Annotated in this window: 47 protein-coding genes (1 of these 47 running past the window's edge); 28 read left to right on the forward strand and 19 right to left on the reverse strand. The window is 63.4% G+C overall.

From position 1 onward, the window contains the following. Positions 1-452 (reverse strand): POTRA domain-containing protein (locus tag BLP99_RS20645; RefSeq protein ID WP_143007965.1); only part of this gene is annotated, 452 nt, incomplete at its 3' end. Between the two features lie 256 nt (positions 453-708). Here BLP99_RS20645 and BLP99_RS20650 point away from each other — a divergent pair. Genes BLP99_RS20650 through selO form a run of 3 tightly spaced genes read left to right on the forward strand, consistent with a single transcriptional unit; the run spans position 709 to position 7,347 of the window. Continuing rightward, positions 709-2,451 (forward strand): potassium/proton antiporter, encoded by a 1,743-nt coding sequence (locus BLP99_RS20650; protein ID WP_072398015.1) that lies wholly within the window; start codon positions 709-711, stop codon positions 2,449-2,451. Positions 2,452-2,485: 34 nt separating this feature from the next. Further along, positions 2,486-5,848: a mechanosensitive channel MscK gene (gene mscK, locus BLP99_RS20655; RefSeq protein WP_092181596.1), complete on the forward strand. Its 3,363-nt coding sequence runs from the start codon at positions 2,486-2,488 to the stop codon at positions 5,846-5,848. Positions 5,849-5,883: 35 nt separating this feature from the next. Continuing rightward, a complete protein-coding gene (gene selO / locus BLP99_RS20660) occupies positions 5,884-7,347 on the forward strand; it encodes a protein adenylyltransferase SelO (protein ID WP_092181673.1) in 1,464 nt (487 codons plus the stop codon). Positions 7,348-7,428: 81 nt separating this feature from the next. On the opposite strand, the gene BLP99_RS20665 is transcribed toward selO, so the two are convergent. Further along, on the reverse strand, positions 7,429-7,707 hold the full coding sequence (locus BLP99_RS20665; protein WP_092181599.1) for a hypothetical protein: 279 nt from the start codon (positions 7,705-7,707) through the stop codon (positions 7,429-7,431). 147 nt (positions 7,708-7,854) lie between these two features. Here BLP99_RS20665 and trxC point away from each other — a divergent pair, with 147 nt between their 5' ends. Then, on the forward strand, positions 7,855-8,289 hold the full coding sequence (trxC, locus tag BLP99_RS20670) for a thioredoxin TrxC (RefSeq protein WP_072398012.1): 435 nt from the start codon (positions 7,855-7,857) through the stop codon (positions 8,287-8,289). An 87-nt stretch (positions 8,290-8,376) separates the two neighbouring features. On the opposite strand, the gene BLP99_RS20675 is transcribed toward trxC, so the two are convergent. Continuing rightward, positions 8,377-9,147: a ParA family protein gene (locus BLP99_RS20675; protein WP_072398011.1), complete on the reverse strand. Its 771-nt coding sequence runs from the start codon at positions 9,145-9,147 to the stop codon at positions 8,377-8,379. 347 nt (positions 9,148-9,494) lie between these two features. Between BLP99_RS20675 and BLP99_RS20680 the strand changes: the two genes are divergently transcribed. The 20 genes from BLP99_RS20680 to BLP99_RS20775 all read left to right on the forward strand — a co-directional run bounded on the left by BLP99_RS20680 (position 9,495) and on the right by BLP99_RS20775 (position 30,837). Beyond that, positions 9,495-10,223 carry a beta-ketoacyl synthase chain length factor gene (locus BLP99_RS20680; RefSeq protein WP_072398010.1) on the forward strand — a complete coding sequence of 243 codons (729 nt, stop codon included), beginning with the start codon at positions 9,495-9,497 and terminating at the stop codon, positions 10,221-10,223. Next, positions 10,199-11,008, forward strand: coding sequence for a lysophospholipid acyltransferase family protein (locus tag BLP99_RS20685; RefSeq protein WP_072398009.1), 810 nt, complete (start codon positions 10,199-10,201; stop codon positions 11,006-11,008). The genes BLP99_RS20680 and BLP99_RS20685 overlap by 25 nt, the downstream gene beginning before the upstream one ends. Next, complete coding sequence (locus tag BLP99_RS20690) at positions 10,989-11,246, forward strand: phosphopantetheine-binding protein (protein WP_072398008.1); 258 nt, start codon at positions 10,989-10,991, stop codon at positions 11,244-11,246. Before BLP99_RS20685 ends, BLP99_RS20690 begins: the two co-directional genes overlap by 20 nt. A gap of 9 nt (positions 11,247-11,255) precedes the next feature. After that, positions 11,256-11,510, forward strand: coding sequence for an acyl carrier protein (locus BLP99_RS20695; protein WP_030140951.1), 255 nt, complete (start codon positions 11,256-11,258; stop codon positions 11,508-11,510). Beyond that, a complete protein-coding gene (locus BLP99_RS20700) occupies positions 11,507-12,052 on the forward strand; it encodes a COG4648 family protein (RefSeq protein WP_092181602.1) in 546 nt (181 codons plus the stop codon). The genes BLP99_RS20695 and BLP99_RS20700 overlap by 4 nt, the downstream gene beginning before the upstream one ends. Next, complete coding sequence (locus BLP99_RS20705; protein ID WP_072431653.1) at positions 12,049-13,728, forward strand: acyl-CoA synthetase family protein; 1,680 nt, start codon at positions 12,049-12,051, stop codon at positions 13,726-13,728. The genes BLP99_RS20700 and BLP99_RS20705 overlap by 4 nt, the downstream gene beginning before the upstream one ends. A gap of 170 nt (positions 13,729-13,898) precedes the next feature. Further along, positions 13,899-14,633 carry a glycosyltransferase family 2 protein gene (locus BLP99_RS20710; RefSeq protein ID WP_072398005.1) on the forward strand — a complete coding sequence of 245 codons (735 nt, stop codon included), beginning with the start codon at positions 13,899-13,901 and terminating at the stop codon, positions 14,631-14,633. Beyond that, positions 14,630-15,568, forward strand: a complete 939-nt coding sequence (locus BLP99_RS20715) for an LpxL/LpxP family acyltransferase (protein ID WP_072398004.1) — start codon at positions 14,630-14,632, stop codon at positions 15,566-15,568. The genes BLP99_RS20710 and BLP99_RS20715 overlap by 4 nt, the downstream gene beginning before the upstream one ends. Next, entirely contained in the window at positions 15,549-17,093 is a 1,545-nt protein-coding gene (locus BLP99_RS20720) for an HAL/PAL/TAL family ammonia-lyase (RefSeq protein WP_092181605.1), read from the forward strand. The genes BLP99_RS20715 and BLP99_RS20720 overlap by 20 nt, the downstream gene beginning before the upstream one ends. Further along, complete coding sequence (locus BLP99_RS20725) at positions 17,086-17,511, forward strand: acyl-CoA thioesterase (protein WP_072431655.1); 426 nt, start codon at positions 17,086-17,088, stop codon at positions 17,509-17,511. The genes BLP99_RS20720 and BLP99_RS20725 overlap by 8 nt, the downstream gene beginning before the upstream one ends. Then, entirely contained in the window at positions 17,508-18,101 is a 594-nt protein-coding gene (locus BLP99_RS20730) for an outer membrane lipoprotein carrier protein LolA (RefSeq protein WP_072398001.1), read from the forward strand. Before BLP99_RS20725 ends, BLP99_RS20730 begins: the two co-directional genes overlap by 4 nt. Next, complete coding sequence (locus BLP99_RS20735; protein ID WP_072398000.1) at positions 18,085-20,418, forward strand: MMPL family transporter; 2,334 nt, start codon at positions 18,085-18,087, stop codon at positions 20,416-20,418. The genes BLP99_RS20730 and BLP99_RS20735 overlap by 17 nt, the downstream gene beginning before the upstream one ends. A gap of 39 nt (positions 20,419-20,457) precedes the next feature. Beyond that, positions 20,458-21,705, forward strand: a complete 1,248-nt coding sequence (locus tag BLP99_RS20740; protein WP_092181608.1) for an NAD(P)/FAD-dependent oxidoreductase — start codon at positions 20,458-20,460, stop codon at positions 21,703-21,705. A gap of 10 nt (positions 21,706-21,715) precedes the next feature. Then, complete coding sequence (locus BLP99_RS20745; RefSeq protein ID WP_072397998.1) at positions 21,716-22,444, forward strand: class I SAM-dependent methyltransferase; 729 nt, start codon at positions 21,716-21,718, stop codon at positions 22,442-22,444. Then, positions 22,444-22,947: a DUF3261 domain-containing protein gene (locus BLP99_RS20750; RefSeq protein ID WP_371128616.1), complete on the forward strand. Its 504-nt coding sequence runs from the start codon at positions 22,444-22,446 to the stop codon at positions 22,945-22,947. The genes BLP99_RS20745 and BLP99_RS20750 overlap by 1 nt, the downstream gene beginning before the upstream one ends. Further along, positions 22,944-24,140 (forward strand): beta-ketoacyl-[acyl-carrier-protein] synthase family protein, encoded by a 1,197-nt coding sequence (locus tag BLP99_RS20755; protein WP_072397997.1) that lies wholly within the window; start codon positions 22,944-22,946, stop codon positions 24,138-24,140. Before BLP99_RS20750 ends, BLP99_RS20755 begins: the two co-directional genes overlap by 4 nt. Continuing rightward, positions 24,137-24,604, forward strand: a complete 468-nt coding sequence (locus tag BLP99_RS20760; protein WP_072397996.1) for a hotdog family protein — start codon at positions 24,137-24,139, stop codon at positions 24,602-24,604. The genes BLP99_RS20755 and BLP99_RS20760 overlap by 4 nt, the downstream gene beginning before the upstream one ends. Then, positions 24,601-25,329 (forward strand): 3-oxoacyl-ACP reductase FabG, encoded by a 729-nt coding sequence (gene fabG / locus BLP99_RS20765; protein ID WP_072397995.1) that lies wholly within the window; start codon positions 24,601-24,603, stop codon positions 25,327-25,329. Before BLP99_RS20760 ends, fabG begins: the two co-directional genes overlap by 4 nt. After that, a complete protein-coding gene (locus BLP99_RS20770) occupies positions 25,329-26,555 on the forward strand; it encodes a beta-ketoacyl-ACP synthase (protein ID WP_072397994.1) in 1,227 nt (408 codons plus the stop codon). The genes fabG and BLP99_RS20770 overlap by 1 nt, the downstream gene beginning before the upstream one ends. A 196-nt stretch (positions 26,556-26,751) precedes the next feature. Further along, the gene (locus BLP99_RS20775; protein ID WP_092181611.1) at positions 26,752-30,837 is read left to right on the forward strand and encodes a dermonecrotic toxin domain-containing protein; all 4,086 of its coding nucleotides are present in this window, start codon (positions 26,752-26,754) and stop codon (positions 30,835-30,837) included. A gap of 102 nt (positions 30,838-30,939) precedes the next feature. Here the strand turns inward: BLP99_RS20775 and BLP99_RS20780 are convergent, their stop codons facing one another. Beyond that, positions 30,940-31,842, reverse strand: coding sequence for a LysR family transcriptional regulator (locus BLP99_RS20780; protein WP_072397992.1), 903 nt, complete (start codon positions 31,840-31,842; stop codon positions 30,940-30,942). Positions 31,843-31,983: 141 nt separating this feature from the next. Here BLP99_RS20780 and BLP99_RS20785 point away from each other — a divergent pair, with 141 nt between their 5' ends. Beyond that, a complete protein-coding gene (locus tag BLP99_RS20785) occupies positions 31,984-33,237 on the forward strand; it encodes an MFS transporter (protein WP_432214369.1) in 1,254 nt (417 codons plus the stop codon). A gap of 36 nt (positions 33,238-33,273) precedes the next feature. Here BLP99_RS20785 and BLP99_RS26650 read toward each other — a convergent pair whose 3' ends face one another. The 12 genes from BLP99_RS26650 to BLP99_RS20845 form a co-directional block, all read right to left on the reverse strand. Next, on the reverse strand, positions 33,274-33,405 hold the full coding sequence (locus tag BLP99_RS26650; RefSeq protein WP_256327883.1) for a hypothetical protein: 132 nt from the start codon (positions 33,403-33,405) through the stop codon (positions 33,274-33,276). Positions 33,406-33,518: 113 nt separating this feature from the next. Beyond that, a complete protein-coding gene (hemE, locus tag BLP99_RS20790) occupies positions 33,519-34,586 on the reverse strand; it encodes a uroporphyrinogen decarboxylase (protein ID WP_072397990.1) in 1,068 nt (355 codons plus the stop codon). A gap of 252 nt (positions 34,587-34,838) precedes the next feature. After that, entirely contained in the window at positions 34,839-36,257 is a 1,419-nt protein-coding gene (locus tag BLP99_RS20795; protein ID WP_047225960.1) for an FAD-dependent oxidoreductase, read from the reverse strand. Between the two features lie 33 nt (positions 36,258-36,290). Continuing rightward, complete coding sequence (gene gltB, locus BLP99_RS20800; RefSeq protein WP_072397989.1) at positions 36,291-40,739, reverse strand: glutamate synthase large subunit; 4,449 nt, start codon at positions 40,737-40,739, stop codon at positions 36,291-36,293. A gap of 350 nt (positions 40,740-41,089) precedes the next feature. Continuing rightward, positions 41,090-42,679 (reverse strand): AAA family ATPase, encoded by a 1,590-nt coding sequence (locus tag BLP99_RS20810; RefSeq protein WP_072431660.1) that lies wholly within the window; start codon positions 42,677-42,679, stop codon positions 41,090-41,092. A gap of 10 nt (positions 42,680-42,689) precedes the next feature. Then, positions 42,690-43,790 (reverse strand): 3-dehydroquinate synthase, encoded by a 1,101-nt coding sequence (gene aroB, locus BLP99_RS20815; protein ID WP_072459090.1) that lies wholly within the window; start codon positions 43,788-43,790, stop codon positions 42,690-42,692. 179 nt (positions 43,791-43,969) lie between these two features. Continuing rightward, a complete protein-coding gene (aroK, locus tag BLP99_RS20820; RefSeq protein ID WP_072397986.1) occupies positions 43,970-44,488 on the reverse strand; it encodes a shikimate kinase AroK in 519 nt (172 codons plus the stop codon). 4 nt (positions 44,489-44,492) lie between these two features. Next, positions 44,493-46,565, reverse strand: coding sequence for a type IV pilus secretin PilQ (gene pilQ, locus BLP99_RS20825; RefSeq protein ID WP_092181614.1), 2,073 nt, complete (start codon positions 46,563-46,565; stop codon positions 44,493-44,495). Beyond that, positions 46,562-47,107: a pilus assembly protein PilP gene (locus BLP99_RS20830; RefSeq protein WP_072397984.1), complete on the reverse strand. Its 546-nt coding sequence runs from the start codon at positions 47,105-47,107 to the stop codon at positions 46,562-46,564. Before BLP99_RS20830 ends, pilQ begins: the two co-directional genes overlap by 4 nt. After that, a complete protein-coding gene (gene pilO / locus BLP99_RS20835) occupies positions 47,104-47,727 on the reverse strand; it encodes a type 4a pilus biogenesis protein PilO (RefSeq protein ID WP_072397983.1) in 624 nt (207 codons plus the stop codon). Before pilO ends, BLP99_RS20830 begins: the two co-directional genes overlap by 4 nt. Next, the gene (locus tag BLP99_RS20840) at positions 47,724-48,290 is read right to left on the reverse strand and encodes a PilN domain-containing protein (protein WP_072397982.1); all 567 of its coding nucleotides are present in this window, start codon (positions 48,288-48,290) and stop codon (positions 47,724-47,726) included. The genes pilO and BLP99_RS20840 overlap by 4 nt, the downstream gene beginning before the upstream one ends. Next, positions 48,290-49,354 carry a pilus assembly protein PilM gene (locus BLP99_RS20845; protein ID WP_092181617.1) on the reverse strand — a complete coding sequence of 355 codons (1,065 nt, stop codon included), beginning with the start codon at positions 49,352-49,354 and terminating at the stop codon, positions 48,290-48,292. The genes BLP99_RS20840 and BLP99_RS20845 overlap by 1 nt, the downstream gene beginning before the upstream one ends. Positions 49,355-49,560: 206 nt before the next feature. Between BLP99_RS20845 and BLP99_RS20850 the strand changes: the two genes are divergently transcribed. After that, positions 49,561-52,005 (forward strand): penicillin-binding protein 1A, encoded by a 2,445-nt coding sequence (locus tag BLP99_RS20850; RefSeq protein WP_168199086.1) that lies wholly within the window; start codon positions 49,561-49,563, stop codon positions 52,003-52,005. 260 nt (positions 52,006-52,265) lie between these two features. After that, positions 52,266-52,571: a hypothetical protein gene (locus BLP99_RS26290; RefSeq protein WP_143007967.1), complete on the forward strand. Its 306-nt coding sequence runs from the start codon at positions 52,266-52,268 to the stop codon at positions 52,569-52,571. Between the two features lie 214 nt (positions 52,572-52,785). Here BLP99_RS26290 and BLP99_RS20855 read toward each other — a convergent pair whose 3' ends face one another. From BLP99_RS20855 to rpmE, 3 genes are all read right to left on the reverse strand, one after another. Beyond that, positions 52,786-54,054 (reverse strand): malic enzyme-like NAD(P)-binding protein, encoded by a 1,269-nt coding sequence (locus tag BLP99_RS20855; RefSeq protein WP_072397979.1) that lies wholly within the window; start codon positions 54,052-54,054, stop codon positions 52,786-52,788. Between the two features lie 181 nt (positions 54,055-54,235). Next, positions 54,236-55,021: a thermonuclease family protein gene (locus BLP99_RS20860; protein WP_072459091.1), complete on the reverse strand. Its 786-nt coding sequence runs from the start codon at positions 55,019-55,021 to the stop codon at positions 54,236-54,238. Between the two features lie 41 nt (positions 55,022-55,062). After that, complete coding sequence (gene rpmE / locus BLP99_RS20865) at positions 55,063-55,284, reverse strand: 50S ribosomal protein L31 (RefSeq protein WP_072397977.1); 222 nt, start codon at positions 55,282-55,284, stop codon at positions 55,063-55,065. A gap of 207 nt (positions 55,285-55,491) precedes the next feature. Between rpmE and BLP99_RS20870 the strand changes: the two genes are divergently transcribed. Beyond that, on the forward strand, positions 55,492-57,671 hold the 5' portion of the coding sequence (locus BLP99_RS20870) for a primosomal protein N' (RefSeq protein ID WP_076405712.1). 40 nt of this gene lie beyond the right edge of the window; 2,180 of the gene's 2,220 nt are visible here — the first part of the coding sequence; its start codon is at positions 55,492-55,494; its stop codon lies beyond the right edge, outside the window.

Raw genomic sequence — 57,671 nt, forward strand, 5'->3', positions numbered from 1 at the left:
CGCCCCTCCACCACCAGCACCTGCAAGTGACCGTCGGACAGATCCTGCTGCGGCAGGTAGGCACGACTGGTGACCAGGCCTTTCTCGATGTAGCGGTCGGTGATGACCTTGAGCAGTTCGTTGAGTTGCGGCACGCCCAGGCATTGGCCGATGTAGGGCGCCAACAGGCGCTCGCGCTCAGCGGAGGAAAGGCTGTCGGCGCCCTTGAGCTCGATGGTGCGGATGGGGAAGCAGCGGGTATCGACCGGCGCCGTCGGCTGGGCCGGCTTCGCCTCCTGGCCGGGCAGGTTCTTCAGATCCTCCAGGCGCCGGCGCTGTTCTTCGAGCAAACGGTTCTGGCGTTCGCGGATCAGGTCGGTGTCACCGGGGGTGGGGGCAGCGTGAGCGGGGGGCAGCGGAGAAAGGCACAGCAAAGCCAAGCACAACCTCGCCCAACGGGCGGGTGAGAACATGTTCGATCCCTCGAATAAAACGGCGTCCAAAAATAGCGGCGCGATGCTAGGGAGCGTCATTTGCGCCGTCAATTAAATATTTGTCTCCAGAGTTATTCCGAGAACCCGTTATCCAGAATCAGACGCATCGGTCCGTGCCCTCGGCCCGGCCCGCAAAACCTTTTTGACAGCATCGTATTTCAACAGGTTAGAATCGCTGGCACGCAGGCTGCATGGTCAGCCTGTGCCCGTCTTTCAGTTTTCCGGAGTACTGCCTTTGACTGCGACGACCATCAACAGCCTGTTCTTGATCGGCGCGTTGCTGGTAGGTGCAAGCATTCTGGTCAGCTCCCTTTCGTCCCGCCTGGGTATCCCCATCCTGGTGATCATCCTGGCCGTGGGCATGGTTGCCGGGGTCGACGGCGCCGGAATTCTCTTCGATAACTACGCCACGGCCTATCTGGTGGGCAACCTTGCGCTGGCGGTGATCCTGCTGGACGGTGGCTTGCGTACCCGGGTCTCCAGTTTCCGGGTGGCCTTGTGGCCGGCGCTGTCGCTGGCGACGGTCGGCGTGCTGATCACCACGGGCCTGACCGGCCTGGCGGCGGCGTGGCTGTTTGACCTTAACCTGATCCAGGGCCTGCTGATCGGCGCCATCGTCGGCTCCACCGACGCCGCGGCGGTGTTCTCGTTGCTGGGGGGCAAGGGCCTGAACGAACGGGTCAGCGCCACCCTGGAGATCGAATCCGGCAGCAACGACCCCATGGCCGTGTTCCTGACCGTCACCCTGATCGGCATGCTCGCCAGTGGTGAAACCGGCCTGCACTGGAGCCTGCTCGGGCATCTGGTGCGCGAGTTCGGCATCGGCGCGGTGATCGGCCTGGGCGGTGGCTGGCTGATGTTGCAGCTGGTGAACCGCATCAACCTGGCCAACGGCCTCTACCCGATCCTGGTGATCAGCGGTGGCCTGGCCATCTTCGCCCTGACCAACACCCTGCACGGCAGTGGTTTCCTGGCGGTGTACCTATGCGGCCTGGTGCTGGGCAACCGCCCGGTGCGCAGCCGCCACGGCATCCTGCATATGCTCGACGGCATGGCCTGGCTGGCGCAGATCGGCATGTTCCTGGTACTGGGATTGCTGGTCACACCCCACGACCTGCTGCCGATCGCCTTGCCGGCCCTGGGCCTGGCACTGTGGATGATCCTGTTGGCACGGCCGCTGTCGGTCATGGTGGGCCTGATGCCGTTCCGGGCCTTCCATGGCCGCGAAAAAGCCTTCATTTCCTGGGTCGGCCTGCGCGGCGCGGTCCCGATCATCCTGGCGGTCTTCCCGTTGATGGCCGGCCTGCCTCACGCCCAGCTCTATTTCAACCTGGCGTTCTTTATCGTGCTGGTGTCCTTGCTGGTGCAGGGCACCAGCCTGCCCTGGGTCGCCAAACTGCTGCATGTCACCGTCCCGCCGGAGCCGCTGCCGATCTCCCGGGCCGCGCTGGAAGTGCACGTCACCAGCGAATGGGAGCTGTTCATCTATCGCCTGGGCGCGGAGAAATGGTGCATCGGTTCCCCCCTCCGGGACCTGAAAATGCCCGATGGAACACGTATCGCGGCCTTGTTTCGCGGCCAGCAACTGCTCCATCCGTCGGGTAGTACGGTGCTTGAAACCGACGACCTGCTCTGCGTCATCGGCCATGAACATGACCTGCCGGCCCTCGGAAAACTGTTCAGCCAGGCGCCACAACGGGGCCTGGATCTGCGCTTCTTCGGCGACTTCGTTCTGGAGGGAGACGCCCAGCTGGCTGCGGTTGCGGCGCTGTACGGATTGAAGCTCGACGGTATCGATCCGGACATGTCCCTGGGCCGCTTCATTGCCCAGAAGGTCGGTGGTGCTCCAGTGGTCGGCGACCAGGTGGAGTGGAACAACACCTTGTGGACTGTCGCGGCCATGGACGGGAACAAGATCGGCAAAGTGGGCGTCAGATTCCCCGAAGGAAGTCGCCCGGGTCCCGGCTTGTTCCTCTAAACTGCTCCCTTTCTTATTTGCTTGACCGGTCTCTATGCCTACCCTGCGCTCTTTTTTCGCCATTGCCCTGCTGGGCCTGAGTCTTTCCATCTGCACGCTGCAAGCCGCCGAGCTGCCCACCAGCGAATCGGTTCAGGCCAGCCTGGACAAGATCGCCGACCGCAAACTGCCGGAAGCCGACCAGAAGGCTTTGCAAGCGGTGCTGCAAGGCACCCTGGCCCAACTCGCCAGCAAGGCCGAGTACGAGCAGAAACTGCAGGCGCTAAAGCAGCAGTTGGCCAACGCCCCCAAGCAGAACATTGAAAACCAGCGTGAACTGACGCGACTCAAGAGCACACCTGTGGTGCCCGTGGCGCAGCGTTACGCGAACCTGCCGATTCCCCAGCTCGAACAAATGCTGACGGATCGCTCCACCCAGCAGAGCGACTTGCAAAAGGCCCTCGCCGATGCCAACAGTCTGATCATCACCGCACAGACCCGACCCGAACGGGCCCAGGCCGAAATTGCCAACAGCCAGACTCGCATCCAACAGATCAACGCCATTCTCAAGGCGGGAAGAGACGCTGGAAAAACCCTCAGCAGTGAACAGCGCGACCAGCTCAACGCCGAACTGGCGGCCCTCAACGCGCTGATCCCGCTACGGCGCCAGGAACTGGCCGGCAACAGCCAGTTGCAGGACCTGGGCAACGGCCAGCACGACTTGCTGATGGAAAAGATCGCCCGCATGGAGCAGGAGATCCAGGACCTGCAGAACCTGATCAGCCAGAAGCGCCTGGCCCAGTCCCAGGAAACGGTGACCCAGCAATCCATCGAAGCGCAGAAAGCCGGCGGCAGCAGCCTGCTGGCCACCGAAAGCGCGGCCAACCTCAAGCTTTCGGACTATCTGCTCAAAAGCACCGACCGCCTCAACGAAGTGACCCAGCAGAACCTGCAGACCAAGCAACTGCTGGACAGCGTCACCCAGACCGACGCGGCCCTGGACGAACAGATCAGCGTACTCAAGGGCAGCCTCCTGCTTTCCAAGATCCTCTATAAACAACGCCAGACCCTGCCGCGCCTGCAACTGGACCAGAACCTGGCCGACCAGATCGCCGACATCCGCCTGTATCAGTTCGAAGTCAGCCAGCAACGCGAGCTACTGAACAATCCGAGCGCCTACGTCGACAGCCTGCTGGCATCGCAACCGGCGGAACAGGTTACGCCGCAGTTGCGCAAGACCCTGCTGGACCTGGCACTGACCCGGATCGACCTGCTGGAACGCTTGAGCCGCGAACTGAGCGCCGTGCTCAACGAATCCATTACGTTGCAGCTCAACCAGAAGCAACTGCTCAGCACCGCGCAAAACCTGCGGGCGACCCTCGAAGAACAGATGTTCTGGATCCCCAGCAACAAGCCACTGGATCTTGAATGGTTGCGTGGCGTGCCAAGCCGCCTGGAAAAACAGGTGGACTCGCTGCCCTGGGCCTCGAGTCTCAGTGAGCTGGCCGATGGCCTGACCCAGCGCCCACTGCTGTTCCTGCCCCTGGCGCTGCTGATCGGTGCGCTGCTGTGGCGACGCAAGAATCTTTATGCCCGGCTGAACAAGGTTCACCAGGACGTTGGCCACTTCAAGCGCGACAGCCAGTGGCATACGCCCCAGGCGATCCTGATCAACATCCTGCTGGCGATGCCGGTGGCCCTGGCGCTGGCGCTCTGTGGCTATGCCTTGCAGATCGACGCCCGCGGCCAGAACGCCAACCTCGGTGCCGCGCTGTTGCAGATCGGCCAGGCCTGGCTGGTGTTCTACACCGCCTATCGCATACTGGCCCCCGGTGGCGTGGCCGAGCTGCATTTCCGCTGGGAGAAACCCCAGGTCGAATTTCTCCAGGGCTGGATCCGTCGCCTCGGGCTGGTGGTGCTGGCGCTGGTGGCCGTGGTGGCCGTGGCCGAGCTGCAACCTTCGACCCTGGCCGACGACGTACTGGGCATGCCGGTGGTGCTCACCTGCTACGCCCTGATGGCCTGGTTGCTCAGCCGCCTGCTGCTGAGCAGCCCGACCCATCGCAACACCTCTCTGTTCCGCAAGGCGGTCGGGGTGGTGTTCACCGCTTTGCCCATCGCCCTGTTCGTGGCCGTGTGCTTTGGCTACTACTACACCGCGCTGAAACTCAGCGACCGGCTGATCAACACCCTTTACCTGCTGATGTTCTGGCTGGTGATCGAGGCGACCTTCGTGCGGGGCCTGTCCGTCGCGGCCCGGCGCCTGGCCTACCAGCGAGCCCTGGCCAAGCGTCAGGCAGCCAAGGAAGCCGGCGATGGCGAGGCGGTGGTCGAAGAGCCGACCCTGGACATCGAGAAAGTCAACGAACAGTCCCTGCGCCTGATCCGACTGGCCCTGCTGGGTGGCTTCATCGCCGCACTGTACTGGGTCTGGTCGGACCTGATCAGCGTGTTCTCGTACCTGGACAACATCACCCTCTACGAATACACCAGCGGCACGGGCGTCAACATGAGCATGGTGCCCATCAGCATCGGCGACATGCTCGGCGCGCTGATCATCATCGGCATCACTTTCGCCCTGGCGCGCAACCTGCCGGGCCTGCTGGAAGTGTTCGTGCTGTCGAAGCTGAACCTGGCCCAGGGCAGCGCCTATGCCACCACCACGCTGCTGTCCTATGTGATCGCCGGCGTCGGCTTCGTCACCACCCTGTCCACCCTGGGCGTGAGCTGGGACAAATTGCAATGGCTGGTGGCGGCGCTGTCGGTAGGCCTGGGCTTCGGCATGCAGGAAATCTTCGCCAACTTCATATCCGGGATCATGATCCTGTTCGAGCGCCCGGTGCGAATCGGCGACACCATCACCATCGGCAACCTGTCGGGCACGGTGAGCAAGATCCGCATCCGCGCGACCACCATCACCGACTTCGACCGCAAGGACATCATCGTACCGAACAAGACCTTCATCACCGGGCAACTGATCAACTGGTCGCTGACCGACACCGTTACCCGGGTGACCCTGAAACTGGGCGTGGACTACGGCTCCGACCTGGACCGGGTGCGCGAACTGCTGCTCAAGGCTGCCCGGGAGAACCCGCGGGTGCTGAAGGAGCCGGAACCGATCGTGTACTTCCTGAACTTCGGCGAGAGCACCCTCGATCATGAACTGCGCATGCATGTGCGCGACCTCGGTGACCGCAACCCGGTACTGGACGAGATCAACCGCTTCATCAACCGTGAGTTCAAGAAGGAGCACATCAACATCTCCTTCCGGCAGATGGAAATCTACCTGAAGAACCTTCACGGCCAGGAATACAAGCTGGTACCCGCCGAGCCGGACAAGAAAACCATCCCGCCGGTGCCCTCGGCCGTAGCCAGCATCAAGCCGGTGCAAGAGCCGCCGCAAGAAACACTCGACTGATGTGCGATGCCCAAGGCATCGCGCCGGAGACGGCCATGAAAACGCTGGAAACGTTGACCTTCGATAACCGCTTCGCCCGCCTGGGCGACGGTTTCTCGGCCCATGTACTGCCCGAGCCCATCGACAACCCACGACTGGTGGTGGCCAGCCCGGCGGCCATGGCGCTGCTGGACCTGGATCCGGCCGAAGCCCACACGCCGTTGTTCGCCGAGCTGTTCGGCGGGCACAAGCTATGGGCCGAGACCGAGCCTCGGGCGATGGTCTATTCCGGGCACCAGTTCGGCCACTACAACCCGCAACTGGGGGACGGCCGTGGATTGTTGCTGGCAGAGGTGTACAACGAAGCCGGCCAGCACTGGGACTTGCACCTCAAGGGGGCCGGCCAGACGCCGTTTTCACGGATGGGCGATGGACGGGCGGTCCTGCGCTCGTCGATCCGCGAATTCCTCGCCTCGGAAGCGCTGCACGCTTTGGGCATTCCCACCACGCGCGCCTTGTGCGTAATCGGTTCGGACACCCCGGTCTGGCGCGAAAAGCAGGAACGCGCCGCCATGGTATTGCGCATGGCGCCAAGCCACGTGCGCTTCGGCCACTTCGAATACTTCTACTACACCAAGAAACCGGAGCTGCAGGCGACCCTCGCCGAGCATGTGCTCAACCTGCACTTTCCCGAGTGCCGCGAGCAGCCGGAGCCGTACCTGGCGATGTTCCGCGAAATCGTCGAGCGCAACGCCGAACTGATTGCCAAATGGCAGGCCTATGGCTTCTGCCACGGAGTGATGAACACCGACAACATGTCGATCCTGGGCATCACCTTCGACTTCGGGCCGTTCGCCTTCCTCGATGACTTCGATGCCAATTTCATCTGTAACCACTCCGATGACCAGGGCCGCTATTCATTCAGCAACCAGGTGCCCATCGGCCAATGGAACCTCAGCGCCCTGGCCCAGGCCCTGACGCCCTTCATCAGCGTCGAAGCCCTGCGTGAGACCCTGGGCCTGTACCTGCCACTTTTCCAGGCCCATTACCTGGACCTGATGCGTCGCCGCCTCGGCCTGACCCGCGCCGAAGACGACGACCAGAAACTGGTGGAACGCCTCCTTCAGCTGATGCAGAACAGTGGCGTCGACTACAGTCTGTTCTTCCGCCGCCTGGGCGAAGAGTCTGCGGAGCAGGCCGTCGCCAGGCTGCGGGACGACTTCATCGATCTCAAGGGCTTCGATGCCTGGGGCAGGCTCTACGTCGAGCGGGTCAGCCGTGAAGGCCCTGTCGACCAGGGTCAGCGCCGCAGCCGGATGCACGCCGTCAACCCGCTGTATGTACTGCGCAACTACCTGGCACAGAACGCCATTGACGCGGCCGAGTCAGGCGACTACACCGAAGTGCGCCGCCTGCACACCGTGCTGGCCAACCCGTTCGAGGAACAACCGGGCATGGACAGCTACGCGCAACGCCCGCCGGAATGGGGCAAGCACCTGGAAATCAGCTGCTCGTCGTGACGCGGCTCCATGGCTGAGGAGCCGTTCCTTCGCCATGAGAATCCATGCAATCAACATGTTTATCTGGATGCCCTTCAGCGCTCACCCCACCTTGTCGTTGCCCTGCTCGGGGGTTTCGATGCCCGGCTCGGTCTCGGCGCCTTCCTTGTCGGACGGTTCGGTCGATGGCTTTTTCTCGGGATAGCCCGGCATGCCGCAGGCGTCTTCCGGGGTGAGCTCGTCCCGATCGTGGCGACGATCGGTTGCATAGGCGGGAGCGGCGTTCGGGTCTTCGTCGCGACCGGCCGTGCCGAGCACGAAGCCGTCGTCGTTGGGGTTGTCCGGTGCGTGGGCGAAGGCTTGATCTTTCGTAAGGCTCATGGGACCTCCATGGGTTGCGAACAGATACGTTGTGGTGTTTTTGAGGTCCAGGCGCGACATCAGTGCGACGCACCTGATGAATGGCAACCTTGATAAACCGCCCCGGCGGCACCAGATCAGGCTCATGATCGTTTTCTGGAGCCCGCCATGCCTGACCCGATGCTGATTCCTTGCCCCCACTGCAACGGCCTCAATCGCCTACCCGCCGACCGCCTGGCAGACCGGCCCAAATGCGGGCGCTGCAAGGCCCAGGTGCTGCTGGACGAACCGTTCGAACTCAAAGAGGGTGACTATGCCAGCCAGATCAAGGGTGACCTGCCATTGCTGGTGGACGTGTGGGCACACTGGTGCGGGCCATGCAAATCATTCGCGCCGGTGTTCCAGCAGGCTGCCGCGCAACTGACCGGCAAATGCCGACTGGCCAAGCTCGACAGCGAAGCCTACCCGCAACTGTCGGCACAGCTGGGGATTCGCTCGATTCCCAGCCTGATCCTGTTCAAGGATGGCCGGGAAGTCGCACGTCAGAGCGGGGCGCTGCCCTTGCCCCAGTTGATGAGCTGGTTGCGCAGCCAGGGCATCTAAACCCCACGATCATTGTGGGAACCTTGCTCGCGCAAGCGGTTTGGCGAGCAACCCTGCCCACACCGGGACTCGTATGAGCCCGGTCAGTCAGGCGTTTTCAAGCAGTCCGTGCAGTTCCACAAACTGCTGGGTCAACTTGTGCCGCGGGTCCAGGTGGATCAGCGGCAGGCTCGCCTGGTGGGATTCGCGCATGCGTACCGAGCTGCTCAGGTACACCGGCAGCACGGGCAAGCCTTCGGCGATCAGTTCGTCAAGCATCTGCTGCGGCAGGCTGGCACGGGCCTGGAACTGATTGACCACGATGCCTTCGATCTCCAGGCCGTCGTTGTGGTCCTCCTTGAGTTCTTCGATTTCCGCCAGCAGGCCATACAACGCCTGGCGGGAGAAGCTGTCGCAATCGAAGGGGATCAGCACGCGGTCGGCGGCGATCAGTGCCGAAACCGCGTAGAAGTTCAGGGCGGGCGGGGTGTCCAGGTAGATTCGGTCGTAGTCTTCGTCCAGCTCTTCGAGCAGTTTGCGCAGTTTGTTGATCTTGTGTTTCGCCTCCAGCTTGGGCTGCAGGTCCGTCAGCTCGGCGGTGGCGGTGATCACGTGGAGGTTGTCGAAGGGCGTTTCGTAGATGTCGACCTTGTTCTTCTTCGAGAAAGGCCCGGATGACAGGGTCTGCTTGAAGAAGTCGGCAATGCCCATGGGAATGTCATCGCCCGTAAGGCCGGTGAGGTACTGAGTGGAATTGGCCTGGGCGTCCAGGTCCACCAACAGCGTGCGATACCCCTCGCTGGCGCTGACCGCCGCCAGATTGCAGGCGATGCTGGACTTGCCTACGCCACCTTTCTGATTGAACACCACGCGCCGCATGTCAAAACCTCCGTGTATCAAAGATTCCCGAGTGTAGTAGGGCAAGACCCCGCTTCGCTACCTTCGGTATGGATGGACTACAGCGTTAGTGGCTTTTTCCGAAAAGGGAACGTCAATTCGCGCAGAATCTTAGGGAAGTTACCGACAGACAGGCTCGTGAGAATCGCGACAATGACAGGCCTGTGCCGGGAGGGACCGTCAAATCCCCCCGAGCGCACCAACGTAACCATTATTTGCTACAAGCCAACCGCACCGGGATAATGCGCGCCACTTGGGTCGCAAGATCATGCAGGGTTGGACGCGGGTCAAACCACTGAACCGTGACAATAAAAGCCCGCAGGGGTGGGATGAATTCTGTGATCGATTTCAACATCGCCCAATGGCGCGCCTGGGCCCCAGGGCTCGAAAGCGTGGACGACTGGCAGGCGTGGAGCCGACAGCCGGTCATGCTGCCCCCAGGCGACGGCGCCCCTGACGTCTCGTTCCTGCCGGCCATGCAGCGCCGGCGACTCAGCCGCCTGGCGCGGATGGCCTTCAGTGTCGGCTGGCCCCTGGCGGAAGGCCGGCCGGACCTGCCGTTGGTCTTTATTTCCCGCCACGGTGAAACCCCACGCACTTTTGAGATTCTCAAGGACCTGGCAGCCGACCAACCGCTGTCGCCGACCCAGTTCAGCCTGTCGGTGCACAACGCAGTGATCGGCCTATGGTCGATCATGCGCGGCGAAACCAGCGAAATGACGGCCCTGGCCGCCACCGGCGACGGGCTGGAACATGGCGTACTGGAAGCCGCCGCGCTGTTGAACGAAGGCGCACCGGCGGTATTGCTGGTCATTGCCGAAGAACAACCGCCGCAGGTGTATACGCCCTGGGTGGACGACGTGCCCTTTCCCTATGCGGTAGGGCTTTTGCTAACCCCGGGCGAAGACTGGCAACTGACCCTGTCCACCCCGCAGACCCAACCGCAAGGCGGCGAATGGCCCCATGCCCTGAACCTGGTGCGCACGCTGCTGAACAACGAAACCACTTGCCAACATGCCTGGAAGAATCGCGTATGGACCTGGCAACGCAACCGGTGACCGGTAAACATCGCGACGCCTACTACTGGCGTCTGCTCGCAACCGCGGCCAGCTTTACCCTGTTCGGGTTGGGCGGTCTGTGCCTGCGCTTGCTGGTGTTTCCGTTGCTGGCCTGCTGGCCCGGCGACGCCCAGGCTCATCGGCAACGGGCGCGGCGCACGGTCGGACGGCTGTTCTGGTTCTTCATTCGCTTCATGGCCCGCACCGGCGTGCTCACCTACCGCATCGACGGTGCGGAAAAGCTCGGCCGTCCCGGCCAGATGATCATTGCCAACCACCCTTCGCTGATCGACGTGGTGTTCCTGATCGGGCTGGTGCGCGATGCCAACTGCGTGGTCAAGCAAAGCCTGTGGGACAACCCCTTCACCCGCGGCCCGTTGCGCTCGACCCAATACATCAGCAACGACGGCAGCATGGACATGCTCGATGCCGCCAGCGACGCCCTGAAGGATGGCCAGACCCTGATCGTGTTCCCCGAAGGCACGCGAACCCAGCCAGGCCAGGCGCCGGCCTTTCATCGGGGCGCAGCGGCCATCGCCCTGCGGGGTGCGAAAATCCTTACACCCGTGACGATCAAGGTCAGCCCCACCACCCTGACCAAGGCCGAACCCTGGTATCGCATCCCCCAGCGCCGTGTGCACTTCAGTTTCCATGTGGGGGCCGATATAGATCCACAGGCATTCGCCACGCTCGGTCCTCCACCCCAGGCTTCGCGCAGGCTCAACGATTTCTTGCATCACTATTACATCAAGGAGCTCGCCGAAGATGAGCGATCTGCACCGTGACATCAAACAGCTGATCATCGACGCCCTCGGCCTTGAGGACATCAGTGTCGACGATATCGGCGATCACCAGACCCTGTTCGGTGAAGGCCTGGGCCTGGACTCGGTGGATGCCCTGGAGCTTGGCCTGGCGATCCAGAAAAGGTGGGGCATCAAGATCGATGCCGACGCCAAGGACACCCGCAACCATTTCAGCAACGTGGCAAGCCTTGCTGCCTTCGTCACCGCAAAAAGCGCTTGAGACCGGACCATGCAAACTCGTGATGACATCTTCAATACCCTGCGCGACGCCCTGGTGGAGCTCTTCGAGCTGGACCCGGAGCGGGTGACGCTGGAATCGAACCTGTACCAGGACCTGGAAATCGACAGCATCGACGCGGTCGACCTGATCGATCACATCAAACGCCAGACCGGCAAGAAAATCGCCGCCGAAGAATTCAAGTCGGTGCGTACCGTCAACGACGTGGTCGAGGCGGTCTATCGACTGGTCCAACCGGCCGCATGAGCCGGTTGATTGGCCTCGGCCTGCTGTTGGCGGGCCTGCTTTACCCCTTTGCGGTGTATTTCGGCATGGAGCACTTCGCACCGTGGCAGTTCGGCCTGCTGCTGGGCAGCCTCTGGCTGGCCCGCGTGCTGCTAGGAAAAGGCGGCCCCGGCACGCTCTGGATGGCGGTCACGGCGATCGTGTTCTGCGCCTTGCTCGCCTTGTTCGACAGCCCGCTCCTGCTGCGCTGGTACCCGGTGCTGATCAGCGCCTTCATGCTCGGGCTGTTCGTCCTGAGCCTGAAGTACGGCCCGCCGATGATCGAACGCGTGGCCCGCCTGCGCGAGCCGCAACTGCCGCCCAAAGCGGTGGTGTATACCCGCCAGGTCACGGTGGCCTGGAGTGTGTTTTTCCTGTGTAACGGTTTGCTCGCCGCCGCCCTGACGCTCTGGGCGCCGCTGAGTTGGTGGATGTTGTACACCGGCCTGATTTCCTACGGACTGATGGGGCTGCTGTTTGCCATTGAATGGCTCATACGACAACGGGTAAGAGGCCGCCCATGAATTGGATAAAACTTGAGCAGATGCTGCTCGAGGCTCGACCGGAGCGCACCGTGGCAGTGGATCCGGTCATGGACCACTCGCAACTGCGCGATGAAGCCCTGCGCCTCGCCGCAGGACTGCAAGCCAAGGGGGTGCAGCGTCTGGCGGTGCACCTTGAAGACGCGGCGGACCTGGCTGTGGCCCTGCTCGGCGCCTGGCAGGCGGGCGTGCGGGTCCTGCTCCCCGCCGACCTGCAGGCGCAGACCCGCCAGCGCTGGGCGGCCGAAGTCGACTTGTGGCTGACCGACCAGCCCGGCGACACGCATCCCGGCGAGCTACGCTCTACGCCCCTGGCGCCTGTGGCACTGGACCTCGACCGATGCTGGCTGAGCCTGTGCACGTCCGGCTCCAGCGGCGAGCCCAAGCGCATCGAGAAAACCCTTCGGCAGTTGAGCCATGAAGTCATGGCCCTGGAGCAGTTGTGGGGCGCCGGCCTGGGGCCGGCCTGCATGATCGGCAGTGTCGCCGCCCAGCACATCTACGGCCTGCTGTTCCGGGTGTTGTGGCCGCTGTGCGCCGGGCGTCCGTTCGTACGCCGCCAGGTGGCCTTTCCGGAAGACCTGCAACGCGCCAGCCGCCAGCACCCGGCCTTCGCCTGGGTCGCCAGCCCGGCGCTGCTCAAGCGTATGGGCGATAACCTCGACTGGCCGGCCTTGAGCCATGTTCGCCGGGTGTTTTCCTCCGGCGGCGCCTTACCGGCCGATGCTGCCCATAGCCTGCAGCAACGCCTCGGGCAATGGCCCACAGAGATTTTCGGCAGCTCGGAAACCGGCGGTATCGCCTGGCGCCAGGGCGGCGGATTGTGGCAGCCCTTCACCGGCGTCGAGCTGACCCAGGCCGCCGACGGCGCCTTGCTGGTGTCCTCGCCTTATTTACCCCCCGGCCATGTGGAACATACCGCCGACGCGGCACGGATCGCCGACGATGGTCGCTTCGAACTCCTTGGGCGGCTGGACCGCATCGTCAAGCTGGAAGAAAAACGCATCTCCCTGCCCATGCTTGAACAAGCCCTGCTGACCCATGACTGGGTCAGCGAAGCGCGACTGGGGGTGGTACAGGAAAACCGCGCCTCCCTTGGCGCCCTGCTGGTGCTGAGTGAAACCGGCCTGCACGCCCTGCGCAACCTGGGCCGGCGTGCGCTCACCGACGCCCTGCGCCGGCACCTGGGCGAGCACTGCGAAACCCTCGCCCTGCCACGGCGCTGGCGCTGGCTGCGGCAGTTGCCACTCAACGCCCAGGGCAAACTGCCCCAGGCCGACGTCGAGGCACTGCTGGCGGCACCGCGCCCGAAAAAACCGGAGGTGCTGGAGCAGATCCAAAGCGATGGCGAGTGGAGCCTGCAGCTGGCGGTTCCGCCAGACCTGGCCTACTTCAGCGGCCACTTCCCCACCGCGCCGGTATTGCCTGGCGTGGTACAGGTCGATTGGGCGCTGGGCCTGGGCCGGCGCCTGCTGGACATGCCGCCGCGCTTCGTCGGCATGGAAGTGCTGAAATTCCAGCAATTGATACGCCCTGGCGATGAAGTCCAACTGCACCTGCGCTTCGACCGTGAACGCGGCAAGCTGTATTTCGCCTACCGCAATGACACAGCCACCTGTTCCAGTGGGCGGATCGTGCTGGGGGTGGCCGATGACTGACCACACCGCTGCACTCCTGTGGCGAGGCAATTCACCCCCGCAGGGTTGCGCAGCAACCCCGAAGCCTGTGCAACGGCACAGACTGATGGCGAGCGCTTCCCACTCGAGCGGGGCGGTGCGACGTTTCGCCAGATCCCCTGGCCACGATAAACGGGCGGCAGATGAAAGATATGCATAACCCTTGCGCCGTCATCCCGGTCTACAACCACGAGACCGCCGTCTCGGCGGTGGTGCAGGCCTTGCTCGCCAATGACCTGCCCTGCGTCTTGGTGGACGACGCCAGCAGCCCGGCCTGCGCGGCCGTGCTGGAGCGGCTGGCCGAACACGAGCGTGTCCATCTGATCAGGCTGGCAGTCAACCAGGGCAAGGGCGGCGCGGTGATGACCGGCCTGCGGGAAGCCTCGCGCCTGGGGTTCAGCCATGCCTTGCAGGTCGACGCCGACGGCCAGCATGACCTGGGTGACGTGAAGACCTTCATCGATCAATCCCGTACCCACCCGGACGCCCTGATCTGCGGTTATCCGCAATACGATGCCAGCGTACCGAAAGGTCGTCTGTACGCCCGCTACCTCACTCATGTGATGGTCTGGATCAATAGCCTGTCCCTGCAGATCCGCGATTCGATGTGCGGCTTCAGGGTCTATCCCCTGGCTGCGACCCTGGCGCTGATCGGCTCGGCGAACATCGGCAAGCGCATGGACTTCGATTCGGACATCCTGGTGCGCCTGGCATGGCGCAATCAGCCGATGCGCTGGCTGCGCACCCGTGTCCACTACCCCCAGGACGGGGTCTCGCACTTTCGCCTGTTCCACGACAACGTGCTGATTACCCGCATGCACACCCGACTGTTCTTCGGCATGCTGGTGCGCCTCCCCGTGATTCTCTGGCGACGGTGGCGGACATGAGCGCCGACCAACAGCACTGGGCCGACCGCCAGGAGCGCGGCAGTTACTGGCTGATGAAGTTCACCGCGTTCGCTGCCCGAGTGCTGGGGCGCCGGCTGCTGAGCCCGCTGCTGTACGGCATCGTCCTGTACTTCTTCATCTTCGGCCGCAGCGCCCGCCATGCGGCGTGGCAGTACCAGCGGCGCCTGGCCGACTGGAGCGGCCGTGCCGAACTACGTCCGACCCATCGACGAGTCTTCGGGCAGTTCATGGCGTTTGCCGACTCCTTGCTGGACAAGCTCGACGTCTGGAACGGCAAATTGAGCATCGAGCAGATCGAAATCGTCGATACGGCGCTGCTGCGCAATCACCTGCGGGGCGAGCGTGGACAGATGCTGGTGGGGGCGCACCTGGGCAATCTGGAAATGTGCCGGGCCCTGGCCGAACTGGGCGAGAAAGTGACCATGAACGTGCTGGTGCACACCAAGCACGCCGAGCAGTTCAATCGCCTGCTGGGCGAGGCCGGCGCCACGCACCTGCGGCTGATCCAGGTCAGCGAGCTGGAGCCGTTGATCATGCTGCAACTGAGCGAACGCCTGGAGCGCGGCGAGTGGCTGGCGATTGCCGGCGACCGCATACCCTTGCACGGCGGGCGCAGCGTGACCGTGGATTTCATGGGCCATCCCGCCGCGTTCCCCCAGGGCCCATGGCTGCTGGCCGGCCTGCTCAAATGTCCGGTCAACCTGCTGATGTGCCTCAAGCACGAGGGGCGCTATCGGGTCACCCTCGAACCCTTCGCCGAGGCCGTGGAATGGAAACGCAGCGACCGAGAACAAGTGATCGCCCATTGGGCCGGCCGCTATGCCGCACGCCTGGCGCAGTATTGCCTCCAGGCCCCGCAACAGTGGTTCAATTTCTACCCTTTCTGGAAGACCGATGACGATGCCCACTCTTGAACCGGTAACCTTTGGCGAACGCCCCTTGCGCATCGAGGACGTGCTGGCCCTGGCCAACCGTCAGGCGCCGACGCAACTTCAGGATGACCCGGCGTTCCGCCAGCGCATCGCCAAGGGCGCGCAGTTCCTCGACTCCTTGCTGGACAAGGAAGGCGTGATCTACGGCGTGACCACCGGCTACGGTGATTCTTGCGTGGTGGCCGTGCCGCTGCACCATGTCGAGGCCTTGCCGCGTCATCTGTACACCTTCCACGGCTGTGGCCTGGGCAAGTTGCTGGACGCCCAGGCCACCCGCGCAGTGCTGGCGGCACGCTTGCAGTCGCTGTGCCACGGCATGTCCGGGGTGCGGGTGGAGCTGCTGGAACGGCTCCAGGCCTTTCTCGAGCACGACATCCTGCCACTCATCCCGGAAGAAGGTTCGGTGGGCGCCAGCGGCGACCTGACGCCCCTGTCTTACGTCGCGGCCACGCTGTCGGGGGAACGGGACGTGCTGTTTCGCGGCGAGCGCCGCCTGGCGGCCGATGTGCATCGCGAACTGGGCTGGCCCCCGCTGGTGCTGCGGCCCAAGGAAGCCCTGGCGCTGATGAACGGCACCGCCGTGATGACCGGCCTGGCCTGCCTGGCCTTCGCCCGGGCCGACTACCTGCTGCAATTGGCGACCCGCATCACTGCGCTGAACGTCGTCGCCCTGCAAGGCAACCCCGAACATTTCGATGAGCGCCTGTTCGCTGCCAAGCCTCATCCGGGGCAAATGCAAGTGGCCGCGTGGCTGCGCAAGGACCTGGCGATCGACGCCCCCACCGCACCGTTGCACCGCCTTCAGGATCGTTACTCCCTGCGCTGCGCCCCTCATGTGCTCGGCGTACTGGCCGACAGCCTGGGCTGGCTGCGCTCGTTCATCGAAACCGAGCTCAACAGCGCCAACGACAATCCGATCATCGATGCCGAGGCCGAACGGGTCCTGCACGGTGGGCATTTCTACGGCGGACATATCGCCTTCGCCATGGACAGCCTGAAGAACCTGGTGGCCAACGTTGCCGACCTGCTGGACCGCCAGCTCGCCCTGTTGGTGGACGAGCGCTACAACCATGGCCTGCCGAGCAACCTGTCCGGCGCCAGCGCCGAGCGGGCGATGCTCAACCACGGCTTCAAGGCCGTGCAGATCGGTGCCAGCGCCTGGACTGCCGAAGCCTTGAAGAACACCCTGCCGGCCAGCGTGTTCTCACGCTCCACCGAATGCCACAACCAGGACAAGGTGAGCATGGGAACCATCGCCGCCCGGGACGCGATCCGCGTGCTGGAGCTGACCGAGCAGGTAGCCGCCGCGACGCTGCTGGCGGCCAACCAGGGCGTATGGCTGCGCAGCCGCAGCGAAGACGCGCGGCCACTGCCGCCGGCCCTGGCCGCCATGCACGCCGAACTGGCCGGGGATTTCGCGCCGGTCATCGAAGACCGGGCCCTGGAAAGCGAACTGCGCCTGTGCCTGCAACGCATCGCCGAACGGCACTGGAGGCTGCATGCGTAGCCAGGGAGTGCTGCACGTCGACACCCAGGTGGTGGTGCCGTTTTTCGATGTCGATTCGATGAACGTGGTCTGGCATGGCCATTACGTCAAGTACCTGGAAGTGGCCCGCTGCGCCCTGCTCGACCTGATCGGCCACAACTACAACGACATGCTCGCCTCCGGCTATGCATGGCCGGTGATCGACCTGCAACTGCGCTATGTGCGCAGCGCCGTGTTCGGCCAGGCCCTGAGCGTGCGCGCCAGCCTGGTGGAATGGGAGAACCGCCTGAAGATCAATTACCTGATCAGCGACGTGGAAACCGGCGAGCGCCTGACCCGCGCCAGTTCTGTGCAAGTGGCCGTGGACATCGCGACCCGTGAAATGCTGCTGGCCTCGCCCCGGGTCTTCGTCGAAGCCGTCGAAAGGAAATTGCCATGAAACGCCTGTACCTGGGACTGTTGCTCTGGGGCCTGGCGTCCCTGGCCCAGGCCTTCGACCTGCAGCGACTGAGCGAACAACTGGCCCGCCCGGAAGTCATCCACGGCCAGTTCATCCAGGAAAAGCATCTGCGCGCCTTGCCCCAGCCCCTCATCAGCAAGGGGCATTTCGTGCTGGCGCAGAAGCACGGCCTGCTGTGGCTACTGCGAACCCCGCTGCAACAGGACTACCGGATCACCGCCCGAGGCATCGCCCGACGAGACGGCGACACCTGGCAAATGCTGCCGAACAAGAGCGAAGGCGCCGAACAGAATCGCCTGTTCATGGCCGTGCTGCAGGGAGACAGCAGCGGCCTGCAACGGGATTTCGAACTGAGCCTGACGGGTACCGCGCAACAGTGGACACTCAAGTTGGTTCCGCGCTCGGTACTGCTCAAGCAGATCTTCACCCGGATCGACATCGAGGGCGGCGAGCTGGTGCGGCGCATCGAGCTGCTGGAAACCCAGGGCGACAGCACCGTGCTGCGGATGCAAGACAGCACCAGTGCACAGCCCCTGAGCGAAGCGGAGCAACATGACTTTGCCGAGTGAACGCAAGCTGCCCTGGCTGTTCCTGGCCTTGCTCCTGGCAGTGCTGGCGCTGGCCGGCTGGCAGTGGCGCAACGGCGCGCCGTTGTCGGCCAATCTCATGGAACTGGTGCCGGGCACCACGCCCGATGCCCTGGAGCTCATTGCCGAGCGACGCATGCAGGAACCGTTGAACCGCGAGGTACTGGTGCTGGTGGGCCATCACGACCGCCAGCAGGCCATCGCGCTGGCGCAAACCCTCGGTCAGCAATGGCAGGCCAGTGGACTGTTCGACAAGGTCCAATGGACGCTGCAAGCCGATCTGTCGGCATTGCGCACGCAGTTGCTCAACGGCCGGCTGGCGATGCTGTCGGCCACGGACCGCCAGCAGTTGATCGACCATCCCCAGGCATTCATCCAGCAACGGGTACAAGCCTTGTTCGATCCGTTCAGCGGCTTCAGCCTGGTACCCAGCCAGGACGACTGGCTGGGACTGACCGGACGCATCCAGAACAGCCAGCCGCAACACGGCGCAGTAACGCTGGATGTGAGCAGCGGAGCACTGATCGCCGAAGCCGACGGCAAGCACTGGGTGCTGCTGCGGGCCCGAACCCATGGCGACGCCTTCGACATGAACCTGCCGCTGCAAGTGGCGCAGCTGTTGCAGCGCAGCCGCGACCAGGCGAGCCAGGCCCAGGGGCAGTTGCTGGCCGCCAGCGGCCTGCTCTATGCGGCCAACGGGCAGCAGCAAGCCTCGCGTGAAATCACCTGGGTCGGCGGTGGCGCGACGGTGGGCATCCTGTTGCTGCTGTTGCTGGCTTTCCGAAACCTGCGGGTGTGGCTGGCGTTCGTGCCCGTGCTGGTGGGCATGCTGTTCGGCGCGGTGGCCTGCGTGGCCCTGTTCGGACGCATACACGTCATGACTTTGGTGCTGGGCTCCAGCCTGATCGGCGTAGCGGTGGACTACCCGTTGCACTACCTGTCCAAGAGCTGGAGCCTCAAGCCGTGGCACAGCTGGCCCGCCCTGCGCCTGACCCTGCCCGGGCTGAGCCTGAGCCTGGCGACCACCTGCATCGGCTACCTCGCCTTGGCCTGGACACCTTTCCCGGCGCTGACCCAGATCGCGATCTTCTCCGCCGCCGGGCTGGCCGGAGCCTATCTCGCGGCGGTCTGCCTGCTGCCGGCACTGCTCAACGGCGCCGAACTGCGTCCGGCCCAGTGGCCGCTGCGGCTCTGCGAACACCTGCTCCAGGCCCGCGCAGCGCTGCTGGCGCGGGTCTGTACGCCCATCCTGCTGGTGCTGCTGTTGATCTTCTGCGCCGGCGGCCTCTGGCACCTGAGCACCAAGAACGACATCCGCCAGTGGATCGGCACGCCCCAACACCTGACGGACGAAGCCCAGGTGATCGCCCGGATCACCGGTTTCCAGCCGACCAGCCAGTTCTTCCTGATCCGCGCCGACGACCAGGCCCAATTGCTGGAACGCCAGACCGCGCTCAACGAGCGCCTGGACCAGTTGATCGGTCTGAACAAACTCCAGGGCTACCTATCGCTGAACCAGTTGGTCAGCCCTCCCGCCGAACAGCAGAAGGTGCGCGAAGCCCTGGCCCGGTTGCCGGCGTTCTGGCAGCCGTTGCTGGACCTGGGCGTACCGGTCAGCGCGTTGCAGGCGGAACTCGCGCAATTGCAGGCCCTGCCCGTTACCGACATAGGCACTGCACTCACCGGGCCGCTGGCCGAACCGTATCGCACGCTCTGGCTCGGGCCGACAGCGCAAGGCGTGGCCGCGGTGGTCAGCCTGCAGGGCTTGAACGATGCGGCGCTGCTGCGGGTGCAAGCGGTGGACCTGCCCGGCGTGCACCTGGTAGACCGCCTGGGCGATCTGAACCGGGTCTTCGCCGCCACGCAAATCAGTGCCGCCGAGTTGAAGCTGGCGTCCTGTGTGCTGATCGTGCTGCTGCTGATCTGGCCGTTCGGCGTCGGCGCGGCCCTGCGCATCGTCGCCCTGCCGCTGCTGGCCGCGATGTGCAGCCTGGCGAGCCTGGGCTGGCTCGGCCAGCCGTTGACCCTGTTCAGCCTGTTCGGCCTGCTACTGGTGACCGCCATCGGCGTCGACTACGCGATCCTGATGCGCGAACGGATCGGCGGGGCCGCAGTGAGCCTGCTGGGTACCCTGCTGGCGGCAGTCACCACCTGGCTGTCGTTCGGCCTGCTGGCGCTTTCCAGCACACCGGCGGTGAGCAACTTCGGCCTGGCGGTAAGCCTGGGGCTGGCGTTCAGTTTCCTGCTGGCGCCCTGGGCCGGACACCATGAGCCCCCCGAGGCGGAGCCTGCCCCATGACCCATTCCCTGAACCTCATCGCCCCGGCAAGGAGTGCATATGCCTACGATTGAAATGGAACGGCGCCAGGTCGTCGTCATCGGCGCCGGCCCCTCCGGCGCCATCGCCGCCGCGTTGCTCAAGCGCAAGGGGCACGACGTGCTGGTCATCGAGCGCCAGCACTTCCCGCGGTTCTCCATCGGCGAGAGCCTGTTGTCCCACTGCCTGGATTTCGTCGAAGAGGCGGGCATGCTCGAAGCGGTGAACGCTGCCGGGTTCCAGCGCAAGAACGGTGCCGCCTTCGCCTGGGGCGAGCGCTACAGCGCCTTCGATTTCGGCGATACCTTCAGCGCCGGCAAGCCCACCACATTCCAGGTCCAGCGCGCCGATTTCGATAAGCTGCTGGCCGACCAGGCCGCGTTGCAAGGCGTAGAGATCCGTTATGGCGAAACCATCGCCAGCGCTGACTTCAGCCTGCCCAGCCCACAGTTGGGCGTGCAGCGCGAGAACGGCAGCCAATACCGGGTCGAGGCGCAGTTCGTGCTCGATGCCAGTGGCTATGGCCGGGTCCTGCCGCGCCTGTTGGACCTGGAGGCACCGTCGAACTTCCCGCTGCGCCAGGCCGTGTTCACCCATATCGAGGATCGCATCGACAACCCGGCCTTCGACCGGCAGAAGATCCTGATCACCACGCACCCGAGCAAACGCGACGTGTGGTTCTGGACCATCCCGTTCAGCGACGGTCGCTGCTCGGTGGGCGTGGTCGCGGCGGCGGAGCACTTCGCCGGTGGCACCGACGACCTCGACGCCTGCCTGCGTGGTTTCATCGACGACACCCCAAGCCTGGCCGGCGTCCTGCAGGATGCCGTGTGGGACACTCCGGCGCGGACCATCGGCGGGTACTCGGCCAACGTCAAGACGCTGCACGGGCCTGGCTTTGCCCTGCTGGGCAATGCCGCGGAATTCCTCGACCCGGTGTTTTCCTCCGGCGTGACCATCGCCATGCGTTCGGCGAGCATGGCCGCCGGCGTGCTCCATCGCCAGTTGCAGGGCGAAAGCGTGGACTGGCAGGGCGAATTCGCCGAACCGCTCAAGCGTGGCGTCGATACCTTCCGTTGCTACGTGGAAGGCTGGTACGCCGGCACCTTCCAGGACGTGATCTTCTACACCGACGGCTCGGCCGACATCCGCCGCATGATCAGCTCGATCCTGGCCGGCTACGCCTGGGACCAGAGCAACCCCTTCGTCAGCGAACCCAAGCGACGCCTGCGCATGCTTTCGGAAATCTGCGCGAGCACGGCACCATGAGCCAGCGGCCATGAGCTACCTGAGCGACAGCTACGTCCAGGAGACCCGTTTCGGCTTCTGGTTCCTGCGCAGCCATACCTGGCAGCACCATGTGCTGCGAGTGGCGATCAACGACCTGCGCAGCCTGTTCGACACAGCGGTTCCGGCCAGTCCGGTGCTGCTGGATGCCGGCTGCGGCCAGGGCAAATCGTTCCAGTACCTGCGCCAGGTGTTCGCGCCGCAACGCTTGATCGGCGTGGATGCCGATCCCCACAGCCTGGCATTGAGCGCCGAAGAGGCTGAACGCCAGGGCATGACCGTGGAACTGATCGGCAGCGACTGCGCGGTGCTGGCCGTGCCGGATGCCAGTGTCGACCTGTTGTTCTGCCACCAGACCTTTCATCACCTGGTGGAGCAGGAAAAAGCCCTCGCCGAGTTCTACCGCGTGCTCAAGCCGGGTGGCTACCTGATGTTCGCCGAATCCACCGAGGCCTATATCGATACCTGGGTGATCCGCTGGTTGTTCCGCCACCCCATGCACGTTCAGAAAAGTGCCGCCCAGTATCTGGAAATGATCCGTCTCCAGGGTTTCCGTTTCGAGACGCGTAACGTGTCCTATCCTTACCTGTGGTGGAGTCGCGCCAGGGATTTCGGCCTGCTGGAACGGTTTGGCCTGCGCCGTCCCCGGCCGTTCGGCCAGCGAGAGGAAACCCTGGTCAACGTGGTGGCCCGCAAGCCATTCGAAGAGGTTGCCGGATGATGCGTTCGCCACTGCTCAACAGCCTGCTCCTTGGCTGTCTCTTGCTGCTCGGCGCCTGCGCCAGCCGCACGCCACTGCCCGAGCACGCGCCGACCCTGGTGCTGCCGCTGCAATTGCACATCGAACGCCAACTGGCCGGGCAGCGCCAGGACTGGCTGCTGGTGATCCAGCGCGAAGGCGCCGGCATCCGCTGGTCGATGATGGACCCGCTGGGCATTCCCCTGGCCCGGCAGCGCCTGGTGGATGGCCAGTGGCAGGCCGACGGCCTGTTGCCGCCCAATGCCGAAGCCCGGGAGCTGTTCGCCGCGCTGCTGTTCGCCCTGACGCCGGACGCCGAGCTGCCGGATAACTACCCCACTGCCAGACAGCAGGCACAACCGCAACGGCAGCGAGCCCTGGATTCCCGCTGGCAGGTGCGCTACAAGCAGGCGCTGGATTTCGAACTGAGCCTGTCCCAAGGCCTGCGCTACCGCATTAAACCGTTGAGCGAGACCACCCCATGACCGCCTATTTGAATGCCCTCGGGGTGATCTGCGCCCTGGGCCGCGATAAACGCAGCGTCGCGCGCAACCTGTTTGCCGGCGACTGCTCGGGCCTGCGCATCGAGCACGGCTGGGTGGCCGAACGCGCTTTGCCCGTGGCGGCGGTGGCCGGTGAACTGACCCCCATCCCGGAAACGCTGGCCGCCCACGGCAGTCGCAACAACCAGCTGCTGCTGGAGGCGGCGCTGCAGATTCGTCCCGAGATCGACCGGGCGATCCAGGCCCATGGTCGCGCCCGCATCGGCATTGTCCTGGGCACCAGCACCTCGGGTATCGATGAAGCCAGCCGAGGCATCGCCCATTACCTGCGCGAGCAGCATTTTCCCGACGGTTACGATTACCAGCAGCAGGAGCTCAGCGCGCCGGCCAATTTCCTGTCCGACTGGCTCGGCCTGTGCGGCCCGTCCTACGCGATTTCCACCGCCTGCACCTCCAGTGCCCGCGCCCTGATGAGTGCCCGACGCCTGCTCGACCTGGGCCTGTGCGACGCGGTGCTTTGCGGCGGCGTGGACAGCCTGTGCAAACTGACACTCAACGGCTTTTCGGCGCTGGAAGCGGTGTCCAGCGAACGCTGCAACCCCTTTTCGGTGAACCGCAACGGCATCAACATCGGCGAAGCGGCGGTGCTGTTCCTGATGAGCAGGGCACCTGGCGACGGACCGCCGATCGCCTTGCTCGGCGACGGGGCCAGCTCCGACGCCCATCATATTTCCGCCCCCGAGCCCAGCGGTCGCGGCGCCCGCCAGGCCATGGAGAAGGCCCTGCACTGCGCCGGCCTTGTCGCCAGCCAGATCGACTACCTGAACCTGCACGGTACCGCCACGCAACACAACGACGCCATGGAAAGCCTGGCCGTCGCCGGGCTGTTTCCAGCGGGTGTCCCCTGCTCGTCCACCAAACCCATGACCGGCCATACCCTCGGCGCGGCCGGAGCGCTGGAAGCGGCATTCTGCTGGCTGAGCCTGAGCGCCGAAAATCCCAACCTGACCCTGCCGCCCCACATCTGGGACGGCCAGGCCGATCCTGAATTGCCGACACTGAACTGGACCGGCATCGACAGCCACCTGAAGGCGACTTCGCCCCGTCGCCTGATGAGCAACTCGTTCGCCTTCGGTGGCAACAACGTCAGCCTGATTATCGGAGACGCCCCATGATCGATTGGCCGCCCGCCGAACTGCTGCCCCACGCAGGCGACATGATTCTCATCGACCGCATCGTGGCGTTCGACGATGAACAGATCCATACCCATGCCACCGTCAAGGCCGGCGGGCCGTTCAGCCGCGACGACGGTGGACTGCCGGCCTGGGTCGGCATCGAGCTGATGGCCCAGAGCGTCGCGGCGTTCGCCGGCTGCCATGCGCGCCAGCGTGGCGATGCCGTGGAGCTGGGCTTTCTGCTCGGCACCCGCAAGTTCGAATGCAACGTCGAATATTTTCCAGTCGGCACCGAACTGGCCATCCATGGCCTGCGCTCCCTGGAAGACGACAACGGCATGGGCGTATTCGAGTGCCACATCGACGCACCCGGCATCCATGCCACGGCCCGGCTGAATGTGTTCCGCCCGCCCCAATCCGCCCACTATCTCCATGAACCGTCCGCAACAGGAAACCAGCCATGACTGAATCCGTACTGGTCACCGGCTCCAGCCGTGGCATCGGCCGCGCCATCGCCCTGCGCCTGGCCCAGGCAGGCCATGACATCGTGCTGCACTGCCGCAGCGGTCGCGCCGAGGCCGACGCCGTCCAGAACGAAATCCAGGCCCTGGGCCGTAATGCCCGGGTGCTGCAATTCGACGTATCCGACCGTGCCGCCTGCAAAGCCATCCTTGAGGCCGATGTCGAGGCCCACGGCGCCTATTACGGGGTGGTGCTCAACGCCGGCCTGACCCGCGACGGCGCGTTCCCGGCCCTGAGCGAAGAAGACTGGGACAGCGTGATGCGCACCAACCTCGACGGTTTCTACAACGTGCTGCACCCGGTGATGATGCCGATGATCCGTCGCCGCGCCGCCGGACGGATCGTCTGCATCACCTCGGTCTCGGGCTTGATCGGCAACCGCGGCCAAGTCAACTACAGCGCCTCGAAGGCCGGACTGATCGGGGCGGCCAAGGCATTGGCAATCGAGTTGGGCAAGCGCAGGATCACCGTCAACTGCGTCGCCCCTGGCCTGATCGATACCGCCATGCTCGATGAAAACGTGCCCGTGGAAGAACTGATGAAAATGATCCCCGCCCAGCGCATGGGCACCCCGGAAGAAGTGGCCGGCGCGGTGAACTTCCTGATGTCCGCCGAAGCCGGCTACATCACCCGGCAGGTCCTGTCCGTCAACGGAGGCCTGTGCTGATGAAGCGCGTCGTCGTCACCGGCATGGCCGGCATCACCTCCCTGGGCAGCGACTGGGATACCATCGCCGCCAACTTCGCCGCCAACCGCAGCGGCATCCGGTACATGGACGAGTGGAACCGCTTCACTGAACTGAACACCCGCCTGGCCGGGCCCGTCGATGACTTCCAGGTCCCGGCCCACTGGACCCGCAAGCAACTGCGCAGCATGGGCCGGGTGTCACGCCTGGCGGTGGGCGCATCGGAACAGGCCCTGGCCGACGCCGGACTGCTGCACGACGCCTCGATCCGGGACGGGCGCATGGGCGTGGCCTGCGGCTCGTCCACCGGCAGTACCGACGAGATCAAGGCGTTCGGCAACATGCTGCTCAATTCCGTGGCCGAGGGGCTGAACGCCAACTCCTACGTGCGGATGATGCCCCACACCACGGCGGCCAATATCAGCATCTTCTTCGGCCTCACCGGGCGGCTGATCCCTACGTCCAGCGCCTGCACCAGCGGCAGCCAGGGCATCGGCTACGCCTATGAGTCGATCAAGTTCGGGCGCTTGCCGATGATGCTGGCCGGCGGCGCGGAAGAACTGTGCCCGACCGAAGCGATGGTCTTCGACGCCCTCTACGCCACCAGCCTGAAGAACGATGCGCCCCAAAGCAGCCCACGCCCCTACGACAAGGGCCGCGACGGCCTGGTCATCGGCGAAGGTGCCGGCATGCTGGTTCTCGAGGAACTGGAACATGCCCTGGCCCGTGGCGCGCGGATCCATGCCGAAGTCGTAGGCTTTGGCAGCAACGCCGACGGCCAGCACACCACCCGCCCCGAGCAGACCACCATGCGCCGGGCCATGGAACTGGCCCTGGAAGACGCCGGCCTCGCACCGGCCGCTATCGGCTACGTCAACGGTCACGGCACTGCCACCGAACAGGGCGACATCGCCGAAACCCTGGCCACCAGCAGCCTGTTCGGCGAACACATGCCCATCAGCTCGCAGAAAAGCTTCCTCGGCCATACCCTGGGTGCGTGCGGAGCGCTGGAGTCCTGGTTCAGCATCGAAATGATGAACCGCGACCGCTACGTGCACACCTTCAACCTCGACGAAGTCGACCCTCAATGCGGCAAGCTCGATTACCTGCGCAATGAGTTCCGCTCGATGAGCAACGAGTACGTGATGAACAACAACTTTGCCTTTGGCGGGGTCAACACCTCACTGATCTTCCGTCGCTGGCGTTGACGCGGTTTCTTCTCACGCAGACCTTTCACCCTGGGGCGAGCCTGCTCGCGCCCAGGGGGCTCGCAAGCTTGATGGGCTGCATCACGCCCATCCTTTCGTACACCGCCCACGGCCATCAGGTGCGGTATCTATGTACCGCCCTCTCCCGGTGCTGCTCCACTAGGTTGTCCTTCCGAAAACTGCTCAGGAAGAGACCATGCCGGACAACCACCCGCCCACACCGTCTTTCAACCCGCCCCAGGCCAATGGCACCGCACTGACCACCCAGCTCGAGGCGTCGCAACAGCGGATGATCCGCCTGAACGATGCCATTCCAAGGGCATCGCAGATCGCGACGCGGCACCTGGACGACTGGTTCAAACGCACCTTTCCCGCCATCGCGGACACGGTCGATGTAAAAGAGCTGGCCCTGTACACATGGCGAGACGAGGCCATCCCCCCCGCACAACGCAACAGCGACGGACCGGCGACGCGCAGGGTGACGGACACGGTGGCCCTCGACACGCTGCTCTGGCGGGCAATCGCCGGCAGGGTCGATACACAGGCGTTTTTCGTCGAACTGGACAACGTCGACGTCATCGCGAACCAGGGCGAAACCACCCAGATGCCCGTGGCACTGAACACCCGCATCGCAAAGGAAGAAATCAAGCGCTTGAGCGACACCCTGGCGGAATCGTTCGCAGAGCTTCTGGCGCAGGCACTGGACGACTTCTGGGATGGATCCACCGAGTTCACCCAGGAACGCCACGTCAGCGACTGGCTGGCAATGGAGTTCGGTGTTCAGCTAAAGGCCCAGGCCGATCTTCATCATCTGGACGGAACGTTGAGCCCGCAGATGCACAAGGCAGTGGCCGACCTGGGGGTATCGGCCCCGGACGCGGCCTCTCGCGCCAGCATCACGGAGCGGCTGCGACCTGGCATCCACGCCTTGGCGTTGACCCCCGAAGGCTGGGGATTCAGCGTACCGCTGACCTCCGCCATTGCGCTGACCCAGCACGACAGCCAAGACCATCCCGGACATGCACTGCTGTACAGCCCGGGCGAACCGCTGGAGATCTACCGGGACCTGGCCGCCCTGAAAGCCGGCCTGGCGCAGCACGATAACGCCGGGGACAGGGTGCACATTGCGCCCATGACGCAGAACTTCCTCGCTCATCTGGTCGCCGACCTGCGCACAACGCAAAAGGCGGCAGTGCATGACACCTTGCTGGACGGCCCGGCCGAAGACGAAAGACTCAGCGCGTGGGTGGCCAGGATCGATGCCGCGGCGAACATCGGGGACAGGCTGGACCTGGCCGCAGCCATGGACGAGCGCGAACTGCGGCTGAACCAGAAAAAACTGGACGACTGGTTGCACGGCAACCCGAACGTCACGGGCTCCGACCGCGTGGCCTGGTGGCGGGCGGTGCAGGACCTGCAGGAAACCCTGGACGACGTGTCGCCCCCTCCGGACCCGGTGACCCTGGCGACCCAGGACGCGCTCCAGGCGCGGATCCGCGAGCTGCTTGTCCGATTCGTCAAGGAAAAACACCCATCAGCCGACCCTGACCGGATCGTCCTGGGGATCCGCAAACAGATCCTCGATCCACACGCCCCGACGGGTGAATCGCCGTTTGGTTCTGGCATTTCACGCGACCCGGTGAAAGCCATCGTGGATGACCGGCGCTCCATGACGCAATGGGCCATGTCCAACCTGACCCCGGACGAACGCAATGCCACCCACGTTAGCGTGGAGGGGCCGCTGAGCTTCGCGCAGATCGTGGAGGTCATCGAGCGGGCGAACGTGGGCGCCCGTCTACCGGCCGAACTGCAACTGGCCGCACGTACTCGCCAGCCGCAATGGATGGCCGTCAAGGCGAAACAGATGCGGGCCCAGGCTTGGGCCGCCCATATCTCCGGCGACCTGAGGCACGACCGGGACAAGACCGGACTCAACCTGGTGCTGGCGGCACTGGACAGTCCGGCGCCGGAAGGGCGCAGAAAGGTCAATGGCCACGAGGTGGTGGTCCGGCAGGTCCAGTGGGGCGACAGCGTGCTGAAGGAAATCCTCGCGTTCGGCGTCAGGACACTGGCGAGTCGCCCCTCGCTGACGCTGTATACGCCCGGGGCACCAGACGGCAAGACGTTCAGGGACGTCGATGCCAACAGCGACCGAGAGCTGGAAGCCGCGCTGGTGCGGACACTCACGGCCACGCTGGACATGACCCGCTGGCTGATCTCGCAATTGCCCTTGCTCGAGCAAGCCGACCAGCTTGCCAGCCTGGTGCCGGCCTCGGAGAACCTGACGCTCAACGAGAAGATAAGGAAGATCACGCAACCGAGCTTCTCGTGGATAAGACACAGGGTCTTGGATGACTTTGCGTCGAATGTCTATTCGCCCGTGGTCAAGGCAGACCTGTTCAAGGCGCTGCACGAGACCCAGATAACCCATGCAATCAAGACCGCCGACTCGCTGACCGTAAGCAATGCCGAGCGCGACAGCACCGCGGCACAGGAAGGACGCAGAAAGGGTGTCGCGTTATTGACCGGCGCCATGGCCATGTTCTATGCCGGCCGCCTGGGCGGAGTACTGGGGCGCGCGATCCTGCCGACCATGGCCGGCGGCGCCGCGGTATCGGCGATCAAGGACGAGGACGGCAGCTTCAGCCAGTGGGCAGGGGACTTTATCCACGGGCTGGGCGAGGTGTTGGCAGAGGCCGGACAGGACCTGATCATGGCCCGCGCGGCACACCGTCGCAGCAAGGAGCGCCCGAGGCTGTCGTCGCTTGCTCGAATGCCAGACCCGGAACTGGAGCCTTTTGTCCTGAAGGGTTTCAACGGCAAGGGGTTGGCGTCCGAAGGTCGTGACCGGTATCGGGATGCCGGCGGGCAGGGCTACCTGAAGCTGGGCAAGGACTATTGCAAGACCGCGATACAGGAAGGCGAGCAGATCATCTACGCGTCCAACAATCGGTCGAACCAGCGAAGGGTGGCCTGGAAAAACGGTCGCTGGCAACTCCAGGAACCGCTGCGACTGCTCGGCGGGGGAAACCTGCTGAGTCTGTTCAGCCGGACTCCCGAAACTGCGCAACGCAAAACCTGCAACGCCCTGGTCGAGGGGGTCCTGGTGGATCATCACTGGCCTTCGCGCAAGGTGGTCTCCATCGCGAGAAAGGTCATCTACTCGATGCCCGACGAACTGGCAGAGCGTATCCTGCGCGAGAGCATGAGCGACCTCGGCGTCGACAACATAGACACCTATCGCTCACGGATAGACGCCATAAACAAAGGACTGCGCAGCTTCACGCCACATAAGGTCCACCATGAAAACCTGCTGTACAAATACAACGTATGGCAAGCCGTCGATTACTGCACCCAGGACCTCCAGCCCCAAGGCCTGCAACTCAACTCGACCCAGAAAATCCGAATCTTCGACATGACACTGCCGCTCAGGCGCGAGCTTTTCGACAGTGAAGGCAATTTCAAGATGATGATGTCGTCCCTGCCCGACAACCTCACCGGCGCACTGTTCGTCACGATCATCCCCGAACAGGGCAAGAAGAAAGCCGCGATGACCAAGATACAGGCGGATATCCATGATGTGGTTGCCGCTGCCGAACAAAGAGTCTGGCGCGAGCTGGGGACCGACTTCCCCGGGGAAGGACCTGAAGTCGAGGCCGCCAAGAAAGAGTACAAGGAAACGCCTGAAAACCTTGCGCTGTACAAGAGCAAGAAGCTGCAGATCTTCAGGGAAGAAATGCAGAAACGACACAAGCCCGGGCTCCTGACGGAAATCCGCAACAACAGGATTCCTTATCTCATCATCAACAAGGGCAAATCACTGCGCAAAACGCTACTGGTGACCCAGGAGGACATCACGGATTTCAGCAGAAAACTTTCCAACTACGACGCCTTCGATATCGAGGTGGTGACCCAGGTCCCTTCGAAAAAAGTGCCTGGCAAGACCCCGACCACCAGCATGCCTGTAGCCCCGCCGCAAGCATCGCCGGTCAAGGACAGGTTCACCGTAAGCGCCAATACCCTGGCGGAAACACAGATGTCCTACAACAGCTTCCCCGACGCGGCCAAGACCAGGATCACGCAGATCATGGACGACATCCGCGCCGGCAGGGCCACCACCAAGAGAATCAACAGGTTCTACTGGTACGACATGGCCCAGCTCTCCCCCGGCGGCGGCAGAGGGGCCTGGCGCGCGGCGTTCGAACGCAAGGGTGATAGCTGGATACTCCAGGGCTTCTACGACTATCACGTCAATAAACCTGCGACGGTCTGGGAGGGCTGAGTAAAACTGACCGACCAAAGGCAAGCCCTGTGGACAGGGCTTGCTCGCGAACGAGGATGGTTTTGACCGCGTCACTTCCGGCCGAGAGGCTCCTGTCCGGCATCAGGAAACAGACAAAGCCCCCTCGTCGGTCAACAACGCCACGAACCCCTTGGCCATCGGCGAACGCTGGTCCTTGCGCTGTACCAGCCACACGGCCGACACCGCCGCGGGGTCGAGCAGCGGTCGATAGACCACGCCATCGATTCGCATCCGCTGGTAAGACGCCGGCAGCACCGAAACACCCAGCCCCGCCGCCACCAGGCCTATGATGGTCATGGCTTCCCCGGCCTCCTGGGCGAAATGCGGACTGAAGCCGGCGTCGCGAGCCAGGTTCAGGAGCTGCGCATACAGGCCGCTGCCGTAGCTGCGGGGAAAGAATACAAAGGGTTCATGGGCCAGCGCCGATAGAAACAGCCCCTCCTCATTGCCCTGGGCCAGTGGATGCTTGGCGCTGAGCACGGCCACCAGGGGTTCGCGGCTCAACTCGATGACACTCAGGGAGTCGGGCAGCGGCAACGGGCGCATGATGCCGACTTCGATCGCCTCGTCCACCAGCGCATCGGCCACCTGGGTACTGCTCATTTCCCGCAGGTTCAGGTGCACGGCCGGAAATCGCTGGCGAAAGGAGAAGATCGCCTGGGGGATGGTGGAATTGAACGGCGCCGAGGAGGTGAACCCGATTTTCAACTCGCCCAGTTCCCCCTGCTGGGCGCGGCGGGCTACGTCAGCCGCCTTGTCGACCTGGGCCAGGACCCGTCGCGCCTCTTCCAGAAACAGCCGCCCGGCTTCGCTCAGTTCGACCCGACGATTGGTGCGCTCGAACAGACGCGCGCCGATCTCCTGTTCCAACGCCTGGATCTGCTGGCTCAAGGGAGGCTGGGAGATACCCAGCGCCAGCGCGGCACGGCCGAAATGAAGCTCCTCGGCGACGGCGATGAAGTAACGCAAATGACGCAATTCCATGGGCTTTCCAATAAGTCGTTCAACGTCTTAAACAGGTCGAACAATATATTGGATAGAAACATTAGCCGGCTATATGCTTTTTTCATTGCCTGCCTGGCCGTGCTTTCCCCGAGGTTCATCGTGAAAACTGCTGTCGCCCCCCTGGCCCATGAAATCCCTCCCCAGCCGGACAACGTCGCTGGGCAACTGGCGGACATCTACATCGAGAAAGGCACCTCGATGTTCATGCATACAGTCCTGGCGCTGTTCTGCGGCGGGTTCGCGACGTTCGCCCTGCTGTATTGCGTGCAGCCGATGATGCCGCTGTTGTCGGCGGAGTTTTCCATCAACGCCGCCCAGAGCAGCCTGATCCTGTCGGTGGCGACCGCCTTGCTCGCCATCGGCCTTTTGATCACCGGTCCGATCTCCGACCGCATCGGCCGCAAGCCGGTGATGGTCGCGGCGCTGTTCGCCGCGGCGTTGTGCACGATTGCCAGCGCCATGATGCCCACCTGGCAAGGCGTACTGGTACTGCGCGCCCTCGTGGGGCTGTCGTTGAGCGGACTGGCGGCCGTGGCCATGACCTACCTGAGCGAAGAAATCCATCCCAAGCACATCGGCCTGGCGATGGGCCTGTATATCGCCGGCAACGCCATCGGCGGCATGTCCGGACGGCTGATCGCCGGCGTACTGATCGACTTCGTCAGTTGGCACACCGCGATGCTGGTGATCGGCGGTCTCGCACTGATCGCCGCGGCGGTGTTCTGGAGGATTCTTCCCGAGTCGCGCAACTTCCGTCCGCGCTCGCTGCACCCACGCAGCCTGCTGGAAGGGTTCACCATGCACTTTCGCGATGCCGGGTTGCCACTGCTGTTTCTCGAAGCGTTCGTGTTGATGGGGGCGTTCGTGACGCTGTTCAACTACATCGGCTACCGCCTGCTGGCCGCGCCTTATCATCTGGACCAGGCGTTCGTCGGCTTGCTGTCGGTGGTGTACCTGTCGGGTATCTACAGTTCGGCCAAGGTCGGCTCGCTGGCCGACAAACTGGGTCGCCGCAAGATGCTCTGGGCGACCATTGCACTGATGCTGGCAGGCCTGGTGCTGACTCTGTTCACTCCGCTGTCCCTGGTGATCCTGGGCATGCTGGTGTTCACCTTCGGGTTCTTCGGTGCCCACTCCGTCGCCAGCAGCTGGATCGGTCGCCGGGCAACCAGAGCCAAGGGGCAGGCCTCATCGCTCTACCTGTTCAGCTACTACGCGGGTTCGAGTATCGCGGGCACGGCCGGTGGCGTGGCCTGGCACCTGGGTGGCTGGAACGGCATCGGATTGTTCATCGGGGCCTTGCTGGTGATTGCGTTGGGGGTGGCATTGAAACTGGCCAAGCTACCGGTGTTGCCGGGCAACATGCAGGTCTAGCCTGGAGATTGATCGAGCCCGGGCCTGCCGCCCGGGTCATTGCTGCATCGTCATCCGCGCCTCCAGGATTCCCTCGCGCACTTCCAGGCTCAGCGTCTGCAGGGTCGCACCATCCCGCTCGTGCCGATCCAGCCAGTCGAGCAGTCGATTGACATCGCCACTGGCCATCGTCGAGATCTTCGTTGATGCCGCCGAAGCGCTCTTATTCAAAGTGAATGATAAAGAGGCGAAAAAAAGCCTGCCTGGAACGAATCCCGGCAGGCTGGGTGAGCAGGCTTTGATCAGCCGTGGTATTGCGCCGACAACTCATGCACGGCGCGCAGGAAAGCACCGGCGTGTTCCGGATCGACTTCCGGGGTGATGCCGTGACCCAGGTTGAATACGTGGCCGCTGCCCTTACCGTAGCTGGCCAGGATTCGACCAACCTCGGCACGAATGGCTTCAGGCTTGGCGTAGAGGACGGTCGGGTCCATGTTGCCTTGCAGGGCCACCTTGTCACCGACCCGCGCACGGGCGTTGCCGATATCGCAGGTCCAGTCCAGGCCCAGGGCATCGGCGCCCGCGTCGGCGATACTCTCCAGCCACAGGCCGCCATTCTTGGTGAACAGGATCACCGGTACCTGGCGCCCTTCATGTTCGCGAATCAGGCCGCTGACGATCTTGCGCATATAGGCCAGGGAGAACTCCTGGTAGGCCGCCGCCGACAGGTTGCCGCCCCAGGTGTCGAAGATCTGCACCGCCTGCGCCCCGGCCATGATCTGGCCATTGAGGTAGGAGGTGACCGACTGCGCCAGCTTGTCCAGCAGCAGGTGCATGGCTTGCGGGTTGTCGTAGAGCATCGCCTTGGTCTTGCGGAAGTCCTTGGACGAACCGCCTTCGACCATGTAGGTCGCCAGGGTCCAGGGGCTGCCGGAAAAACCGATCAACGGCACGCGACCGTTGAGCTCGCGGCGAATGGTGCTGACCGCATCCATGACGTAGCCCAGGTCCTTTTGCGGATCCGGGATCGGCAATGCCTCGATGTCGGCCAGGGAGCTGACGACCTTCTTGAAGCGTGGGCCTTCGCCGGTCTCGAAATACAGACCCTGGCCCATGGCGTCGGGGATGGTGAGGATGTCGGAGAACAGGATCGCCGCATCCAGCTGCGGGTAACGATCCAGGGGCTGCAGCGTGACCTCGCAAGCGAATTGCGGGTTCATGCACAGGCTCATGAAATCGCCGGCCTTGGCGCGGCTGGCGCGGTACTCCGGCAGATAGCGACCGGCCTGGCGCATCATCCACACAGGGGTGACGTCTACGGGTTGCTTGAGCAGGGCGCGAAGGAAACGATCGTTCTTCAGGGCAGTCATGTCGGCATCCGGAAAAAAAGTGCGGGCATTTTCTCAGAGCGCGACGCAAAAGGCACGGCAAGAGCCGTGCCTTTTATCTATCGGGGCAATTTGTCGCGGTGTCATGCAATGTTCAGCAACACCAAAAAACAATTGTGGGAGCGAGCTTGCTCGCGATGAGGGCATCACATTCAACATGTTCGTTGACTGATCCACCGTTATCGCGAGCAAGCTCGCTCCCACATCTGATCGCACTCCAGCGTTAGGAAGTGATCAGACCCCCAGGTAATCCAGGATCCCTTCCGCCGCGTTGCGGCCTTCGAAGATCGCCGTCACCACCAGGTCGGAGCCTCGTACCATATCGCCGCCGGCGAAGATCTTCGGGTTGCTGGTCTGGTGCTTGTACTGGCCCTGCTCCGGAGCCACCACACGGCCCTGGCTGTCGGTCTGGATGCTGAACTGCTCGAACCATGGCGCCGGGCTCGGACGGAAACCGAAGGCGATGACCACGGCGTCGGCCGGGATGATCTCTTCGGAACCCGGGATCGGCTCGGGACTGCGACGACCACGGGCGTCTGGCTCGCCCAGACGGGTCTCGACCACCTTCACGCCTTCGACCTTGTCTTCACCGACAATGGCGATCGGCTGGCGGTTGTAGAGGAACTTCACCCCTTCTTCCTTGGCGTTCTTCACCTCTTTGCGCGAGCCGGGCATGTTGGCCTCGTCACGACGATAGGCACAGGTCACCGACTTGGCGCCCTGGCGGATCGAAGTCCGGTTGCAGTCCATCGCCGTGTCGCCACCGCCGAGCACCACGACCTTCTTGCCCTTCATGTCGACGAAATCTTCCGGCGACTTTTCAAAGCCCAGGTTGCGGTTGACGTTGGCGATCAGGAAATCCAGGGCGTCGTATACGCCGGGCAGGTCTTCGCCGGCAAAGCCACCCTTCATGTAGGTGTAGGTGCCCATGCCCATGAACACGGCATCGTATTCTTCGAGCAGTTGCTCCATGGTCACGTCCTTGCCCACCTCGGTGTTCAGGCGGAACTCGATGCCCATGCCGGTGAAGACTTCGCGACGATTGCTCAGCACGGTCTTTTCCAGCTTGAACTCGGGGATGCCAAAGGTCAGCAGGCCACCGATCTCCGGGTTCTTGTCGAATACCACCGGGGTCACGCCGCCTCGCACCAGCACGTCGGCACAGCCCAGGCCCGCCGGGCCGGCACCGATGATGGCGACCCGCTTGCCGGTCGGCTTGACCTTGGACATGTCCGGGCGCCAACCCATGGCGAACGCGGTGTCGGTGATGTACTTCTCCACCGAACCGATGGTCACCGCGCCGAAACCGTCGTTCAAGGTGCAGGCACCTTCACACAGGCGGTCCTGCGGGCACACCCGGCCACAGACTTCCGGCAGGGTGTTGGTCTGGTGGGACAGTTCGGCGGCCTGGAGGATGTTGCCCTCGGCCACCAGCTTCAACCAGTTGGGAATGAAGTTGTGCACCGGGCACTTCCATTCGCAGTACGGGTTACCGCACCCCAGGCAGCGGTGGGCCTGGTCGGCCGACTGCTGGGGTTTGAAGGGCTCGTAGATTTCCACGAACTCTTTCTTGCGTTGACGCAACAGTTTCTTCTTCGGATCCTTGCGCCCGACATCGATGAACTGGAAGTCGTTACTCAGACGTTCAGCCATTGTTAAAACCTCATCAAACTCTTCAGGCGCATATCACTGCGGGTTGGCACGGGTGCTGGAAAGCAACGACTTCAGGTTGGCAGCCTTGGGCTTGACCAGCCAGAAACGGCGGACGTAGTCATCGAGGTTCTCGGCGAGCTCACGCCCCCACTCGCTGTGGGTTTCCTCGACATACTCGTCCAGCACGCGTTGCAGATGGCTGCGGTAGGCTTCCATCGCCTCGCCGCTGATCCGCTGGATTTCCACCAGTTCGTGGTTGACCCGGTCAACGAAGGTGTTGTCCTGGTCGAGCACGTAGGCGAAACCGCCGGTCATGCCAGAGCCAAAGTTGTAACCGGTCTTGCCCAGCACACAGACGAAACCACCGGTCATGTATTCGCAGCAGTGATCGCCGGTCCCCTCCACCACGGTGTGGGCCCCGGAGTTGCGCACGGCGAAACGCTCGCCCGCGGTACCGGCGGCGAACAGCTTGCCGCCAGTGGCGCCGTACAGGCAGGTGTTGCCGATGATGGCACTGTCCTGGGTGCGATAGGCGCTGCCCTTGGGCGGAACGATGACCAGCTTGCCGCCGGTCATACCCTTGCCGACGTAGTCGTTGGCATCGCCTTCCAGGTACATGTTCAGGCCGCCGGCGTTCCAGACGCCGAAGCTCTGGCCAGCGGTGCCCTTGAAGCGGAATGTGATCGGCGCCTGGGCCATGCCCTGGTTGCCATGGCGGCGGGCGATCTCGCCGGAGATCCGCGCACCGATGGAGCGATCGCAGTTGCAGATGTCCAGTTCGAACTCCGCGCCGCTCAGGTCGTTGATCGCCGAAGTGGCCATGTCGACCATCTTCTCGGCCAGCTCGCCCTTGTCGAACGGCGGGTTGCGGTCCACCTGGCAGAACTGCGGCTTGTCCGCCGGAATGTGGTCGCTGCCCAGCAACGGGGTCAGGTCCAGGTGATGCTGCTTGGCGGTCTGGCCTTCGAGCACTTCCAGCAGGTCGGTACGGCCGATCAGCTCTTCGAGCGAGCGCACGCCCAGCTTGGCCAGCCACTCACGGGTTTCCTCGGCCACGTAGGTGAAGAAGTTCACCACCATGTCGACGGTGCCGATGTAGTGGTCCTTGCGCAGCTTCTCGTTCTGGGTCGCCACGCCGGTGGCGCAGTTGTTCAGGTGGCAGATGCGCAGGTACTTGCAGCCCAGCGCGATCATCGGCGCGGTACCGAAGCCGAAGCTCTCGGCACCGAGGATGGCGGCCTTGATCACGTCCAGGCCGGTTTTCAGGCCACCGTCGGTCTGCACCCGGACCTTGCCGCGCAAGTCGTTGCCGCGCAGGGTCTGGTGGGTTTCGGCCAGGCCCAGTTCCCACGGCGCACCGGCATACTTGATCGAAGTCAGCGGCGACGCACCGGTGCCGCCGTCATAGCCGGAGATGGTGATCAGATCGGCATAGGCCTTGGCCACACCGGCGGCAATGGTGCCGACGCCGGCCTCCGCCACCAGTTTCACCGAAACCAGCGCCTTGGGGTTCACCTGCTTGAGGTCGAAGATCAGTTGCGACAGGTCTTCGATCGAGTAGATGTCGTGATGCGGCGGCGGCGAGATGAGGGTCACGCCGGGCACGGCATAACGCAGCTTGGCGATCAGACCGTTGACCTTGCCGCCAGGCAGCTGGCCGCCTTCACCGGGCTTGGCGCCCTGGGCGACCTTGATCTGCAGTACCTCGGCATTGACCAGGTATTCCGGTGTGACACCGAAACGACCGGTGGCCACCTGCTTGATTTTCGAGCTCTTGATGGTGCCGTAGCGCGCGGGATCTTCGCCGCCCTCACCGGAGTTGGAACGCGCACCGAGGCGGTTCATGGCTTCGGCCAGTGCTTCGTGGGCTTCCGGGGACAGGGCGCCGAGGGAAATACCGGCGGAATCGAAGCGCTTGAGCACCGACTCCAGGGGTTCCACTTCGCTGAGGTCCAGCGGCGTGTCGAGGGTCTTGACCTTGAGCAGGTCACGGATCATCGACACCGGACGGTTGTCCACCAGCGACGTGTATTCCTTGAACTTGGCGTAGTCGCCCTGCTGCACGGCGGCCTGCAGGGTATTGACCACATCCGGGTTGTAGGCATGGTATTCGCCGCCGTGGACGAACTTCAGCAGGCCACCTTGCTGGATCGGCTTGCGCGGGCTCCAGGCTTCGGCGGCCAGGGCTTTCTGCTCGGCTTCGATGTCGACGAAACGCGCACCCTTGATGCGGCTCGGCACGCCACGGAAGCTCAACTCGCACACTTCTTCGGACAGGCCGATGGCCTCGAACAGTTGCGCACCGCGGTAGGACGCAATGGTGGAGATGCCCATCTTCGACAGGATCTTGAGCAGGCCCTTGGTGATGCCCTTGCGGTAGTTCTTGAATACCTCGTAGAGGTCGCCCAGCACTTCACCGGTACGAATCAGGTCGCCCAGCACTTCGTAGGCCAGGAACGGGTAGACCGCCGAGGCACCGAAACCGATGAGCACCGCGAAGTGATGCGGGTCGCGGGCGGTGGCGGTTTCCACGAGGATGTTGGAATCGCAGCGCAAGCCTTTTTCGGTCAGGCGATGGTGCACCGCACCCGTGGCCAGCGAAGCATGGATCGGCAGCTTGCCGGGCATGATGTGCCTGTCGCTGAGCACGATCTGAGTACGACCGGCGCGCACGGCTTCTTCAGCCTGGTCGGCGACATTGCGGATGGCCGCTTCCAGGCCGACGCTCTCGTCGTAGTTCAGGTCGATGACCTGGCGCTGGAAGCCCGGGCGATCGAGGTTGGTCAGCGAGCGCCACTTGGCCGGGGAAATGACCGGCGAGCTGAGGATCACCCGTGAGGCGTGCTCCGGGGACTCCTGGAAGATATTGCGCTCGGCGCCCAGGCAGATTTCCAGGGACATCACGATCGCTTCACGCAGCGGGTCGATCGGCGGGTTGGTGACCTGGGCGAACTGCTGGCGGAAATAGTCGTACGGCGTGCGCACGCGTTGCGACAGCACCGCCATCGGCGTGTCGTCGCCCATGGAACCGACCGCTTCGTAGCCCTGCTCGCCCAGTGGGCGCAGCACCTGGTCACGCTCCTCGAAGGTGACCTGGTACATCTTCATGTACTGCTTGAGCTGGTCGACATCGTAGAAAGCCGAGCCGTGGTCGTTGTCTTCCATGGTCGCCTGGATGCGCAGGGCATTCTTGCGCAGCCATTGCTTGTATGGATGACGGGACTTGAGACGGTTGTCGATGGCGTCGGTGTCGAGGATCTGGCCGGTCTCGACATCCACGGCGAAGATCTGGCCCGGGCCCACGCGGCCCTTGGCGATGACGTCCTCGGGCTGGTAGTTCCAGACGCCGATTTCCGATGCCAGGGTGATGAAACCGTTGGTGGTGGTGACCCAGCGCGCTGGACGCAGACCGTTACGATCCAGCAGGCAAACGGCGTAGCGACCGTCGGTCATGACGATCCCCGCCGGGCCGTCCCACGGCTCCATGTGCATGGAGTTGTATTCGTAGAAGGCACGCAGGTCCGGATCCATGGTCTCGACGTTCTGCCAGGCCGGCGGCACAAGCATGCGTACGCCACGGAACAGGTCGATACCACCGGTCACCATCAGCTCCAGCATGTTGTCCATGCTCGAGGAGTCCGACCCCACGCGGTTGACCAACGGGCCAAGCTCTTCGAGGTCCGGCATCAGGTCGTTGGCGAACTTGGTGCGACGGGCCAGGGCCCAGTTGCGGTTGCCGGTGATGGTGTTGATCTCGCCGTTATGGGCGAGGAAGCGGAATGGCTGGGCCAGCGGCCATTTCGGCAAGGTGTTGGTGGAGTAGCGCTGGTGAAACACGCAGATGGCGGTTTTCAGGCGCTCGTCGCTCAGGTCCGGATAAAACGCGGCGAGGTCCGCCGGCATCATCAGGCCTTTATAAATGATGGTCTTGTTGGAGAAGCTGCAGATGTAGTGGTCGGTGTCGGCAGCGTTGGCCACGGACGAACGACGACGGGAACTGAACAGCTTGATCGCCATTTCCTGGTCGCTCAGGCCTTCACCAGCGATGAACACCTGTTCGATCAGCGGGAGGCGCTCCAGGGCCAGGCGGCCGAGGACGCTGGTGTCGATCGGCACTTTGCGCCAGCCAACCAGTTGCAGGCCAGCGGCCAGGATCTCGCGGTTCATGTTCTCGCGAGCGGCCTGCGCCTTCACCGGGTCCTGATTGAAGAACACCATGCCCACCGCGTACTGCTTGGGCAGGGTCACGCCAAATGTTTCCTGGGCAACGGCGCGCAGGAACTCGTCAGGCTTCTGGATCAGCAAGCCGCAACCGTCACCGGTCTTGCCGTCGGCGTTGATCCCACCGCGGTGGGTCATGCAGGTCAGGGCCTCAATGGCGGTTTGCAAAAGGGTATGGCTAGGCTCGCCCTGCATATGGGCTATCAGGCCAAAACCGCAGTTATCCTTGAATTCATCTGGTTGGTACAGACCTGCTTTCATAGACACTTTCTCACCAGGCTGCCTCTTGCCGAGGCAAATTTCTTTTCAATTCAACCAGTTGCATTTCGCGCCGAACGTACGCCGGCTTTGCGGGGGCAAAAGGGAGGTCATTGTACATGCCGACACAGACGCTCACAAATTTGACGACGAACTGTCGCAAATCCATGTCGCATTTGTGAAAGGTTTAAAGCTATATGCTGTGCTAGTCAAAACTTTTTTGGGTTCGACCGCTACGACTCAAACGCTACTGTGACGCAGACACCGCAAGGCGCGCGGCCTGAAAGGTCGCCCGCCCCTGCGGAAATGTTGAGGTTGCCGGGAGAGGCGGCCTGGGTAAGGCCGCCGAATCTTCAGCGAGTTGCAGCCAGTTCCTGTTGGACGCTGGCGACAGTGCGAGGCCAAGGTTTACCAGCCTGAACCTTCGCTGGCAAGGCCTTGATGGCGGAAACGGCCGCATCGCGGCTGGCAAAGCTGCCGTAGGTGATGACATACAGCGGCTTGCCGTTGAGCACCTTCTTGAAATAACGATACTCGCCGCCCTGCTCCTTGACGAAGTTCTGGGCGGCCGCCTCGGAGCTGGTACCGAGGATCTGCACCACGTAGTTGCCTGGTGCCTGGCCGGCGTACCAGCTGCCACCCGTGGCCTTGGCCGTGGTAGTGGCAGGCTTGGCGGCCGGCGCAGGTGCCGGCTTGGCCACCGGTGCTGGCGTCGGCGCGGGCTTGGCGGTAGCGACCTGGGCTGGGGCAGGCGTCGGCTTGGCGGCTGGAGCCGGTGCCGGTGTCGGGGTTGGTGCCGGACCTGCCGGCACACCGACGGGCGGTGCCGTGGTGGTCACGGTTGGCGGCGTATCGCTGCTGTCGTCGATCGGAGGCGCCGAGCCGTCATCACCCTCAGTGATACCGCCGGCCGCTTCGGCCAGGGGACCGCGCATGACCGGTTGCGACTGGCCGACCAACGGCAGCGGCATCGGCTGGGTATTGCCGGCGAACTCCACCGCTGGCGCGCCGCCGTTGGGTTGCGGCGTGCCCTGGCCAAGGGGCAGTTGCGCCTGTTCGTTTGCCGGTGTGCCCGTGGAGGGCGCCTTGTTGCGACCCGGCATCAGCCACGCGGCGGCAATGGCGACCACGACCACGGCGGAAATCGCCAATACGTGCTTCTTCGGCATGTTGAACCCCATACTAGGACGCTTCACCGCTGAGCGGCTGGCAATCATGATTTCGATCAAGGCATCGCGGGCGACCTGATTGATGTTGCCAGGCCAGCCGTCGGAGCTTTCGTGAATCTCAGAGATCTGATCGGCGGTGAAAAGTTCGATACCCCGGCCGGCTCCTTCAAGACGCTGGGCCAGGTATTCGCGGGTTTCTTCCTCGGTGTAGGGTGCCAGCTCGATGATGTGGAACCGCTCTTCCTCGAGCTGCAACTGCTCCAGACCGGCAATCAGCGACGACTCGCCGAAGAGGAACACATGAGGGCGACCTTCCGGCGCACCGGCAGCCAGTTCCAGCAGCACTTCGAGGGCCGATTCGTCGAGCTGCTCGGCGTCATCCACCAGCAGGTAGACCTCCTGACCGGTCAACGCCAGCTGAACGATCTGCTCGAGAATCGCGCCGATTTCAGCCTGGGCGACATTCAGCGCCTGGGCCACCTGGCGCAACACACCCGCTGCGTCGCCGGCACCACGGGCCGAGACCACCACGCTTTGCACCGACTGCTTGTTGGTGCTGGCCACCAGGGCCTGGCGCAGCAGAGTCTTGCCGCTGCCCTGGGGACCGGTGACCACCAGCAGCAACTGGCTGTAGCGCGCCAGGTGATGCAATTGCCCAAGCACCGGCTTGCGCTGGGCCGGGAAGAACTTGAAGCCGGGGACCCGAGGAGCGAAAGGGTCGTGACTCAACTGGAAATGGCCGAGGAAAGCCTCGTCGGCATGCAAACTAGTCATCGGAATCTTATTAACCTTTAAGCTGAGCCAGGGCGCGATAATCCGCTCCCAGCGTGGCCTGTAGAACCTCTTTCGGATAATCGTCGGTCACTACCGCTTCGCCCATGCGGCGCAGCAGCACCAGGCGCAGGCGACCGTCGATCACTTTCTTGTCGATAGCCATGTGTTCGAGGAAATCGGCCTCGGTCATTTCCTCCGGCGGCACCACCGGCAGCCCGGCCCGCTGGAACAGGCGAATGCCACGATCACGCTCCTCCTGGCTGATCCAGCCCAGGCGCGCGGACATTTCCAGGGCCATGACCGTGCCGGCCGCGACCGCCTCGCCATGCAGCCAGACACCATAGCCCATATGGGTCTCGATGGCGTGACCAAAAGTGTGGCCCAGATTGAGCGTGGCGCGCACACCCGACTCCCGCTCATCGGCGCCTACCACGGCGGCCTTGGCGGCGCAGGAGCGCTCGATGGCGTAGGTCAGGGCGGCCTGGTCCAGGGCCCGCAAGCGGTCGACATTCTCCTCGAGCCAGCCCAGGAACGGCTCGTCGCAGATCAACCCGTACTTGATGACCTCCGCCAGCCCGGCGGACAGCTCGCGAGCCGGCAGGGTCTTGAGGGTAGCGGTATCGATCAGCACCACGTTGGGCTGATAGAACGCACCGACCATGTTCTTGCCCAGGGGATGGTTGATCCCGGTCTTGCCACCCACCGACGAGTCGACCTGCGACAACAGCGTGGTGGGGATCTGGATGAAGTCGACGCCGCGCTGGTAACAAGCGGCGGCAAAACCGGCCATGTCGCCGATTACGCCACCGCCCAGGGCAACCACCGTGGTACGGCGGTCATGCCGTGCGGTCAGCAGGCCGTCGAAAATGAGTTGCAGGGTTTCCCAGTTCTTGAAGGCTTCGCCGTCGGGCAACACCACGGAAATGACCGAAAAAGCCGACAGGCTGCGGGTCAGACGCTCCAGATACAGAGGCGCGACGGTTTCATTGGAAATGATCGCCACTTGCCGCCCTGCGATGTGCGGCGCCAGCAGTTCGGGCTGGTCCAGCAAGCCTTCGCCAATATGAATCGGGTAGCTGCGCTCGCCCAGGTCGACCTTAAGTGTCTGCATGTGTCCCCACAGTGAAGATGGAATCAGGCGTCCTGCCTGCGATTAACAAAAGTGCCCAACGGGGTTAAATCCCCTCGCTACAGGTCCCGGTGCTGGCCATGACACCACGGGATGGTCATCCGCCGCGCCCCAGGCGGGCCATGACGGGACGTCGAGGATAGCGCATTTCGCCAGGCGCATTAACGGGGAGGCAATTGCTGCAGACGTTCGAGAATGTCCAGCACCACCATTCGTGGTGGCCGCTCGTCGGTTTCCACCACCAGATCGGCGATCTCGCGATACAGCGGATCGCGCAACTCCAGCAAGTCCCGCAGGGTCTTGGCCGGATCGGCAGTGCGCAACAATGGACGGTTGCGATCCCGGGCGGTACGACCGACCTGCTGCTCCACGGAAGCATGCAGATAGACCACTCGTCCGCCAGCGTGCAGCGCCTGTCGATTGGCCTCGCGCATCACTGCGCCGCCACCGGTGGCCAGCACCACGCCGTCGAATGCGCAGAGCTCGGCGATCATCGCCTGCTCGCGATCACGAAAGCCGGGTTCGCCTTCCTTGTCGAAGATCCATGGGATATTGGCACCCGTGCGCAATTCAATTTCCTTGTCGGAATCTTTGAACGGCAGGCGCAGCTCTTTGGCCAGCAAACGGCCGATGGTGCTTTTTCCAGCCCCCATCGGCCCAACAAGAATCAAATTTCGCACAGAATCAACGACTCACAGCAATCGCCTGGTTGTTCATGATACGCGGAGTGAGGAATACCAGCAGCTCGGATTTTTTCTCCGAAACCACATCACGCCGGAAAAGGCGGCCAAGATACGGCACATCGCCAAGAAATGGCACCTTATCTACGACCTTGCTCTGAGTATTTGAGAAAACGCCGCCAATCACAATGGTCTCGCCATCGTTGACCAGCACCTTGGCATTGACCTCGTTTTTCTTGATGGGCGGTACTTCCTGCACCTTGTTCAGGTAATCCGGCTCGTCCTTGGTGACCTTGACCTCCATGATGATGCGATTGTCCGGGGTGATCTGCGGCGTCACCTCCAGCGACAGCGAGGCCTCCTTGAAGGACACCGAGGTCGCCCCGCTGGAACTGGCTTCCTGGTAAGGGATTTCCGTGCCCTTGAGGATTTTCGCCGTCTCCTTGTCGGAGGTCACCACCTTGGGCTGAGAGACGATTTCCCCGTTTCCGGTCTTCTCCATGGCGGTCAGTTCCAGGTCCAGCAGGACATTGTCGGTGATGAACGCGATGCCGATTCCCGATGTGTTGCCCGACGCGCCCATGTCCACGAACGGCTGGTTGGTGCTGGTGCTGCCCGGTGTGCCGATGGTGGTGGAGTCCCCGGTGCTGACCCCGGAAGCGTTCCAGTTACCCTTGTTCTGTATCGAACCACCCCAGCGCACCCCCAGGCTCTTGTCGTAATCGACGTTGGCCTCGACGATACGTGCCTCGATCATCACCTGGCGCACCGGGATATCCAGCTGGGCGACGATCCGTCGCAGTTCATCGAGCCGGTCCTGGGTCTGGTAGGCGATGATGTTGTTGGTTCGCTCATCGACCGTGATGGTGCCGCGCTCATCGGCCTTGGCCTCGGCGCTGGTCACCGACTGGAACAGCTTGGCGATGTCCGCCGCCTTGGCGTAGTTGACCTGCAGCAGTTCACGCCGCAATGGCGCCAGGTCGGCGATCTGCTTCTGGGACTCCAGCTCCTGGCGCTCGCGCGCGGCGATTTCATCGGCCGGAGCCACCAGCAACACGTTGCCGACCTTGCGCTTGTCCAGCCCCTTGGTCTTGAGCACCAGGTCCAGGGCCTGGTCCCATGGCACATTCTGCAAGCGCAGGGTAATTGCGCCCTGCACCGTGTCGCTGGCCACCAGGTTCAGGTTGGTGAAATCGGCGATCAACTGCAGGACCGAACGCACTTCGATGTCCTGGAAGTTGAGGGACAGCTTCTCGCCACTGTAGGCGGCCCGATCGCTATTGCGTTTCTGCAGGTCTTCGACGGTCATGGGCCGGACGCTGACGGTCAGCCGGTTATCGGTCTGGTAGGTGGAGTAATCGAAGGTACCACCGGGCTCGATACTGACGGTGGCCTGGTCCGAACCGGCGCTGGCATTGACGAACTGCACCGGGGTGGCGAAGTCCTTGACGTCCAGGCGCACCCGCAGCGGTTCCGGCAGTTGGGTCCTGGCAAAGGTGAGGATGATCTTGCCTTCGCGCTCCTGGATGTCCGGAGCGATGGAAGGGTCCGACAGATCGATCACGACATTGCCCTCGCCCTGGGTTCCTCGCTGGAAATCCACGCCGCGAATGGCCCTGCCCGTCGGCGCCCTGGCCCTCGCCGGCGCAGGACTGGCGGCACCGAGGGGCGACGCCTGGGCCGTGGTCCTGGGGGTCGCGCCCTTGCCGATCACCACGAACAGGCTGTTGCCCTCGACCCGGGCGTCATACGGCGCCAGCTGGGTGAGGCCGATGATCAGCCGCGTACGATCCCCCGCCTCGACCACGGTGGCGCTGCGCGCATTGCCGCCCCCCAGGTCATGGGTCTTGCGGGCCAGCTGGCTGGTGACCCCGGGCAAGTCCAGGGCAATCCGGGCCGGCTGCTCGGTGGTATAGCCGCGAGGCGTCGGTGGCGGCCCGTCGAAGGACAGCTTCAACTCGACTCGGTCTCCCGGCAACGCCGCGACATCCAGGGCCTTGAGGCTGGCCGCATGGGCCATCGGCGACATCAGCGCTATCCATAGCGAAATACCGAGGGCTGTCAAAATCCTGTTCATTGTTGGGATTCCACTAATGAGTGCTCTTTCAAAGGAATGGTCCGTGGTCGCTCCAGCCACGTCCCCTCGCCGTCAGGTACGATTTCCACCACATCGACCTGAGTGGCACTGATGGCGACGATCCGCCCGTCGTTGCGTCCAAGGTAGTCACCGACCTTGAGCCGATGCACCCCGCCCGCGCCACGCAGCAGCGCGAAGGAACCACTGGCGTTGGCAATCGTGCCGACCATTTCGAACTGTTCGATATTGAAGCCTTCCAGGTATTGCTTGGTCCGGTTGGGGTCGGGCCGCACATTGCGCGAGCCCTGCTGCCGACCGGCCTGGTCCACCGGGACCTGCCGGGAAAACGGACTGCGCAGGTTGGCGGCGCTGTAGGTAAAGGTCTCATAGGGCCTGAATACCGGCATCGGCTCGATCTTGCCGGGCGGGCGCAAGCGGACCTCGTTCATATAGGCGTCCAGGTCGTCGAAGCCATCGCCGCCGTTGCAGCCCGCCAGCACGACCAGGCCCGCCAGCAGGCCGGCGCAGCGAAACGACCTCATGGCTGCTCCTCCTGCTCGTTGTAGCGATAGGTCTTGGCCTGGATGCTCATGCGCAGCTTCGATCCGCCGTTGGGCTCCAGGGGGGCAATCTCGAAATCGTGCAGCGTGACGATGCGGGGCAACCCGGCGACACCGCTGACGAAGGTCGCCAGGTCATGGTAGCCGCCGGTCACGGTGATCTGGATCGGCAGTTCGATGTAGAACGGCTGGGTGGCTTCGGGGAGCAGCTTGATCTCCTCGAACTCCAGGCCACTGCCCAGGCCGGTTCGGGTGATGTCCTCCAGCAGTCCGGGGACCTCGGTGTCGCTGGGCAATTGGCGCAACAACACGCCGAAGGACTCCTCCATCTGCTTCATCTGTTCGGTGTAGCGCTCCAGGTTCGCGGCCATGTGGGCCTTGCCCGCGAACTGCGCCTTGAGGGTACTTTCCTCCCCGCGCACCTGCTGCAGCTGATCCTCCAGGTCGCTGAGGGCAAAGTTGTAGCCCAGGCCCAGGACCAGGATCACCAGCAGGACACCGGCCAGCCATTTGACCGGCATGGGCCAGGAGCCCAGGTTATTGGTGTCCAGGTCGCTGATATCGATCTTGCGCAGCGCGTCGAACCACTCCGCCGGTCTCATTGGGCCTCCTCGATGTCAGCCGGACGGGTCTGGCGTACCGTCAACTGGAACACATTGGCCTGGTCGAGCTGGCCGGCCGTGGTGGCCTTGACCTCCGTCAGGCTGGGAGCATCGAACAGGTCCGATGAGTCCAGGTTGCGCATCAGGTCCGAGACCCGGTTGTTCGACTCGGCGGCCCCCTTGATGGACAGCGTGTGGTCTTCCATCGTCACTTCGGTGAAATACACCCCGTCGGGCAAGGTGCGCACCAACTGGTCGAAGATGCGCCCGCTGACCGGCCGGTTGCCCTGCAAGTCCTGGATGATGCGCATGCGCTCCAGCAACTGCTGGCGACGGGCTTTCAGCTCGCTGATCTGCTTGATGCGCTCATCCAGTTCCGCGATCTGCTGCGAGAGGTGATTGTTACGGGCCAGCTGGTAATCGATGGCGCTGTTGAGGTACTGGACCGCAATCAGTATCACGCCTACCGCGCCGACGAGCGCTCCGGTCAAGGCCAGCAGAAAGCGTTTGCGGCGCTCTTCGCGAAGCTCTTCGCGCCAGGGAAGCAGGTTGATCCGCGCCATCAGTCGAAGCTCCTGAGGGCCAGCCCGCAGGCAATCATCAGTGCCGGCGCATCACTGGCCAGGGCACCGGCATTGACCCGGCTGCCCAGGGCCATGTTGGTAAACGGGTTGGCCACCTGGGTCGGCGTGCCCAGGCGCTGTTCGATCAGCCGGTCCAGCCCCGTGACCGACGCCGTGCCACCGGCCAGCAGGATGTGGTCCACCGCGCTGTACTGGCCCGACGCGAAGAAAAACTGCAGGGAGCGCGACACCTGCTGCACCAACGCTTCGCGAAAGGGCTGCAACACTTCGCCGGAATAGTCGTCCGGCAGGCCACCCTGCTTCTTTGCCAGCCCGGCCTGCTCGAACGTCAGGCCGTAGCGACGCTGGATCTCCTCGGTCAGCTGGCGACCGCCGAACAATTGCTCACGGGTATAGATGATGCGGCCGTTGTGCAGCACGCTCAGGGTGGTCATGGTGGCGCCGATGTCGATCACCGCTACCGTGAGCCGTTCCTGGGACGCGGCCAGTTGCGTGGCCAGCAGGCCGAAGGCGCGCTCCAGGGCGTAGGCCTCGACATCCACTACCCGCGCCGTCAGCCCGGCCAGCGCCAGGGCGGCCTCGCGGACTTCGACGTTCTCCTTGCGACAGGCGGCCAGCAGCACTTCGACCCGCTCGGCGCTGCGCGGCGAGACGCCCAGGACTTCGAAATCGATGGCCACCTCATCCAAGGGATAGGGAATGTACTGGTCCGCCTCGATCTTGAGCTGGTTCTCCATGTCGTCGTCGGACAGCCCGGCGTCCATCTCGATGGTCTTGGTGATCACGGCGGACCCCGCCACGGCCACGGCGACATTGCGCAAGGGTGTCCTGGCCTTGGCCACTACCCGCGACAGCGCCTGGCCCACCCCTTCGAGCTCGACGATGTTCTTCTCGACCACGGCGTTGGCCGGAAGCGGTTCGACCGCGTAGGATTCGACACGGTACCGGTCGCCCTGGCGACTCAACTCGAGCAGCTTCACCGACGTGGAGCTGATATCTATCCCCAGAAGCGCATGGGCTTTTTTATTGAAGAGTCGTAGCACTACCAATTCCCTATGACTATCCGTGAGTTACGGACTCTCTAATACGCATTGCGTTCAATCACGCCGGTCCGACGGATGTCCGGATGGCGTTTGCACCGCGAAAAAATGCTTATAATGCGCAGCGTTTTTTTCGCTTTGTTGCTCGCATGGGTCCTTCCCTGCACCTGACGCCTTTTCATTCTTTGCCTGGATATCCAAAAGCCTTGATTCGTCTGCTGAAATTTTTCGGATGGTCCATCGTCGCCGTTTTCTGCGGACTGCTCCTGGGTCTGAGCGGTGCGTTTCTTTACCTTAGTCCGGGATTGCCATCCGTGGAGGCGCTGAGAAGCATTCAGTTGCAGATTCCCCTGCGGGTCTACAGCAGCGACAACAAGCTGATCGCCGAATTTGGCGAAATGCGCCGCACGCCGATCCGTTTCGCCGACATTCCCCCCAATTTCATCAATGCGTTACTGAGTGCTGAAGACGACAACTTCGCCAACCACTACGGCGTCGATCCCGGCAGCCTGATGCGGGCCGCGAGCCAGTTGATCAAGAGCGGGCATATCCAGTCCGGCGGCAGCACCATCACCATGCAGGTGGCCAAGAACTTCTTCCTGACCAGCGAGCGCAGCTTCTCGCGCAAGACCACCGAGATTCTCCTGGCCCTGCAGATCGAGCGGCAGCTGACCAAGGACGAGATCCTCGAGCTGTACGTGAACAAGATCTACCTGGGCAACCGCGCCTATGGCATCGAGGCGGCGGCCCAGGTGTACTACGGCAAGTCGATCCGCGAGGTCAGCCTGGCACAGATGGCGATGATCGCCGGCCTGCCCAAGGCCCCGTCGCGCTTCAACCCCCTCGCCAACCCGGCGCGCAGCAAGGAGCGCCGCGACTGGATCCTGGGACGCATGTACAAGTTGGGCAAGATCAGCGAAGCCGAGTACACCGCCGCGATCAACGAGCCCTTGAACGCCAGCTATCACGTGCCGACCCCGGAAGTGAACGCCCCGTATATCGCCGAGATGGCCCGGGCCGAAATGGTCGGCCGCTACGGCAGCGATGCCTACACCGAAGGTTTCCGCGTGACCACCACGGTACCGAGCAATCTGCAGGAAATGGCCAACACCGCGCTGCACGAAGGCCTGATGACCTATGACCAGCGCCACGGCTACCGCGGGCCTGAATCGCGCCTGCCAGGCAAGACCAAGGAAGCCTGGGCCCTGGAACTGACCAAGCAGCGCACCATCAGCAGCCTGGAGCCGGCCATCGTCACCCAGGTGGACAAGGACGGCATCAAGGTCCTGACGCGTAATGGCGAGCTGGAAGAACATGTGAGCTGGGACACCATGAAATGGGCGCGTCCTTTCCTCAATACCAACAGCATGGGCGCAGTCCCCCGGCAGCCGTCGGACGTCGCCCAGGTCGGTGACCTGATCCGGGTGCAGCGTCAACCGGACAACTCCTTGAAGTTCAGCCAGATTCCGGCGGCCCAGGGTGCCCTGGTGTCCCTCGACCCGCAGGACGGCGCCATTCGCTCTCTAGTGGGTGGCTTCGCCTTCGAGCAAAGCAATTACAACCGGGCGTTGCAGGCCAAACGCCAGCCCGGCTCGAGCTTCAAGCCGTTCGTCTACAGCGCCGCCCTGGACAATGGCTACACCGCCGCCAGCCTGGTGAACGATGCGCCCATCGTGTTCGTCGACGAGTACCTGGACAAGGTCTGGCGGCCGAAGAATGACACCAACACCTTCCTCGGCCCGATCCGTCTGCGCGAAGCGCTGTACAAGTCCCGCAACCTGGTGTCGATCCGCCTGCTTCAGGCCCTGGGCGTCGACCGCACCATCGACTACATCAGCAAGTTCGGCTTCAACAAGCAGGACCTGCCTCGCAACCTCTCCCTGGCCCTGGGCACCGCGACCCTGACGCCAATGGAAATCGCCACGGGCTGGAGCACGTTCGCCAACGGCGGCTACAAGATCACCCCGTACATCATCGACAGGATCGAAAGCCGCAACGGCGAGACGCTGTTCGTCGCCAATCCGCCACGGGTGCCGACGGGCGAGCAGGCCAGCGATGGCGTCGCGGCACCCGCCGCCGAAACGTTCACGGTGAACGCGCCCCCAGGCGAAGCCACGACTGCCCCGGCGGTACCGCAGGCCCCGGTCATTGCCGAGCGCATCATCGACGGCCGGACCACCTACATCCTCAATAGCATGCTGCAGGACGTGATCAAGCTCGGCACCGGCCGGCGCGCCCTGGCGCTGGGTCGAACCGACCTGGCGGGCAAGACCGGCACCACCAACGAATCCAAGGACGCCTGGTTCTCGGGCTACAACGGCGATTACGTCACCACCGTCTGGACCGGCTTCGACCAGCCTGAGAGCCTCGGCCGCCGCGAGTTCGGCGGCACCGTGGCGCTGCCCATCTGGATGACCTACATGGGCGCCGCCCTCAAGGACAAACCGCCTCACACCCAGCCGGAACCGGAAGGCATCCTGAGCCTGCGGGTCGATCCGGTCAGCGGCCGCGCCGCGACGCCAGGTACCCCAGGGGCGTATTTCGAGCTGTTCAAGAGTGAAGACACCCCGCCGTCGGTCAACGAGCTGGGCAACGGTGTAGCGCCAGGCAGCCCGCTGCCGGCGGACGAAGCGGCACCGATCGATCTGTTCTGATCAGCTACAACCCAAAAGCCCCTCCCTCGAAAGAAGTCCGGGGCTTTTCGTACCTGAACACTGGGAGCCGCATGAGGGAACGCGCCTTTTATTAAGAGACGCACTGCAAACACATGCGAGGTCTTTATATTTTGTATGCCAAGTTATAAAAAACTCAGCAGCTATTAAGATCAGATTTAAAAAACTGTAAGCTCTGACAGTATATGCACTTGTTATTTCGCACCAAAATCAAATCTCCCTCCTCAATCAAGGATTTGATCATGAATGACGACGTCGTGGCGAAACTCAATACAATTCCTGCAGACACCTATCTTCGCATCAGTCACCGACATAGCGACGGCACCCTTGCAAGCATGGCGCAGGGATGGCTGAAAAACGTAGACTTTGACGCAAAGACATTAACTTTGGAAAGCGCAAATTATCAAGGTCAGCTATCCACTGTATGGATTGATAATATAAAAAGCGCGAGTGATATTGACGACACTACAACCGGATCTGGCTCCCCCGGCCCTGCTGTTTCTGGCGGCAAACATTATGTTCGTGGGCAAGGGTGGGTAGCCAACTAAGGAACGCACCCAACCTCTTCTATTTATTTAGCATGTTCAGAAAATTGAAACACCAATATATAGAAGAAACGTGGCGAACCAGTAAATAAAGCGCTTTAAAACGTTGACCCAAGCGTTATCTCAATAAGCCAGCTGAGCAATCAACTCAGGACGCTCCCAATAAAAATCCCCGACTCGCAGGAGCCGGGGGTTTTTATTGAAGCGCTACAACGGCTTAGCCGTTGAACACATCATCCACGCTCTTGAGCGGGTAATTCTTCGGGTACGGCAGGGTGGCCACGCCGGTCTCGATCGCGGCCTTGGCCACGGCGTCGGAGATCAGGGTGATCAGGCGAGCGTCCATAGGTTTCGGAATGATGTACTCACGACCGAATTCCAGCTTGATGCCGCCGTAGGCGTCGCACACTTCCTGAGGCACCGGCAGCTTGGCCAGTTCGCGCAGGGCGTTGGCGGCCGCGACTTTCATTTCTTCGTTGATGCGCTTGGCGCGTACGTCCAGGGCGCCGCGGAAGATGAACGGGAAGCCCAGTACGTTGTTGACCTGGTTCGGGTAATCCGAACGGCCCGTGGCCATGATCACGTCGCTACGGGTGGCGTGAGCCAGTTCCGGGGAGATTTCCGGGTCCGGGTTCGAGCAGGCGAACACGATCGGGTTCGGCGCCATGCGCAGCAGGTTTTCCGGGCTCAACAGGTTCGGACCCGAGAGGCCGACGAAAACGTCGGCGCCGTCCAGCGCTTCAGCCAGGGTGCGCTTGTCGGTGGCGTGGGCGAAGACCGCCTTGTACTGGTTCAGGTCGGTACGGCCGGAGTGGATCACGCCGGTACGGTCGACCATGAAGATGTTCTCGATCCGGGCGCCCATGCTCACCAGCAACTTCATGCAGGAGATGGCCGCGGCACCGGCGCCCAGGCAGACGATCTTGGCTTCCGGCAGGGTCTTGCCGGCGATTTCCAGGGCGTTGATCATACCGGCCGCAGTCACGATGGCGGTACCGTGCTGGTCATCGTGGAACACCGGGATATCGCACTGTTCGATCAGGGCGCGCTCGATCTCGAAGCACTCGGGTGCCTTGATGTCTTCCAGGTTGATGCCACCGAAGGTGATGGAGATACGCTTGACGGTGTCGATGAAGGCCTGCGGGCTTTCGGAATCGACTTCGATGTCGAACACGTCGATACCGGCGAAGCGCTTGAACAGGACACCCTTGCCTTCCATGACCGGCTTGGAAGCCAGTGGGCCCAGGTCACCCAGGCCGAGAATCGCGGTGCCATCGGAAATGACTGCAACCAGGTTGCCCTTGCCGGTGTACTTGTAGGCCAGCTCAGGGTCGCGAGCGATTTCGCGTACTGGTTCGGCTACGCCGGGGCTGTAGGCCAGCGACAGATCGCGGGCAGTAGCGGTGGCCTTGGTGAGCTCGACACTCAGCTTTCCTGGACGAGGATTAGCGTGATATTCGAGAGCGGCAGTTTTCAGATCAGACATGTGGGCATTCCGCTTTTTACTGTGTTGGACAGACGGACCGCCGAGGATACGCCCCTCGCAAAGTCCCTACAAGACTGACCAGTCACCGCTGTCAAGCGCCCTGCCCTACGACTTTGGGCCTAGAGCCGCGAAACACAAGGGATTGATGCATACAATCCACATTAAAAATGTCTACAATTTTTTATCGAGGCAGTGCGGTCAACATGGCCGGATCGGTCAATGGCAGCAACCAGCGCTCCCGCCCCGGTTCCAGGGCTGCGCGCCGCGATCGATCCACCACCCAGCCACGCGCCTCGACCTGCCGGCCCTGGAGGCGCTCAAGCGAAGCCATATCGAAACGGTTCGCCACATCGGGAGCGACACGCAATACAACCGCCCCCTCCATTTGCAGCCAGATTCCGCCACGATTGCGCCTGATCGTGTTCACGCGACCGCTGAGCACGGCGAAGCCGGGAGCCTGGATCTGTTGCGTCTTGAGCACGGGTGACTGTTTCCATAGCCCAAGACGCGCCTCGCGAGCCTGGCGTTCGGCGGCACCCTGGCAGTCCGCCAAGCCGGTATTCGGTGCCACCGCCACATGAAACCCCAACCCCTCGGCGAGCAGTTGCGCTTCGAGGTTACGGCCGTCAGCGTCATAGACATGAGCCAGGGTTCGCCCATAGCGATCGCGACCCTGCTGGCCAGGAAGCAACCCCACCTGCCCGTCGCTGGCCGCCACCAGCGCTTCGAGACGCCGACGGGCCGCAACGGCAAAAGGCTCGTCGGATCGTCCTTGCCGCCCCAGTTCCGGGCTGTTGAGACCGATCATGCGCACGCTTCGGCCATCCGCCAGGCGCAGGGTGTCGCCATCCACCACCCGCTGCACCTTCACCCGGGCCAGCCCTGCCGGGGCCGGACAGAAGGCCTCGGCCCCGCCCAGCCAAATCGCGGACACAAAAAAGGCGCCCACAAGGGACGCCTTTTTCATCAATCTGGAGCCGCCGGAACGAGCCTCCAAAATGATCAGCCTCAGGCCTTTTTGGTAGCGCCGAAAGCACCGAAACGATCGGCGAACTTCTGAACGCGACCACCGGTATCCAGAGTCTTTTGCTTACCGGTGTAGAACGGGTGGCATTCGTTGCAAACGTCGATCGCCAGGGCTTTGCCGTAGGTCGAACGGGTTTCGAACTTGTTGCCGCAGCTGCAGGTTACGGCAACCACTGGGTATTCTGGATGGATATCGGTCTTCATGGTGTTTCCCTCAGGCTAGCGTGCCGCCACCCAACACTATTGTTGAATACCGCACGTAATTAGGGCGCGGATTCTACCAGACATCGACAATGACGCAAGCTGTCGCTTGTACCAACCGTCTGCTAGGCTCGCGTCCTCATGCACACCCTCGCTCCTACAAGGGTTGTGCCAAGCTTTCCGCCATTTTTCTGTTTATCGAGACCTCGCGTGTCCGACGCCATCCTGCGCCTCGCCCTGCCTTCGCCCCTGCGCCGACTGTTCGACTACCGCGCTCCGGCCGGGGTCCCGCATGACCGGTTGCAACCCGGCATGCGCTTGCGGGTACCGTTCGGCCGGCGGGAGATGATCGGCATCCTGGTGGAAGTCACCGATCACAGCGAGGTCCCGGCCGACAAGCTCAAGCCGGCCCTGGCGCTGCTCGATGCCACGCCACCGCTGCCGGCGTCGCTGTTCAAGTTGTGCCTTTGGACCGCCCAGTATTATCAGCACAGCCTCGGCGACACCTTGAGCTGGGCACTGCCGGTGCTGCTGCGCCAGGGTGAGCCGGCCGAGGCGCGCCAGGAACGGTTCTGGTCTGTGGCGCCGGGCGCCTCCACGGACGATCCGCGCATCGCCCGTGCCCCGCGTCAACGCGAAGCGCTGGCGACCCTGGCCCAGCATCCCCATGGGGTGGCCCATCAGTTGCTGAGCAAGCTGATGCTCAGCAAGGACAGCCTCGATTTGCTGCTGGCCAAGGGCCTGGTCCAGGTGGAGGTGCGCAGGCACATCCCGGGCGCCCGCCACGAGCATTGGCTGGCCCAGCCGGAACTGCCGCTCAATGCCGAACAACGGGCCGCCTGCGAGGCGATTCGCGCGGGCTTCGACAGCTACCACGCGTTCCTGCTCGCGGGCGTCACGGGCAGCGGCAAGACCGAAGTCTACCTGCAGTTGATCCGCCAGACCCTGGAGGCGGGCAAGCAAGCCTTGGTGCTGATCCCGGAAATCAACCTCGGCCCGCAGACCCTGGCGCGCTTCGAGCAACGCTTCAACGCCCGGATCGCCCTGGTGCACTCGGCGGTCAACGACCGCGAGCGCCTGGAGGCCTGGCTAGCTGCCCGCGACGGCGAGGCCGACATCATCATCGGCACCCGCTCGGCCCTGTTCACGCCGATGAAGAATCCCGGCCTGATCATCATCGACGAAGAACACGACGGCTCCTATAAACAGCAGGAAGGCCTGCGCTATCACGCCCGCGACCTGGCGCTGGTACGCGCCCGCCAGGAAAACATCCCCATCGTCCTTGGCTCGGCGACGCCCTCCCTGGAGAGCCTGCACAATGCCTACACCGGTCGTTATGGCCTGCTGCGCCTGAACGAACGGGCCGGCGGTGCCAAGCAGCCACGCTTCCTGCGCCTGGACGTGAAAAGCCGTCCGCTGGACAGCGGCATCAGCGGCCCGATGCAACAAGCCATCGGCCAGACCCTGGCCGCCGGGCAACAGGTGCTGGTGTTCCTCAATCGCCGGGGATTCGCTCCGACCCTGCTGTGCCACGACTGCGGCTGGATGTCCGGGTGCGAACGCTGCGACGCGCGGATGACCGTGCACCAGCGCCATGGGGAGTTGCGTTGTCACCACTGCGGCCATAGCGAGCGCGTGCCGAGGCATTGCCCGCAGTGCGGCAAGGTGGACCTGCGCCCGGTGGGTGCTGGCACCGAACGCGCCGAGGAGCGGCTGGGCATCCTGTTTCCCGACTATCCGGTGCTGCGGGTGGACCGCGACAGCACCTCGCGCAAGGACGCGATGAACCACCTGTTCGCCACGATCCAGAAGGGCCAGCCGTGCATCCTGGTGGGCACCCAGATGCTTGCCAAGGGGCATCATTTCCCGCGGGTCACCCTGGTGGCGATCCTGGATGCCGACGGCGGGCTGTTTTCCGGCGACTTCCGCGCCAGCGAGCGCATGGCGCAGCTGATCGTCCAGGTTGCGGGCCGGGCCGGACGAGCCGAGGAGCCGGGCAAGGTGATTATCCAGACTCACCTGGCGGACCATCCGCTGCTGATACAACTGACCGAGCAAGGCTACTTCGCCTTCGCCGAACAGGCATTGAGCGAACGGCGCGGCGCCGGCCTGCCGCCGTTCGCCCACCTGGCGCTGTTGCGGGCCGAAGCCCACAAGCCCGGGCAGGCCGAAGGCTTCCTCGACGAGGCCTGTGGCGAGGCAGAGCGCTTGCTGGCCCAGCAGAACCTCACCGGGATCGAACTATTGGGCCCGGTACCGGCTCCGATGGAGCGCCGGGCCGGGCGCTACCGGGCCCAGCTTTTATTACAGGCCAACGCCCGGGCGCCGCTGCACCGCCTGTTGAGCGCCTGGCTGCTGGTGCTGGAACAGATGCCCAGCGGGCGGGCGGT

Origin of the sequence: Pseudomonas sp. NFACC32-1, from assembly GCF_900101215.1 — a bacterium.
Lineage (GTDB): Bacteria > Pseudomonadota > Gammaproteobacteria > Pseudomonadales > Pseudomonadaceae > Aquipseudomonas.

Bases quoted from the DNA above. Each gene is read 5' to 3' on its own strand.
- BLP99_RS20735 (WP_072398000.1), top strand. From the start codon at position 18,085: ATGACTTTGCCGAGTGAACGCAAGCTGCCCTGGCTGTTCCTGGCCTTG.
- BLP99_RS20705 (WP_072431653.1), top strand. From the start codon at position 12,049: ATGAATTGGATAAAACTTGAGCAGATGCTGCTCGAGGCTCGACCGGAG.
- selO (WP_092181673.1), top strand. From the start codon at position 5,884: ATGAAAACGCTGGAAACGTTGACCTTCGATAACCGCTTCGCCCGCCTG.
- rpmE (WP_072397977.1), bottom strand. From the start codon at position 55,284: ATGAAGACCGATATCCATCCAGAATACCCAGTGGTTGCCGTAACCTGC.
- mscK (WP_092181596.1), top strand. From the start codon at position 2,486: ATGCCTACCCTGCGCTCTTTTTTCGCCATTGCCCTGCTGGGCCTGAGT.
- pilO (WP_072397983.1), bottom strand. From the start codon at position 47,727: ATGAGACCGGCGGAGTGGTTCGACGCGCTGCGCAAGATCGATATCAGC.
- BLP99_RS20780 (WP_072397992.1), bottom strand. From the start codon at position 31,842: ATGGAATTGCGTCATTTGCGTTACTTCATCGCCGTCGCCGAGGAGCTT.
- BLP99_RS20755 (WP_072397997.1), top strand. From the start codon at position 22,944: ATGACCGCCTATTTGAATGCCCTCGGGGTGATCTGCGCCCTGGGCCGC.
- BLP99_RS20830 (WP_072397984.1), bottom strand. From the start codon at position 47,107: ATGAGGTCGTTTCGCTGCGCCGGCCTGCTGGCGGGCCTGGTCGTGCTG.
- BLP99_RS20720 (WP_092181605.1), top strand. From the start codon at position 15,549: ATGACGATGCCCACTCTTGAACCGGTAACCTTTGGCGAACGCCCCTTG.
- BLP99_RS20725 (WP_072431655.1), top strand. From the start codon at position 17,086: ATGCGTAGCCAGGGAGTGCTGCACGTCGACACCCAGGTGGTGGTGCCG.
- aroB (WP_072459090.1), bottom strand. From the start codon at position 43,790: ATGCAGACACTTAAGGTCGACCTGGGCGAGCGCAGCTACCCGATTCAT.
- BLP99_RS20860 (WP_072459091.1), bottom strand. From the start codon at position 55,021: ATGAAAAAGGCGTCCCTTGTGGGCGCCTTTTTTGTGTCCGCGATTTGG.
- BLP99_RS20840 (WP_072397982.1), bottom strand. From the start codon at position 48,290: ATGGCGCGGATCAACCTGCTTCCCTGGCGCGAAGAGCTTCGCGAAGAG.
- BLP99_RS20700 (WP_092181602.1), top strand. From the start codon at position 11,507: ATGAGCCGGTTGATTGGCCTCGGCCTGCTGTTGGCGGGCCTGCTTTAC.
- BLP99_RS20740 (WP_092181608.1), top strand. From the start codon at position 20,458: ATGCCTACGATTGAAATGGAACGGCGCCAGGTCGTCGTCATCGGCGCC.
- BLP99_RS26290 (WP_143007967.1), top strand. From the start codon at position 52,266: ATGAATGACGACGTCGTGGCGAAACTCAATACAATTCCTGCAGACACC.
- BLP99_RS20695 (WP_030140951.1), top strand. From the start codon at position 11,256: ATGCAAACTCGTGATGACATCTTCAATACCCTGCGCGACGCCCTGGTG.
- BLP99_RS20710 (WP_072398005.1), top strand. From the start codon at position 13,899: ATGCATAACCCTTGCGCCGTCATCCCGGTCTACAACCACGAGACCGCC.
- BLP99_RS20810 (WP_072431660.1), bottom strand. From the start codon at position 42,679: ATGACTAGTTTGCATGCCGACGAGGCTTTCCTCGGCCATTTCCAGTTG.
- BLP99_RS20715 (WP_072398004.1), top strand. From the start codon at position 14,630: ATGAGCGCCGACCAACAGCACTGGGCCGACCGCCAGGAGCGCGGCAGT.
- fabG (WP_072397995.1), top strand. From the start codon at position 24,601: ATGACTGAATCCGTACTGGTCACCGGCTCCAGCCGTGGCATCGGCCGC.
- BLP99_RS20730 (WP_072398001.1), top strand. From the start codon at position 17,508: ATGAAACGCCTGTACCTGGGACTGTTGCTCTGGGGCCTGGCGTCCCTG.
- BLP99_RS20675 (WP_072398011.1), bottom strand. From the start codon at position 9,147: ATGCGGCGCGTGGTGTTCAATCAGAAAGGTGGCGTAGGCAAGTCCAGC.
- gltB (WP_072397989.1), bottom strand. From the start codon at position 40,739: ATGAAAGCAGGTCTGTACCAACCAGATGAATTCAAGGATAACTGCGGT.
- trxC (WP_072398012.1), top strand. From the start codon at position 7,855: ATGCCTGACCCGATGCTGATTCCTTGCCCCCACTGCAACGGCCTCAAT.
- BLP99_RS26650 (WP_256327883.1), bottom strand. From the start codon at position 33,405: ATGGCCAGTGGCGATGTCAATCGACTGCTCGACTGGCTGGATCGGCAC.
- pilQ (WP_092181614.1), bottom strand. From the start codon at position 46,565: ATGAACAGGATTTTGACAGCCCTCGGTATTTCGCTATGGATAGCGCTG.
- BLP99_RS20760 (WP_072397996.1), top strand. From the start codon at position 24,137: ATGATCGATTGGCCGCCCGCCGAACTGCTGCCCCACGCAGGCGACATG.
- BLP99_RS20665 (WP_092181599.1), bottom strand. From the start codon at position 7,707: ATGAGCCTTACGAAAGATCAAGCCTTCGCCCACGCACCGGACAACCCC.
- BLP99_RS20775 (WP_092181611.1), top strand. From the start codon at position 26,752: ATGCCGGACAACCACCCGCCCACACCGTCTTTCAACCCGCCCCAGGCC.
- BLP99_RS20680 (WP_072398010.1), top strand. From the start codon at position 9,495: ATGAATTCTGTGATCGATTTCAACATCGCCCAATGGCGCGCCTGGGCC.
- hemE (WP_072397990.1), bottom strand. From the start codon at position 34,586: ATGACTGCCCTGAAGAACGATCGTTTCCTTCGCGCCCTGCTCAAGCAA.
- BLP99_RS20770 (WP_072397994.1), top strand. From the start codon at position 25,329: ATGAAGCGCGTCGTCGTCACCGGCATGGCCGGCATCACCTCCCTGGGC.
- BLP99_RS20795 (WP_047225960.1), bottom strand. From the start codon at position 36,257: ATGGCTGAACGTCTGAGTAACGACTTCCAGTTCATCGATGTCGGGCGC.
- BLP99_RS20745 (WP_072397998.1), top strand. From the start codon at position 21,716: ATGAGCTACCTGAGCGACAGCTACGTCCAGGAGACCCGTTTCGGCTTC.
- BLP99_RS20685 (WP_072398009.1), top strand. From the start codon at position 10,199: ATGGACCTGGCAACGCAACCGGTGACCGGTAAACATCGCGACGCCTAC.
- BLP99_RS20855 (WP_072397979.1), bottom strand. From the start codon at position 54,054: ATGTCTGATCTGAAAACTGCCGCTCTCGAATATCACGCTAATCCTCGT.
- BLP99_RS20750 (WP_371128616.1), top strand. From the start codon at position 22,444: ATGCGTTCGCCACTGCTCAACAGCCTGCTCCTTGGCTGTCTCTTGCTG.
- BLP99_RS20690 (WP_072398008.1), top strand. From the start codon at position 10,989: ATGAGCGATCTGCACCGTGACATCAAACAGCTGATCATCGACGCCCTC.